Raw genomic sequence first — 42,840 nt, 5'->3', positions numbered from 1 at the left:
ATGGCGTCTTGGTTGTAGTTGTATGGTTTGAAGTTTGGCATGGAATGAGTCCTTTATCAGATGCCATATTTTAGCAAAAAACGCCTTGTTTTTAGAGTTTTTCTACACCTTCAACGCCTTAATGACGGGCGCCGCCAGGCGTCCCGTTGATTAATTTGTTATATTAATCCTAGTTTTCTTAAATATTCATCCGTTTTAGCAACTGCATCATCGATCGACTGATTTCCAAATGACTCCCTTAAATGCCCTACTAGCTTTGACATTTGTGGAAGATCAGATAGCTCAGCACATGAGATGAATAGGTCGAATGCAGATTTTATCTTATCTTTTTGCATCCCCTGAAATTGCCCATGATTGAATTCAGTATCAAACTCATAAGTATTTAAAAGTTTTATCCACTTATTCTTTAATGGAACTTTAGATCTCTCTTTCATTTCTTTGTAGTTATCAGGCGTATGAAGATTCAAATTAACTATATTAACTCCTTTAACTTCAGGGCCAGAGTATTCTTTAAAACGCCCCCTCATCAATGCATCCATATAGAAAGTAAATGGAATGCCAATTTCTTGAGTTAGAGATTTTTGTATCTCTCCATCTCCCGAATAAAAGTTAATCCTAATTTCTCTTAATGCCATTTTACTCTCGACAATATAACGCTTTGCTAATTTGCGCCGCCAGGCGTCAAATTGAGCAACTTGTTATACCATTGACCCTTAATAAATTGCATCTTCTTCGAGGTTCATAGCAACCTCACAATCACAAAAACCACCATGAGCCATTAGAGATGCTATCACAACATTTTGATCGTAATTAGTTTGAGCAAGCCAGGTTTTTGTATGCTGGTGATCATGCTTACAACCCTGTTTCTGTACCAAATCGTCAACGTAATTTAACAGCTCAGTAAGCTCATTTTTTTCCAAAGGCATCCACGTTTTACGAGATTCAGTACTTCCAAACAATTGGTAAGGATCACCGTCCATTAGTAGAGACCAATCATCGTTGATTTTGACCCCATTTAGGAATGAATGCATTTCATCTAGATCTATGCCATTTTCAACCAACCATATGTCGGTTTGTTTGAAATTGGACTCGTGTCCGTATTCAGCGATATGCGCACCGACACTAGATACTAAGGATATCATTTGGTCGCGATTGACAGGGCTCATTGAAAGCCTTTCGGCCTCTCGTCGTTCTTTCTCAGCTTTTATTGCCGCTTCCCGTGCCGCCTTTTTATTCGCCTTACTCATACTCTACTCGCTGAGGTATAACAGCTCGTTTAACGGGCCTTCGGCCCGATAACAATTATTATCGGGAATCCCGTTTAATATATTATCGGGCTTCCCGCCAAAGCACTAACCAGCTGATTTGTAAGTCAAAATATCTATATCAAATATTTTTGATCTTATAATCGGGCCGTTTTGACCGCTGCAATCACTTGATATTTGCAGAGAAAAATATACTGCACATACGAACAGTGTTTGTGGAATGGAGGCCCAAAAATGAGTCAGTCACCATTCCTTCAGTCAATCTACGAATATAAGCTGGCAGTTGCCGAACCATAAAGACATGTTTGTACAGAAGCAAGGGCTTTTTCGCCAGGGCAATCGTGCTTAAACGCACCCAAATTCGTCATTCCCGTGCAGGCGGGAATGACGCTCCTTTTGACGTTAACGTCAGTAAATAATTTTTCAAAACCGAAGAAAGATGTTGGCTTTCAGCCTTGCCCGTAATCCTGCTGATTTGCCACTGAAAATACACAAAGTTTAATCCTGCGATTCTATGGTCTATGTTTCATAATGTGCTACAGAGGTTCCTTAAATACTTGCATGGGAGGTCTTGTGGACTGGAAAGCATTGTTCACCATTTTTGCTTTGATGTTTGTTGCCGAGCTTGGGGATAAATCCCAGGTGGCGACGTTGCTGTTTGCCGCTGACCGAGAGATTAACCGTTGGCTGGTATTTGTTGCTGCGTCGTTGGCGCTGGTGGCGGCCACCGGTGTTGGGGTGATTGCCGGTGGTGTGCTGTCTCAGTGGTTGAGCCCCAAGGTGCTGGGGGTGATTGCCGGTACGGGGTTTATTGCTATTGGCCTGCTGACGCTGATTCGTAGCCTATACTTGCCATAGGGGTATGTTTGACAGAGGTACGTTTGACAGGGGTACGTATGACAAACGATGAATTGAAGCAGCAAATCGCCGAATTGCGCCACTCACTGCAGGAGGCCAGTGAAACCGATGTGCACGTGAAAGACATGTTGGGTTCGCTGATGGAAGATATCGTGGTGCTGGTCAGTGAGGATAACGGCGGTCAGGTGGATAGTCAGGCGGTGCATTCACAGCTGGATCAGCAGGCCGCAGATTTTGAGGCTCGCCACCCGAAGGTGGCTGGCTTGTTGCGGCAGTTGATGGACCAGCTGGCGAAGTTGGGTATTTGATGGCGATTATTTCGGGCTGTGCTTGAACTCCAGCCGATTGCCACTGGGTTCGCGCAGCATCATGTGTTTGGCGGGGCCGCCGTAGAACGGCTCGGGTGCAAATTCAATAACCACCCCCGGATACGCTTTGGCGCGCCGGTGCAGTTTGTTCAGCAAGTCAAAGCTGTCGACACTAATAGCCAAGTGGTGCAGGCCCACATTGGTTTTGCGATTGAAGTCGGTCTGATTGGCGCGGTCCTGTACCGCCCACAGGGTGACAAACATGTTGCCGTCACTGACAAAATTGGCCGGGTAGCTCGGGTCGCTCCCCGCTTTTCTCCACCCCAAAACCTCTGTGAAAAACCCCGTTGAGGCGGCCAGGTCTTTTACGGTCAGGCCAACGTGGTCAAAGCCTGACGTGAGGGGGCTGTCTATTGGTTTAAGGTCGTCATCGGCCAGACTGTTGGTGGTTGTGCTCAAGGCAGTTGCCAGCAGCAATGCAATGGTTGCCAGATATTTCATGTCAGCGGCTCCTTTCAGAAATAAGCCCTTTGGCCCTGCAGGTTGCAGAAAGGTTCCGGGAGCAGGTTTATTAACCTGGCACTGGCTGCGCCACTTCCACTCGGTTGCGGCCGTATTCCTTGGCTTGATAGAGGGCTTTGTCAGTTCGTTCTTTGAGGCTGTCGGCGCTGTCTTCGGCGCTGGCCTGTGAGACGCCAACAGACACACTGATGTCGTTGATGATTTCGCCGCTATCCGCCTGGCGCACGCTGATGGTGGAGACTTTTTCGCGAATGGTTTCCGCCAGTTGCGCGGCCTGTTCTGCGGGTTGTTCGCAGATAACAGCAAATTCCTCGCCGCCGTAGCGCATGGGGTGAATGTGCGCTTCACTCAGGCCGGAGAGAATATCCCCCACTTCTTCCAGAATGCGGTCGCCGGTAACGTGGCCGTAGGTATCGTTGCATTTTTTAAAGTGGTCCAGGTCCAGCAGTAACAGGCTGGTGGGCTGGCTGTTGTCTTGCAGGCAGCGGGCGATGGTCTGGTCAAAGGCGCGGCGGTTGCCGATTTGGGTGAGTTCGTCCAGCAGGGCGGTTTGTTCCGATTTCTGCAATTGCTGTTTGAGGTTTTCCACTTCCTGGCGGGCTTCCACCAGGTGAGACTGAAAGTCCTGGGTCAAGCGGTTCACCGCGTCTGTATCCCGCAGCAGGTTGTTAAGGGCTTTTTGCACCTCTTTGGGGTCGTCGGTATTCTGTACGGCGGCAATGGTGGTTTTCAGGGATTCGCTGTACTGGCTGGTGCCTTCGCTGGCCTTGTTCACTGTGTCGAACAGTTGCGATAGCAGCTCAGCCACCGCCCCCTGGGTTTCGTCCTGTTCCGGCAGGTGGTCGCGCACAAAATAGTCGTAAAACAACTGCTGGCTTTTTTTCGGGTCGTAGGTGCCGGCTGCCGGAAATTCAAACAGCAGGCGTTCGCTCAGCTCTCTGCTGGCACTTTTGACGTGGGAGTACCAGAGCGCGAAATTCACCGGATTGGTGGGTATTTGCCGCTGCACCATCAACGGAACAGCCTGCTTTAGATAGCTGGCGGAAGCGGCGGAATCTTCATCGAACTGCATTAAAAGTGCTCCAAAATTGGGAGCAGTCCCTGCTTTGTTATGAATTGTTAGCTGCGCAGATGGTGCCCAATAACGAGCTGTGAATCAATTGCCTGGGTGTGCCTCGGCAGCTTGTCATGAGGAATTTTTACATTCTGTGCGTTGTTTCAAACCTCGAAGAAACAAAAACACCCCCGCAGCTGCGGCCAGGTGTTTGAGACTGTGGCCGCTAACAGTGCCGAGCTGCTGGTAAATGGCATCGTCCCAGTGTTCGCAGGCCTTGGACAGGGCGTAACAGCCCACCAGAGCCATGTAGTGACGCAAATCCCGGAAGCGGCCGGGGAATAACCACAGGATCAGGGGGATCAATATCATGGGCAGAAATTGCACCAGTGCGTAGGGTCGCAGGTCGCCTTGCCCCTGTTGCTCGCTGATGTGCCAGTAAATCACCGATGCCAGCCCCAGCATCACCAGGGGCCACAATAAGCGCCGACCCAGGGTCGGATTGATACGTTCGCCAACAACGGCGCTGAACAGCCCCATAAACGCCAGTGTCATGGGCAGCCTGTCCCATACCAGCCGTTGGTTGTCTGGCGCCAGATGGTAGTAACCAGAGCCAAAGCACACCAGCAGCACGCCGCCAAAGAATATCAGGTAGGCGCATTTTTCGGTGGCGGCAACAGTGCTGTTGGTGGCCTTCAATAGGTAGCGCAATCCCCAAAACCCCACCAGGGCAAAGGGCAGGTTTGAGGCCACGTCGCCAAAATTGGCCAGCCCCAGCCAGGGGCGCGCGTCTGCAAACTGGTGATACTCCAGGTCCTGGGGGATGGGGTCAATAAATGCCATGCCCAGTGCGGTTGTCGCAGCAACCGCCAGCAGTAGCCAGTGGCGCCAGTTCGCGTGGTTGTCAAAGTCCATGGGCACGGGCTCCTGCCTTTATGTGTTGATGACCCAATCGGGTACACTGCCGCCTTTTACCGGTAAAGCGCTATGAATGTCTGCTACGACACACTGAATTTGCAATTGCAGGGTTTGCTGGAAGGCGAGCCGGACTGGATCGCCAACCTCGCCAATGCCTCCGCCTTGCTGTGGATGAGCCTACCAGATATTAACTGGGTGGGCTTCTACCTGTGTCGTGATGAGCAATTGGTGTTGGGGCCTTTCCAGGGCAAGCCCGCCTGTACACGCATTGCCATGGGCAGTGGTGTGTGCGGCACGGCGGCGGCCAGCAATTGCAGTCAGCGGGTTGCCGATGTGCACCAGTTCGATGGCCATATTGCCTGTGATGCCGCGTCCAATTCCGAGTTGGTGGTTCCCATTGCCAATAGCGGTCAGGTGGTGGCGGTGCTGGATATCGACAGCCCGCAAGTGGATCGTTTTAGCGAGGCGGACCAGCGCGGGATGGAGCAGCTGGCGGCACTGCTCGCCACGGTGTATCCAGGCTGATGGCGCGCTCACCGCGCCCCGGCCGCCGGCAGCGCAGGCGACCTGTTGCCGCGCAGGAGTTGCCAGCGCCGGTTGAGGTGGACATTGTCGACCTCAATCACGACGGCCAGGGGGTTTGCCGCCATCAGGGGCGCACTCTGTTTGTCAGCGGTGCACTGCCGGGGGAGCGGGTACTGGCCCGCTATCGGCAGCGGCGGGGCAAGTTCGACCTGGCGGTGGCCCAGCAAGTGATATCCCCTTCCGAACAGCGGATTGAGCCCGGTTGTCGCCATTTCGGGCGCTGTGGTGGCTGCCAGTTGCAGCACCTTGATAGCACCGCCCAACGTCACCACAAGCAGCAGCTGTTGCTGAATACACTGCAGCGCATCGGCGGTGTTGCGCCGCGCAAATGGTTGCCGGTAATTGCCGGCCATCCCTGGCAGTATCGGCGCCGTGCGCGCCTGGCGGTGCGCTGGCTGAAAAAAACCGGTTGCGTCGAATTGGGGTTTCGGGCGTCTGGCAGCGAGCAGTTGGTGGCCATCGGCGAATGCCCCATTCTGGCGCCGCCTTTTGACCAGCTGATCCAGCCGCTTGCTGAACTGGTGGCCAGCCTCGACGGGTGCGCGCGGGTGCGCCAGCTTGAGTTGCTGGCAATGGATGGCTGCAGCGCCGTCAATGTGCACATGCTGGGGCAATTGAGCCAGCGGGATCGCCTCAGGTTGCAAACCTTTGGTGATGAACGCCAGTTGCAGATGTACCGCCAGTCAGGGGGTATCGACACCCTGGAGCCGGTGTCTGATCCCGCTCAGCCACTGAGCTACAGTGTCGCCGGTGGTGACCTGACGCTGCAGGTGGCGCCGGGCAGCTTTGTGCAGGTCAACGGCGCGGTGAACAATCACCTGGTGGATCAGGCATTGCAGTTGTTGCAGCTCAACGGCAGCGAGCGGGTGCTGGATTTGTTTTGTGGCCCGGGAAACTTCACCTTGCCGCTGGCGCGGCGGGCAGGCTTTGTAGTGGCGGTGGAGGGCAGTCAAACTGCTATTGACCTGGCCGCTAAAAACGCCGCTGCCAACGCTATCGACAATGTGGAGTTGCATGTGGCGGATCTCAGCCAATGCCAGCGCCAGCGGCCCTGGGGCAAGGCCAGGTACGATGCGGTGTTGCTGGACCCGCCGCGCAGCGGCGCTCGCGAAGTGCTGCCACTGGTGGTGGCCAGTGGTGCCAAGTCGGTGGTGTATGTGTCTTGCCATCCGGGTTCGTTGGCCCGTGATCTGGGGGTGCTGGTCAACGATGGCGGCTATCAGCTGGAATCAGTGGCGGCGGTAGATATGTTTCCCCAGACGGCACACCTTGAGGCGCTTGTGCTGTTAAAAAAGCCAGAAGCAAAGTAGTGGTGCGAGTTGCTGAAGAACTGGGTATGATCGTTCTCAATATTCATGGGAGTGGTTTGTATGAATGATGCCAAAAGCAGAATCCTGTTAATTGATGACGACCAGGATCTGACCGGCCTGTTGGCCACCTACCTCAAGGCAAATGGCTTTATGGCCGAGGCGGTGCACAGCGGTGCCGACGCCCTGAAGAAGCTGGAGCTGGACAGCGACTTTCACCTGATTGTGCTGGATATCCAGATGCCCGGCATGACCGGCCTGGAGCTGCTGCCCCAATTGCGTGCCCGTATCAGCACCCCGGTGATAATGCTCACCGGCCGCGGCGAGGAGGTCGACCGCATTCTCGGCCTGGAAATGGGTGCCGACGACTACCTGGGCAAACCCTGCAACCCGCGGGAATTGCTGGCCCGTATCAACGCGGTGTTGCGCCGCAGCCAGGCGCAGAAAAAAGAAGTGGTGGCCTCACAGGTCAGCCTGCATGGGCTGGAACTGGATATGGGCAGCCGCTCCATCACCTTCGATGACAAAAACCTGGAGCTCACCGGCACCGAGTTTGAAGTGCTGGCCATGTTGATGCAAAACGCCGGCAGCATTGTCAGCAAGGAAGATATGACCCGCAAAGTGCTGCACCGGGAACTGACGCCTTACGACCGCAGTATCGATGTGCATGTCAGCCGCGTGCGCCAGCAGTTACGGCAGTGCTTTGGCGACAGGGAATTGATAAAAACAGTGCGCGGGGTTGGCTATCAGATGATCGCCGAGAGCTGATAAAGGCTATCTCTTTATGCGCAGCGTGTTCTGGAAAATCTTTCTGGTGCTCTGGGTCACCAGTACCCTGGTGGTGATTTCCAGTTCCGGGCTGCTGTATATGGAGCAGCTCAGGCAGCTGTATCGAAGCGAATGGCAACAGAGTCACCTGGATGAGCTGCAAGGACTGATTGCCCAGTACGAAAATTTTGGTGGCTGGCGGGATATCTACGGTAGCCGCATTGCCTACAATTACAGCCTGCACATGCAGGTATTTGAAACCGACACCGCCACCATGATCTATGGCCTGGAAGACAGTGGCGATTCGGTGAACTGGCACAGTTTTGAGTATATTTCCGGCAGTGGCCGCAGCTACCAGGTTCAGATTCCACGCCTTGAAGGGGTTTACTGGTCCAGCGTCTCCCTGGCGATCAGCGAAGTAACACTATCGCGTTGGTTATTGACCCTGTTGGTGTCCGGGCTGTTCAGCGTGTTTCTGGCGTTGCTGATTATTCGTCCGGTAAAACACCTGCGTTCCCACATCGACATCATGGGCACCGGCGAGCTGGACACCCGGCTGGACCGCAAACTCACCTACCGCAAAGACGAATTTGGCAGCCTGGCGCGCTCGTTCAATGACATGGCGGACCATATTCAGCATCTGGTCAACAGCAAACAACAATTGCTGCACGATGTTTCCCACGAGCTGCGTGCGCCCCTGGCGCGCCTGCAAGTGGCCGGGGAGCTGGCCCGTTGCGAGGCGCAGGGGGCGGGTATCGACAGCGAGATGTACGACCGGGTAGAGCGTGAATGCGGCGCCCTTAACAGCCTGATCGATGAGATTCTCACCCTCTCCAGAGCCGAGTCCGGCAGCGACGAAGTGCTGGAAAAAGAGCCCTGTAATATCGGCTCACTGGTCGAGCGCATTATTGCCGATGCCCGCTTTCTCAGCCCGCAACAAACCATCAACCTGAAGCAAAGCGGGCGGGTGCGTGAGCTGTTGCTGCCCCCGGCGGAGTTTGAAAAAGCCTTCAAGAATATTCTCGAAAATGCCCTCAAATATGGCCAGGGCGAGCCGGTTGATGTGGAGGTCAGCTTCGGTCGCCGCCGGGTGCATTTGCAGGTGGCCGACCGGGGGCCGGGCATGAGCGAACAGGATTTGCAAAAAATATTCACCCCGTTCTACCGGGCCAAGGCCTACAACAGCAAAGAGGGCTATGGCCTGGGAATGAGCATTACCTTAAAGGCCGTGCAACAAATGCACGGCGAAGTGCAGGCCAGCAATCGCTCCGGGGGCGGGTTGGTGGTGTCCCTCCGGTTGCCCTATAAACCCTGATGGCCGGATAGTTGTTCAATATCCTGCGGGGTGTTGATGTTGTGAAAGCGCACATCCGCAAAACACACCTCCGCCGCCCCCTGTTCCCGAAACCACCAGCCCACTCGCAACTGCTGCCGGCGCAGGGCCGCCTCCAGCGATTCGGCGGCGCTGGTTGCTACCACCGCGCAGGTGGGGTGCAAGCGCGTACTGTCGCGGGCCACTGCCAAACCACGGTCATTACTCTGGGCCGCTTGCAGCAATTCCGGGTAGATATGCGCGGGTAGCTGAAGCTGATCGCAGGCACTGATGGCCACAAACGGCGTAGTTGCTGCCCGCACACCGGCCAGAACCCCCGCCAAGGGCCCGCAGTGGGCGTAGACACCATCATCAATGAGCGCAAACCCCAGCTGGCGATAACCTTCTTGGCCGCTATTGGTGTTTACCAGGGTAGTGCACACATGGGGGTGCAGGTTGTCGGCGGCGTAGCTCACCAGTGGTTTGCCATTGAGCGTCAACAAGCCCTTGTCACAACCACCCATACGACGGCCCTGGCCACCCGCTAAAATAATGCCAGTCAGTTGTTGTTTGTTGTGTTGCAAGGATGCTCCCAAGGGTGAATATGCTAAGGTGTGCGCCTATTTTCTGTGATGAGCGAGCGATGAGCAAACTGACCCATTTGGACGACAGCGGCCAGGCCCATATGGTGGATGTGGGTGACAAGCCCGACAGCCAGCGCCTTGGGGTGGCAGAGGCCTTTGTGCACATGCAACCGCAAACACTGGAGCTGATTGTCCAGGGAGGCCACAAAAAGGGCGATGTACTGGCGGTGGCGCGCATAGCCGGTATTCAGGCGGCAAAACGTACCTGGGAACTGATCCCTCTGTGTCACCCCATTATGTTGACCTCGGTCAAGGTGCAGATAACCCCCATCGGGGATGATAGCCTGCACATTGAGGCCCGCTGCAAAAACAGCGGCCAGACCGGGGTGGAAATGGAGGCCCTGACTGCGGCCTCCACTGCAGCGTTGACTATTTACGATATGTGCAAAGCGGTGGATCGCAGCATGAACATCAATAACCTGCGCCTGGTGGAAAAGTCCGGTGGCAAATCCGGTGACTGGAAGCGTAATTAATGACGATAGAACTGAAATACTTCGCGGCACTTCGCGACCACCTGCAGACCGATGGTGAACAGCTGGATGCGGTTGGTGTTTGTACCGTTGCCGAATTGCGTCAATTATTGTCGAATCGTGGCGGTGTGTGGTCGCAGCACTTATTGAGTGACCACACCCTGGCGGCGGTCAATCAGCAGATGGCAACTCCGCAAACCTCGGTAAACGATGGTGACGAAGTGGCATTCTTCCCGCCGGTAACCGGTGGCTGAATTGACGGTTCATATCCAGCAAGCGGATTTTGACCTGGGTGATGAATACCAGAAGTTGCGCCACAAGGACTGCGGTGCGGTGGTTACGTTTACCGGCAGTGTTCGTGGCGACAATGATATTGATGCCCTGTATCTGGAGCATTATCCCGGCATGACCGAAAAGGCCTTGCAGGATATTGTTGATCGAGCCCGCCAGCGTTGGTCGCTGGGGGCGGTAACGGTCATTCACCGGGTGGGATGCCTTGCCGTTGGCGAGCAAATTGTATTTGTGGGCGTGGCCAGCGGCCACCGCAGCGAAGCCTTTGCCGCCGGTGAATTTATAATGGATTTTTTAAAAACCCGCGCACCCTTCTGGAAGAAAGAACTGAGTGACAATGGCGAGCGCTGGGTGGAAGCAAAACAGAGTGATACTGACAAAGCCGAGCGCTGGGACTGTTAGCCCGGTAATACAAAGGGCATTTTGCCTTTTGTCGTGCGCGCCAATTGATAAATGATGAAGACTCAAACTGAAATCGCATATCCATCTCAACTGATCGACCCCTTCGGTCGGCGGGTGGACTATATCCGCATTTCCGTCACCGACCGCTGCGATTTCCGCTGCCAGTATTGCATGGCGGAAGACATGACCTTTCTGCCCCGCCAGCAAATTCTCAGCTACGAAGAAATCACTTTTATCGCCCGCGCATTCAGCGAACTGGGGGTGGGGAAAATTCGCCTCACCGGTGGCGAACCGCTGATTCGCCACGACAGTCAGCAGTTGATTGAATCTCTGGGCGCGCTGCCCGAATTGAAAGAACTGACGCTCAGCTCCAACGGCTCGCAACTGACCAAAATGGCCCCAACACTGAAAGCCGCCGGGGTGCAGCGCATCAATATCAGCCTGGACAGCCTTGACGCCGACAAATTCAAACGCATTACCCGCACCGGCAACCTGGACAAAGTGATTGCCGGTATCGACGCCGCCGTTGCCACCGGTTTCAAGAAGCTGAAAATCAACGCCGTGATTATGCGCGGCCACAACGAGGAAGAAGTGCTCGACCTGGTGGGCTTTGCGGTTGAACGCGGTATCGATGTCAGCTTTATCGAGGAAATGCCTCTGGGTCAGGTGGGTCACGACCGTGCCACAAGCTATTGTTCCAGCGACGATGTGCGGGCAATCATCCAGCAGAAATACCACCTGCTGCCCACCACCGAAACCACCAACGGGCCGTCTCGCTACTATCGTATGGCGGGAATTGGCGATACCCGCATCGGTTTTATCTCCCCCCACAGCCACAACTTTTGCGCCAGTTGCAATCGGGTGCGGCTGACGGCGGAAGGGCGCTTGTTGTTGTGCCTGGGCAACGAAAATTCCGCTGACCTGCGCGCTATTGTGCGCCGCTACCCTGGCGATATGGCTCGCTTGAAACAGGAAATTGTCGACGCCATCGCCCGCAAACCAGAGCGACATTATTTTGATGTAAATGACGAACCGCAGATAGTGCGGTTTATGAATATGACAGGTGGCTAGGCGCGGCCTGCCCGCCTGTCATCCTGAGCGTAGCGAAGGATGACACAATTCTGAAAATTTTAAGGCCAGACGAATGCCCGACTTAACTCCCCTCAATATCGCTGTATTAACCATCTCCGACACCCGCACCCCCGACACCGACACCTCCGGCCAGTTACTGGCGGATGCGGTGACGGAAAGTGGTCACACACTGGCGGGTCGGGATATTGTGGTGGACGATATCTACCAGATTCGCGCCAAACTCTCCCAGTGGATTGCGGATAAAAATATTCAGGTGGCGCTGCTCACCGGCGGCACCGGTTTTTCTGGCCGGGATTCCACGCCGGAGGCGGTTACCCCGCTATTTGATAAAACCGTGGAAGGCTTTGGGGAATTGTTTCGCCAGATTTCCCTGCAGCAAATTGGTACCTCCACCGTGCAGTCCAGGGCGCTGGCAGGGCTGGCCAACAATACCCTGGTGTTTTGCATGCCCGGTTCCAACAACGCCTGCCGCACCGGTTGGGAGCAAATCATTCGCGAACAACTGGATGCGCGCACCAAGCCCTGTAATTTTGTTGGCACGTTGCTGGGTAAACACGGCCATTGAGATTCCCGTCATCGCGAGCGTAGCGCGGCGACCTCCAGCAAAGTGCTCCGAAATCAGGAGATTGCCGCGTCGCCTGCGGCTCCTCGCAATGACATTTTTCGTTTTTTAAGGTGCTTGAATGTCAAATTTCCTCACTGTTGCCGAAGCACTCACTCATCTGCAACAACAAGTGCGCCCAATTTCTGATATTGAAACCGTTGCCCTGGCGGAGGCTCGCAGCCGGGTGCTGGCTGCGGATCAGATTGCCACCGTCAACGTCCCACCCGCAGACAATTCGGCCATGGATGGCTTTGCGCTGAACTTTGCCGATTTGGTAGAGGGCGGCACGCTGCCGGTAAGCCAGCGTATTCCCGCTGGGCAGGCGCCAGAGCCTTTGCAGCCGGGTAGCGCAGCGCGCATCTTTACCGGCAGCGAAATCCCTGCTGGTGCAGATACGGTGGTGATGCAAGAGAACTGTACTTATGTGGAGGCTGGCAATAGTGTCACCATCCATAAAGCGCCTTCCGATGGTGCCGGTGATAATGTGAGGGCCATGGGGCAGGATATTCGCAGCGGCGAGATACTGCTGAAAAAAGGCCAGCGCCTGCGCCCCCCGGAACTGGCGTTACTGGCGTCTATCGGTGTCGCCCGGGTGCCGGTGTACCGGCGGATAAAGGTGGCGGTGGTTTGCACCGGCGACGAATTGGTGGAGCCGGGGCAGCCCCTGCAAGCGGGGCAAATATACAACTCCAACCGCTACCTGTTGGCTGGTTTGTTGCAGGGGTTGGGTGCAGAGGTGGTTGACCTGGGTTGCGCCAAAGACGACCCGGCAGAAATTGAAGCCCTGCTGCGCCGCGCGGCGGCGGAATCTGATTGCGTGCTGACTATCGGTGGCGTATCCGTGGGCGAGGAAGACCACGTAAAGCCGGTGCTGGCAAAGCTCGGTCAGCAGGAGTTTTGGAAAATCGCCATCAAACCGGGCAAACCCCTGGCCTATGGCAGCTTGTGCGACAGGCCATTTTTCGGTTTGCCGGGCAACCCGGTATCGGCCTTCGTAACCTTTGTGTTGTTTGCCCGCCCTTATCTGTGCGCCTTGCAGGGGGCTGATTTCTGCCAGCCACGGCGGTTTGCGGTGAGTGCGGGTTTTGACTTTTCCCGGCCTCGCAAGCGGGAAGAATACCTGCGCGCCAGCCTGGAAGTGATTGACGGCCAGCTCACAGCGATGCCGCTGACAAATCAAAGCTCGGGCGTACTTACCTCCATCAGTCGAGCGGAAGTACTGGCGGTGGTGCCGGTGGGAGCGACAATTTGTCCCGGTGATAAAGTGGATGTTGTGCCCTTACAGTCACTGCTCGACTTCTAGGGATGGCTCTTCCGGCAGCAATTTTTTGAGCCGCGCTTTTGCTTTGTCGGTAACCTGACTGCGGTTGTTGGCAAGGCGACGATACAGGCCGATGGCGGTGTCCAGTTCCCCCTGCTGTTCGTAGAGCAGAGCCAGAACAAAGTAATTCCCTTTGTCGCCAGTGAGGTAGGTCAGCTCCTTGAGGACGGTGGCGGCTTCCACCATGCCCTGTCCTTCTGCGGTCAGTTCAGGCCGCTGTTTGTAAACCTCTCCCATACCCCACCATGCCTGCAGGTTTTGTGAATCTGCCTTGATTGCCTGACGATATTTGCTTCGCGCCTGTTTAACAACCGGGTAGCTGCTGTCCGGATCATGGTCGTTCAGCGCCTGTGCCTTGCTTAACAGCAGGTTGCCATAAAGTGTGTTGATGTCGGTATTGTATGGGTGCTCGGCATGCAGTTTTTCGATGGCTTGCAGAGCGTGCTCAATATTTTTGTTTTGCAGCCATTGGTCGCGTAACAGGTAGGTGTTTGCCTCGATCAAATCCGGATTTAATTGCGCCGCTTTTTGCAGCAATAACCGGCCGTCTTCACGGAAGTCCTCCCGCAGCCACTGCATTTGGCCAAAGTGGAAAGCAACTTCGCTTTTGTCGAGTGTGCGGATGGATTTGAAGTCGGTCTTAAAGGGTTCTTTAAAGGTGTATTTTGCGTATTTGTAATTGCTGGTTTTCAAGTACATTTTGAGTCGCTCGCCAAGTTCGTCGTAGCTGACGTCAAATGATTGCTTGAAGGCGGTGTCTACATCGACTCCCTGATTCCAGAGAAGCAGATAGTTTTTTACGCTATCTTGATATTCCTTGTTGGAAAAAAAGAAATGTTGCAGCGCCCATGCGTAATTGTAAAACGAAGACCGCTCCCGTTGCTTTTCTGGATATTCTGTGGCCTTAAGCAGTTTTTCGATGGGCACTTTATTGCCAAATGTCTGGCTGATGCCGTAGCTGCGGGCCCGGGAATGCAGGCCGTATTTTATGGTTTTTTTGTCAATGACCATTGTGGAAAGAAAGTCGGCAATGCCTTCTTCGTACCACACCGGATAGTTCGTCATTCTGCCGGTTTTTTTCAGCATAAAGTGAATGTATTCGTGAAACAAAATCTGGCGGGGGAAATGATCGGTTTTTATATTTTTGCTGTACCCGCTGATGTTGGCTGCACTGAAATTGCCTTCCAGTCGTTCAAAAAAATAGCCCGCGATATCCGGCCTGCTGCGTAACTTGCGAAAGTGAGAGCGGTCTTCAATGGCGAATATTTTAAAAGGTGGTGCATCGTCAATGATTTTTGCCTTGGTGAATATCTGGGCGAAATGGCGGAAGATTTCCAGATCGCGGGCAAAGGCTTTTACCTTTTTCTCCTTAGCATCGCTGATAATATGAAAATTCTCGGTTTTGACCTCCAGCCATTTATCATCCAGCAACTTTAACGGGTCGCTTGCGGCGAACACTGAAGCGGGTAACAGATAAAGTAGCGTGCTGAAAAAGAAAACGGACAGAATCGATTGCTGTTTGCATTGTGACAACATACCCTGTCACTCCCTCGCAAAGTGTTAAGAACTGTTGTGGAGCTTATCAAAAAACCGTTGACGAGACATAATCAAAACCTTCTCCACCATCAAAGTCTGACTTAATCAACAGGACGCTGCCATGAAAACCCGCAAAACCCCTATTCGCCTTATTCAGTTGTTGTTTATTCCCCTGGCCATTGTCGCCCTGAGTGGCGCCAAACTGCCCGCATTCAGTTACGTGGGCGCAGGCGACAAAGCCCCGGGCTTTTCAGTAACAACCACCGAAGGTGTCGCAGTGGATACCGAAGCCCTGCAAGGCAAAGTGATATTGGTGAATTTTTTCGCCACCTGGTGCCCCCCCTGCAAAGCCAAGCTGCCAATCATCGACAAAACCATTTACCAACAGATCGACCACAAAGACCTGGTGGTGATTAACCTGGGACGTGAACACAACACCGAAGAAGTGGCGGAATTTAAAGCCGACTACGATTACGCCATGCCCTTTGCGGCCGACCCCGGTCGCGCCATTTACGGCCAGTACGCCGAGAAAATGATTCCCCGCAGTGTGGTGATTGGCCGCGACGGGATGATTGTGATCCATCAGCAAGGCTCCAGCCCCGAGGCGGTCGAACACCTTAAGCAAATTATTCAACAGCAACTGGACGCTTCCTGAGTGAGCGAAGCGCTGCGTTACAGCCGCCAGCAACTTTTGCCGGACATTGGCGAACAGGGGCAGCGGGCACTGGCGTCGGCGCGCATTCTGTTGGTGGGTGCCGGGGGGCTGGGTGCTCCGGCTGCGCTTTACCTGGCCGGTGCCGGCATTGGCACACTGTTGATTGCTGACGGCGATACGGTCGATGTCAGCAACCTGCACCGTCAGGTGTTGTACCGCAGCGACGACTGTGGCGACAGTAAATCCGACAGCGCTCAAGCCCAACTGGAAGCCCTGAATCCTCACGTCAATATAGAGTCTATCGACGAGCGCCTGGACGACGAGGCGCTGGATTACTACGTGCCGGAAGTGGATATGGTGCTGGATTGCAGCGACAACCTGACCACTCGCCTTGCGGTTAACCGGGCTTGTTACCACCACGGTGTGCCTCTGGTATTTGGTGCTGCGGTGGGCTGGGACGGGCAACTGGCGGTGTTTGATTTTCGTGATAAAGAACAGCTCGATGGCGCAAAACAGCCTTGCTATCAATGCTTGTTTGGCGACCAGCTGCCCAAAACCCAAGCAAGTTGTGCGGAAATGGGGGTTATGGGTCCGGTAGTGGGCATGCTGGGAACAGCGATGGCGTTGGAAGCAATCAAGCTGCGAGTAGGGATGGATTCCGGTACCCGCAACCACTTGCAAATTTTTGAAGGCAAACGCTTTGCCTGGCGGGGTATGTCGTTGCGGGCGAATCCTGATTGCCCGGTGTGTGGTTGAGTTAGACGTTGGATGTTCGACGTTTGACGTTTGACGAAGTGACGGCCCTTAGCCGTCATCCCCGCGCAGGCGGGGATCCATTTTTTCAAAATGGTGGATTCCCGCCGCAGCCTGTCCCCGAAGGGTTTAATCGGGGGTGGGAATGACGGTGCTGTTCAGCGTTGTCAAATCGTCAACTTGAATTCTTCCGGTGTTTCTTCTTCCGGTTCTGCAAATACCGGACATTGTTTGAATACCCGCTTTTCACAATTTTCACAAATCGATTGATCCAGTGTTGGCACAATCAGTTTTAGCGCCAGGTCCGGTGTGGGGGTAAAGCTGGATGCGCGCAGTTGCCCCATGCCGCCCATCTGTGCCAGCTCCTGACGGATGTCACTTTTCAGGCCGCAGATATACAGGTTGCCACCAATGGCTTTGAGGCGTTGTTTCTCCTGTATCAGCATTTCCATGCCCGCCAGGTCCACGGTGTAGACGCTGGTGCACATCAGCATCAGGTGTTTTTCCGGGGTGCTTTCGTTGCACAGGTTTTGCAGGCGGCCAAGGATATGGTGAACCGAGCCAAAGAATATGGCGCCGTCGATACGCACAATTTTCATTTGCGGGCATTCTTTTAAACCAAAGCGTTTGATGCCCCGCAGTTCGGTGCCAGTATCGTAAGAACGCGGCGCAACCACCACCAGAGTGGGGATGGATGTGCGCCGCAGAAACATGATCAAGGACAGAATTACGCCAAAATAAATGGCGAATTCCAGTTCCACAAACAGGGTGGAGCCAAAGGTCACCACAAAGATGGACAGCTCCTGTTTGTCGCTTTTCAGTACGGATTTAATGTGGTGAAAATCGATCAGGTTCCAGGCCACCACAATAATAATGCCCGCCATCACCGGCATGGGCAGATAGGCGGTGATGCCGGGAATTAACAGCAGCACCAGTATCAGGAACAGGGCGGCAAAAACCCCAGCCAATGGTGTTTGTGCGCCGGCATCGTAGTTGGCGCCAGAGCGGGTAAAAGAACCGGAACCGGCATAGCAGGAGAAAAAACTGCCGACAATGTTGGACAGCCCCTGGCCGATAAACTCCTGGCTGCCACTGATGCGCTGCCCGGAGCGAATGGCCACCGAGCGGGCAATGGATACCGCCTCAACCAATCCCAGCACCGCTACCGCCATAGCACCGGGCAGCACGGTGGCAATGGTGCCTTCCGACAAATCCGGTATGGAGGGGGTGGGCAGTGAGCGGGGCAGGGCACCCACCAGGGCGATGCCGTGTCTGTCGCCGGAAATCAGCCAGCACACCAGGCTGCCGATAATCATGCCCAGCAGCATATTGGGCCAGCGCGGTTTGTAGTGTTTGATGGCCAGAGTCGCGACTATGGTGCTGAAGGCGATCACCACCGGATACAGGCTGATATTGCCCAGATTGGCCCACAGGGATGCCCAGGTTTCGATCAGGCTGGCGGCGCTGGGCAGCTCCAGGCCAAACAGGTGTTTTAACTGGCTGGTGGCAATCAGCAGGGCGGCCCCGGCGGTAAAGCCCAGCACCACCGTGTGAGAGATAAAGTTGATCATGCTGCCCAGCCGTGCCAGCCCCATGCCGTACTGCACCAGGCCACACAAAAAGGTGAGCGTCAGCGCCACCGCGACAAATTCTTCCGTACCGGTTTCTGCCAGTTCACTGGCAATCTTCATCACGATAATGGAAATGGCGGCGGTGGGCCCGGAAATCAAATGGCGGGAGGAGCCAAACAGCCCGGCAATAATGGGGGTGACAATGGCGGTGTAAATGCCATACACCGCCGGCAGGCCGGCAATCAGTGCGTAGGCCACCCCCTGAGGCAGCACCAACACAGCGCCAGTAATTCCCGCCATCAGGTCGGCTTTGAGGGAATTTTGCGAGACCTGCTTACCCCAGGTCAGAAAGGGGAACAGCTTTTCGTGCAGGCCGTCCATGCCCCTGAACAGTGAGCGCTTGGTTCGCAGGTAGGTGCGCCTTGCTTTCAAGTCCTTGCCTTGTACTGGAGTTGGAAAAGTGGTTTGGGCGTGGGAGGTTATATGTTAGCACTATCCCTGCAAATGTCGGGCATGAAACGCAACGTGCTCACCGATAAAACTGGCGATAAAGTAGTAGCTGTGGTCGTAGCCCGGCTGCATGCGAATGTCCATGGGGTAGTCTGCAGCTTTTGCCGCGTCCACCAACAGTTCGGTTTTCAACTGTTCCTCCAGAAAGTTGTCCGCATCGCCTTGGTCTACCCGTGTTGGCAGGCGTTCGCTGGCGTTTGCCAGCAGCGCGGTGGTGTCGTAGCGCTGCCAGTCATCGCGGTTGTTGCCCAGGTAGTTGCCCAGTGCCTTTTCACCCCAGGGGCAGCGCAGCGGTGAGCAGATGGGGGCAAAGGCAGAAACGGAGGTAAAGCGGCCGGGGTTTTTCAGGGCGATGGTCAGGGCGCCGTGGCCGCCCATGGAGTGACCGCTGATGGCGGCTGTGTTACTGATTTGCGGCAGTTCTGCAGCCACCAGTTGTGGCAGCTCCTCCACCACGTAGTCGTACATCCGATAATGCGTGTCCCAGGGCCCTTGTGTGGCATTGACGTAAAAACCCGCTCCCAGGCCCAGGTCGTAAGCGCCTTGCGGGTCGTCGGGCACACCGTCACCGCGAGGGCTGGTGTCTGGGGCGATGATGGCAATGCCGTGTTCGGCGGCGTAGCGTTGGGCGCCGGCCTTGGTGACAAAATTTTCATCGTTGCAAGTCAGCCCGGACAGCCAGTACAGCACCGGTACCGGCTGCTGCTCTGCTTGCGGTGGCAGGTACACCGCAAAGATCATGTCGCAGTTGAGCGCCTTGGAATGATGCCGGTAACGCAGTTGTTGGCCGCCAAACATTTTAGCGGCGCTGATTTGTTCAATGGGCATGGGGTTTTCCTATTAAATTACTGCGTCATCGCGAGGGAGTGAAGCGACTGCGGCGATCTCCAGATATCGGCAGAGGGGCCGGGAGATTGCCACGCCGCTTTCAGCGACTCGCAATGACGGCGGAGGTTAGTACACCACCACCGACCGAATACTCTCTCCGGAGTGCATCAGGTCAAACGCCTTGTTGATGTCATCCAGGGGCATGGTGTGGGTGATCAGGTCGTCGATATTGATTTTGCCGTCCATGTACCAGTCGACGATTTTCGGCACATCGGTGCGCCCGCGGGCGCCACCAAACGCGGTGCCTCGCCAGGAGCGGCCAGTGACCAGTTGAAACGGGCGAGTGGCGATTTCCTGGCCGGCACCGGCAACGCCGATAATACAGCTCTGCCCCCAGCCTTTGTGACAGCACTCAAGGGCCTGGCGCATGACGTTGACGTTGCCGATGCACTCAAAACTGTAGTCCACACCACCGCCGGTGATTTCCATCAGGTGGCCCACCACATCGTCCACGTCGTTGGGGTTGACGAAGTCGGTCATGCCGAACTGTTTCGCCAGCTCCACTTTGGACGGGTTGATGTCGACGCCGATAATGCGGGTGGCTCCCACCATTTTTGCCCCCTGAATCACGTTCAGGCCGATGCCCCCCAGCCCGAATACTGCCACGGTAGAGCCGGGCTCTACTTTCATGGTGAAAGCCACCGCGCCAATGCCGGTGGTCACCCCACAGCCGATGTAGCAGATTTTGTCGAACGGCGCGTCACTGCGTACTTTCGCCAGGGCAATTTCCGGCAGTACGGTGTAGTTGGAGAACGTAGAGCAGCCCATGTAGTGAAGAATCGGCTTGCCGTCCAGAGAGAAGCGGCTGGTGCCGTCGGGCATCACTCCCTGGCCCTGGGTTTCGCGAATCGATTGGCAGAGGTTGGTTTTCGGGTGCAGGCAGAAGTCGCAGGTGCGGCATTCCGGGGTGTACAGGGGGATTACATGGTCACCGGGTTTCAGGGAGGTCACCCCCGGCCCCACTTCCTGAACAATGCCTGCGCCCTCGTGACCGAGAATGGCCGGGAATGCCCCTTCCGGGTCGTCACCGGAGAGGGTAAAGGCGTCGGTATGACAGACACCGGTCGCTTTGATTTCTACCAGAACTTCCCCGGCTTTTGGGCCTTCCAGATCAACATCCATAACCTCAAGGGGTCTGCCTGCCTGTAAAGCAACGGCTGCGCGTGTTTTCATGGTCAGTTCCTCTTAGTTTTCGCTGTCGAAAGCTTCGTCTCTCAAGTGCGATACCGCATTGGCGTGGGCGTCGAAGCCCTCGTATTTGGCAAAACGGTGGGTGTGGGGGGCCATCTCCCGATAGCCCTGTTCGGTGACATAACCGACTGAACAGCTTTTCATATAGTCGAACACGGACAGCGGCGATGCGGTTTTGGCGGCCATGGAGGTGGGCAGCACGGCGTTTGGCCCCAGCACAAAGTTGGCGATAGAGATGGGGGTGTATTCTCCCAGCAGGATTTCGCCGGCGTTCTTGATGCTGCTCAGATGCTTGAATGGGTCTTTGCTCAAAATCAGCAGGTGTTCGGCGGCGTAGTCGTTGCAGAATTGCACTGCGTCTTGCCAACTTTCTGCAAGCACAATGCCACCGCTGTCGCCCCCCAGTACGGTGGAGGAATAATCCACCCGCAATTCGCTCATTTGCCCCCAGTATTCCTCAATGGCCTGGGCCGCTTCCGTGGCCAGTTGCTCGTTGTCCGTTACCAAAAATGCCGAGGAATCCGGGCCGTGTTCCGCCTCAATCAGCAAGTCCAGCGCCGCCAGCCTGGGGTTGGCGCTGCTGTCGGCCAAGACGATGGATTCGCTGGGGCCGGCGGGGGTGCCCGGGTCCAGCACATCCGCCACCAGCCGTTTTGCTGCCACTACGTAGGGGCTGCCGGGGCCGACAATCTTGTCGCACCTGGGTACGGTGTCGGTGCCGTAGGCCACTGCCGCTACGCCCTGGGCACCGCCACATTTGTACACTTTGTCGATGCCCACCAGCCGTGCCACCACCAGGGTGGCGGCATCCACAGAACCGTCCGGGCCCGGTGGGGTGATGATCACCGCAGTGGGCACACCGGCAACCACGGCGGGAACGGTGGTCATAATGGCCACACTGGGGAACGAGCCTTTGCCCCGTGGCACGTAACAGGCCACGGCATTGATGGGCGTGTAGCGGTCACCGGCAAAGGCGCCGGGGCGAATCTCTTTCAGCCACATTTCTTCCGGCATTTGCGCTTCGTGAAAACGGCGCACGTTGTCCACCGCGTAGCGCAGGGTGTCGATCACCTCGTCGTCAACCTGCTCGAAAGCATCATCGAACTCCTGCGGCGTGACCTGTATTTGGCCAGCGCTGATGTCCGCCTTGTCAAACTTGTGGGCAAACTCCGCCAGGGCATCGTCACCGCGCTGTTTTACGTCTGCAACGATGGGTTTTACGCTGTCGACAATATGCGCAATATCGGACTCTGTGCGGCGCAGCAAATTGGCCCTTTGCTGTGCGCTGAGGGTGGTGAGTTTATGGGTTTTGACGGCGTTTCTCATAACCTGGTTCACTGCTGAATAGCCTTGCCTGTGCGGTTGGCAATAATGAACGAAAAGCCTGTCATTGTCAGCAGGCACAGCAAAAAGTGGTTGCCTGTAATGGTTGCAAGTGATTACCCTGATCTTTTGAGTTGACGCGCGAGATAGCCAATGCCCGAGCCAGCTGTACCAGAGCAAGCCATCGTTTCACTGGGAGATGTTCAGGACATTATCGATAACCTGAAGTCCAAGCCCGGCGCCCTGTTGCCCATTTTACACGCGGTGCAGGGGCGCTACGGCTATATTCCCAAGGCCGCTGTTGCGGTGATTGCCGACAGTCTCAATTTGTCCCGCGCCGAAGTGCACGGGGTTATCAGTTTTTATCACTTTTTTCGCAGCGAGCAAGGTGGCGAGCACACCCTGTATGTGTGCCGGGCGGAGGCTTGTCAGTCTATGGGCTCCCGTCAACTGGAGGCCTACATCAAGGAAAAGCTGGCGGTGGAATATCACGGCACCAGCGCCGATGGCAAAGTGACCCTGGAGCCGGTGTACTGCCTTGGCAATTGTGCCTGCTCCCCCAATGTGCGCCTGGATGACAGTGTTTACGCGCGCATGGACCAGAGCAAAGTGGACAAGTTGTTGTCTGAGGTGATGCCATGACTGTCAAAATCTATGTGCCATCGGATACCACCGCCCGCTCCCTGGGGGGCGACCAGGTAACGGCTGAAATACAGTTACAGGCCGCCCGCCGCGGTGTTGAGCTGGAACTGGTGCGCAACAGCACTCGCGGACTGTATTGGCTGGAACCAATGGTGGAGGTAGAAACCGGGTCTGGCCGTATCGCCTATGGCCCGGTGGACGTCGCCAATGTGGATTCTCTGTTCGACGCAAATTTTCACAACGGCGGTGACCACCCGCTATGCTGCGGGCCAGTGGATAGCATTCCACAACTGGCGAAGCAGCAACGGCGTATGTTTGCCCGTCTTGGCGTCACCGAACCACTGTCGTTAGCGGATTACCGCGCCCACGGTGGTATTGCGGGGTTGCAAAAAGCGGTGGCCATGGCGCCCCAGGCCATTGTCGATGAGGTGAAAACCTCCGGCCTGCGCGGTCGCGGTGGGGCGGGCTTCCCCACCGGCATCAAATGGCAGACGGTGTTGGACTGTGACAGTGACGACAAATACATCGTCTGTAACGCCGACGAAGGGGATTCCGGCACCTTCGCCGACCGCCTGGTGATGGAGGGCGACCCCTTTGCGCTGATCGAGGGCATGGCCATTGCGGGTTTGGCGGTTGGTGCACAGCAGGGCTATATCTATCTGCGTTGCGAATACCCGCTGGCGCAGAAAATTCTTGAGCAAGCCATTGTCACTGCCTATCAAAGCAAGCTGTTGGGTGGCGATATCCTCGGCAGTGGCAAGCACTTCGATCTGGAAATACGCCTGGCCGCCGGCGCCTATATCTGCGGCGAGGAAACATCCCTGCTGGAAAGTCTGGAAGGCAAGCGCGGCCTGGTGCGCGCCAAGCCGCCGCTGCCCGCTATAGAGGGCTTATTCGGCCAACCCACGGTGGTCAATAATGTGCTGTCGTTGACGGCGGTGGTGGATATTCTCGCCAACGGCGGTGCCGCCTACGCCGCGCTGGGGATGGGGCGCTCTCGCGGCACCATGCCATTTCAGCTGGCGGGCAATATCAAATGTGGCGGGTTGGTGGAGGTGCCTTTTGGTATTACCTTGCGGGAGCTGCTTTACGACTACGGTGGTGGCTCCGCATCGGGCCGCCCCATTAAAGCTGTGCAAGTGGGCGGGCCGCTGGGGGCTTATTTGAGCGAGGCCCAGTTCGATACCCCCATGGATTACGAAGCCTTTGCCGCCATCGGCGCGGTGCTGGGCCACGGTGGTATGGTGGTGTTTGACGACACCGTGGACATGGCGCAACAAGCGCGCTTTGCCATGGAATTTTGCGCCGAAGAAAGCTGCGGCAAATGCACTCCGTGCCGGATTGGTTCCACCCGGGGTGTGGAAGTGATCGACAAAGTAATTGACGGCCGGGAGTCGGAGAAGAATCTGGCGCTGCTCAATGACCTGTGCGACACCATGGAAGTGGCATCGCTCTGCGCCCTGGGCGGTATGACCCCGTTCCCGGTACGCAGTGCAGTGCAGCAGTTTCGGGAAGATTTTGAATAGGCCCTCCGCCATCGCGAGCGCAGCGCGGCGATCTCGACCAGTTTGGCAGAGGGCTGATGGAGATTGCCACGGCCTTCGGCCTCGCAATGACAAAGGTAAAAGTAATTTATCATCCTGAACGCAGCGAAGGATCTCAGGCCAGGGCAACGAGATTCTTCGCTGCGCTCAGAATGACAGTAATGTGAGATTGAGGCCTAACCATGAACATGCCCGTACAACATTTCGACCCGTCCCTTCATAAAGGGAAGGACTTCGGCACCCCCGCTGTTGATTCCGATGTTGAGGTCACTGTCACCATCGACGGCCGTTCCATCACCGTGCCCGAAGGCACTTCGGTGATGCGCGCCTCATCCCTGGCGGGCATCGATATTCCCAAACTCTGTGCCTCCGACAATCTCGACGCCTTTGGTTCCTGCCGCCTTTGCCTGGTGGCCATCGAGGGGGTACGCGGCCTGCCCGCATCCTGCACTACCCCGGTGCGCGAAGGCATGGTGGTGAATACCCAGAACAAACAACTGGCAGATATGCGCCGCAATGTGATGGAGCTGTACATCTCTGATCACCCGCTGGACTGCCTCACCTGCCCTAGTAACGGCAACTGCGAATTGCAGGATATGGCCGGCGCGGTGGGTCTGCGAGACGTGCGTTATGGCTTTGATGGCAAAAACCATCTGAATGCGGAAAAAGACACCTCCAACCCCTACTTCACCTTCGACCCCAGCAAGTGCATTGTCTGCTCCCGCTGCGTGCGTGCCTGCGAGGAAGTGCAGGGCACCTTTGCCCTGACCATCGATGGGCGCGGCTTTGATTCGAAAGTGTCGCCGGGGCAAAACGAAGCCTTTATGGACTCCGAATGTGTATCCTGCGGTGCTTGCGTGCAGGCCTGCCCAACGGCGACGTTGATGGAAAAATCCATTATCGATCACGGTCAGGGTACCCACACCACAACCACTACCTGCGCCTATTGCGGCGTGGGCTGCAATTTCGATGTGGAGCTGCAAGGGGAGCAGGTGGTGAATATGACGCCCAACAAAGCCAGCCCCGCCAACCGTGGGCACTCCTGTGTGAAGGGGCGCTTTGCCTACGGCTATGCCACCCACAAAGACCGCATTACCGAACCCATGATTCGCGACAGCATCGACCAGCCATGGAAGAAGGTCAGCTGGGAGCAAGCCTTTGCCTTCACTGCAAAAAAATTGCGCGGCATTCAGGATAAGTACGGCGTTAATGCCATCGGCGGCATTACCTCATCCCGCTGCACCAACGAAGAAACCTACCTGGTGCAAAAACTGGTGCGGGCGGTGTTTGGCAATAACAATGTGGATACCTGCGCCCGGGTGTGCCATTCGCCCACCGGCTACGGTCTGAAGACCACCCTGGGTGAATCCGCCGGTACCCAGACCTTTGACTCCGTTGAGAAATCCGATGTGGTCATTGTGATCGGTGCCAACCCCACCGCCGCCCACCCGGTATTTGCCTCGCGCCTGAAAAAGCGCCTGCGGCAAGGGGCCAAACTGATCGTCGCCGACCCACGGCAAATTGAGCTGGTGAGCAGCCCCCATATCAAGGCGGCCCACCACCTGCAAATGAAGCCCGGCACCAATGTGGCCTTTATCAACGCCCTGGCTCATGTGATTGTGGATGAAGGGCTGGAAGCGCAGGGCTTTATTGCCCAGCGCTGTGAAGAAGACGCCTACAACCTGTGGCGCACATTTATCAGCGACCCCAAACAGTCGCCGGAGGCCACCGAGTCCATCACCGGTATTCCCGCCGCAGAGATGCGCGCCGCCGCCCGGTTATACGCCATCGCAGGCAACGGTGCCATCTATTATGGCTTGGGGGTGACCGAACACAGCCAGGGCTCCACCATGGTGATGGGTATTGCTAACCTGGCCATGCTCACCGGTAATTTGGGCCGGGAAGGGGTGGGGGTGAACCCGCTGCGGGGCCAGAACAATGTGCAGGGCTCTTGCGATATGGGCTCCTTCCCCCATGAACTGCCCGGTTACCGGCATATCTCCGATCCGGCGGTGCGTGCGCTGTTTGAAAAAACCTGGAATGTGACCCTGCAAAGCGAGCCGGGGCTGCGTATTCCCAATATGTTTGATGCGGCGGTGGAGGGCGCCTACAAAGGCATGTACGTGCAGGGGGAGGACGTGGCTCAGTCCGACCCAAACACCCAGCATGTGGAAGCGGCACTGGGGGCGCTGGAATGCCTGGTGGTGCAGGATATCTTTCTCAACGAAACCGCCAAATTTGCCCACGTGCTGCTGCCCGGCTCCACCTTTTTGGAAAAAGACGGCACCTTTACCAATGCGGAGCGCCGTATCTCCCCGGTGCGCAAGGTGATGGAGCCACTGGCGGGCTTGCAGGACTGGCAGGTGACCTGCAAGCTGGCGCAGGCCATGGGTTATGACATGCACTATAATCATCCGTCCGAAATCATGGATGAAATCGCCGCCCACACGCCCACCTTTGCCGGGGTCAATTATCGCAAGCTGGATAAGCTGGGCAGCATTCAATGGCCCTGTGACGACGACGCGACAGAGGGCACACCCATTATGCATATCGACCAGTTTGTGCGTGGTCAGGGTTACTTTGCCATCACCCGGTTTGTGGAAACCGAAGAACGCAGCAACCGCAAATATCCATTGCTGCTCACCACCGGGCGTATCCTGTCCCAGTACAACGTGGGTGCCCAAACCCGCCGCACCGACAACGTGCAATGGCACCGGGAAGATGTGCTGGAGATTCATCCCTTTGATGCGGAAGATCGCGGTATCGAGCACGGCAACTGGGTCAGCATAGCCAGCCGCGCCGGAGACACGGTATTGCGGGCGGATGTGACCACCCGAGTGCAGCCGGGGGTGGTGTATACCACCTTCCACCACCCGTCCACGGGAGCCAATGTGGTAACCACCGACAACTCCGACTGGGCCACCAACTGCCCGGAGTACAAGGTAACGGCGGTGCAGGTGGCCAAGGTGATGGAGCCGTCGTTGTGGCAGAAAGAGTTCGCCGAGCGCAATGAGAATCAGCTCAGCTATCTCCACCACTGTCATTCTGAGGAGCCGAAGGCGACGTGAGTATCTCGTACTCAATGGTTGTGAGACCCTCACGGTCGCTGCGCTCTCTCAGGGTGACAGGGGCAGCGGTGTGAAAAGCCACAAAAGCGTTCAGGTGCATCGCCGTGGCAAAACCGGTTGTGAAACCGACCAGGTAGCGGCAGAAGTGCCAATAGCACTGGTCTACAACGGCATCTCTCATGTGGTGATGATGGCCACGCCTCACAATCTGCAAGAATTTGCCCTTGGGTTTAGCCTCACCGAAGGCATTATCGGCGCGCCCTCAGAACTGTACCGCAGCGAAGTTGTTGAGGCGGATAACGGCATTGAATTGCAATTGGAAATCAGCGGGCGCCGTTTTCAGACTCTGAAACAATGGCGGCGCAACATGACCGGGCGCACCGGCTGCGGCCTGTGCGGGGCGGAGTCATTGCAACAGGCGCTGCACCTGCCAGAGCCAGTGGTCAGTGCGGCGCCTGTTGCGGCGGATGCTATTAGCCGGGCTATGGCGGTATTGCCGGAACATCAACCGTTGAATCAGAAAACCGGCGCTACCCACGCCGCTGCCTGGGCGGATAGCCAGGGCAATATCGTTGCCGTGCGCGAAGATGTGGGCCGTCACAATGCCCTGGACAAACTTATAGGCGCACTGTGCAATACACAGAGGCCAGATGGTTTTTTACTGGTTACCAGTCGCGCCAGCTACGAAATGGTGCAAAAAGCGGGTTGGGCAGGTATGCCCCTGGTGGCAGCGGTGTCGGCCCCCACCTCCCTGGCGGTTGAGCTGGCGGGTAAACTCAATATCACGTTGCTGGGGTTTGTGCGCGACAATCACTTTGCCTGCTACGCTCACAGTGCAGGTATAAAGCTTGATACGTCATTCTGAGCCCAGCGAAGAATCTCGTATGTCATTGCCGAGGATGGTAATTTGAGGAGTAACCATGAGCAGTATCACTGACCAATTGCCCCAGCTGATAAAAATGGCCAATCAAATCGCCGCCAACCAACCGGTGGAATTTGTCGGTGAAGACGCTGCGGCCAGCGCTGTGGCTGAGCATATCCAGAAATTCTGGGCGCCGGCCATGCGGGAGAAGATCATTGCCTATCAGCAAGGCGGGGGGGCGGAGTTGAACCAAATAGCGTCACAGGCGTTAAAAATTATGTAAACAGCAACTCGGCAGGGATATTTTCGCGTTTGAAGCACTCTATAGGCCCCCGGAATACATATCGAGCATTACCATGACAAAACGAAATCATTGGCTACCCGCCATATTCCTTGCAACCCCTTTGTTTTTGGCGGCCTGCAACCAGGCAGAAACCGTGGTGGCTCAGGACGTAGGGAAAGACGCTGCTGCCGCTGTTGCAGGGGAAGAACAGGTGGTTATCTATTCCGCTGAATGGTGCGGCCCCTGTAAAACCCTGAAGCGCAGCCTGGACAAGGAAGACATTGCCTATACCGATTACGATGTAGACCTCAATGAAAAAGCCCAGGAGGAGTTTCTGGCCCTGGGTGGCCACGGCCTGCCTACTACGGTGGTGGGTGATCAGGTGATTTTGGGTGATAACCCCCGTGGGGTGATTGCCGCGCTGGATGCGCTTAATCGTAAATAACATCACACTGCTCGCCACCGATTCGCTTTTTTGAGGTGGCGGGCAGTTTGGATTGTTTGCCAGTTCTTCAGTTTCTCTCTACTTCCCTTCTGTCAAGGGAAGCTGCCGGTCTGTAAATATCAACCGTTCCATATTTTTCAACACCACAACACCGTTGCGTGAATAATCGGAGTCGATCACGGTAATCTCGCCACCGCTGCGGTCGATGGTGTAGTGGGCGTAGGGGCCGGAGAATCTCACCGTGTCGCGGCCTGGGCCGCCATCGATATAGCTGACGCCGGTGCCCGGCTGAAACAGGGTGTCGGCGCTGTCGCCTTCCACAAAAATACTGTTGTCCTGGCTGACCGATACCCGATGCTCGCCCAGTTTATTTCCGGGGGAGACCTTCACGGTTGTTGAGCTGCTGGTTACCTGCTGCGCCACCGGCGTTGCCAGCTGCCATTGGCTGATTTCCGCCGGGGTCATGTTGTGTATGCCCGACGAGGGGGCGGCGTTAAGGGTAAAGAAGTAAAAACCGCTGGGGTCCGCCAGGCCCATGTCCCGGTAGTAGTCGATGTAAACATTGTGGCGGGGGTCGTTGCGGGGCAGGGATGAACCCTCGGTATTGCCTTCTGCCCAGGAGTGCACGCCGATGGTGGCGCCATTAATAATGGTGCGCTGTACGCCGGCTATAAAAAAGTCCACACCGCCGGAAGCAATGGAGCCATTGGCTTCGATGCGGGTGTTCAGGTTGGCGGTACGCAGGGCTCTGGCGGCTCTCAGGTTTTGATCGTCGTCCATGGAGCCGGGCACGTCCACCATGACAATTTCGGTGACTGAGGGGTGAGTTCTGACCAGGGTATTCACTGTGTTTGGTGAGGCCGAACCCAGCACGCCGTACATTCTGGCCTGGTTGCCGGAAATCACAAAGCACGCGGGGGCGTCTCTGTCTGCAGCGCTTTCGCACTGTTGTTGAGAGGTGGCGCCCACTACATTTTGGGCCGTGGGAGTGGGGCCGCTGCCGCCGCTGCCACAGGCCGTCAGAAATAATAGTGCTGCGGAGACACAAGTACTGTTGATGATTGCCATTGTGCTTTTGAAGTCCATAACAAGCTCCTGAAATATTGTGTGAATCAGGCGCTATGTTGTGGGATTGCGGATGTGGACAGTAGTTGTGGTTGGTCTTGGTTTGTCAGTGAATGTCATTGCGAATGCAGTGTGGCGATCTCCATCAGCAATCTTGTCATTGCGAGGCCAAAGGCCGTGGCAATCCAGTGCCTTTAACCACTAATTTGTTAAACAGACTCTGGGTCGCCACGCTGCGTGACTTGCAAAGACAGTGGTAAAGAGATGGTAAAGCAGGCTCCCCCCATGGATGAGGTGCTGATACTGACGCTACCTTTGTGCAGGTTGACGATTTCGCGCACGATGGCCAACCCCAGGCCATGGCCGCCGCTGTCTCTATTGCGGGCGGAATCCAGGCGGTAAAAGGGTTTGAATACGTTATCGTACTGGTCGGACGGAACTCCGGGGCCATCGTCTTGCACGCGAATGCTGACGGTGCTTGTACCGACATCGACGTTAATGGCCACGATGTTGTTGGCGTGGCGGATGGCGTTTCTGGTCAGGTTTAACAGCGCCCGTTGCAGCAAATGGCTATCGAAGGCCAGAGTCAGTGCCTCTTTTGGTGGTGAGCAGGTGATGGTCAGTGGCGATTCGGTTTGCACGTAATCCACCAGTTCTTGCAGCCAGGGCCCGAGGGCGTGGGCTTGGATATTGGATGGCAGTTCGGCTCGTTCCATGCGCGCGTAGCTGAGAATTTCTTCTATCAGCTTGTCGAGTTCTTGCAGGTCTTCGTGAATGCCGTTGATAAAGCGCTGCTGCTCTTTTGTGGCGTCGTTTTCTGCCAACATGTCCAGTTGGCATTGCAGCCGAAAAATCGGAGAACGCAGTTCGTGGGCGACGGCGTTGGTGAGTTGTTTGTGGCTTTGTATCAGGGTTTGGATGCGCCCGGACATATGGTTGAAATTGCGGTTCAGTGAACCCAGCTCCCACTTTTTGCCGGTGGGTGCCCGGGAGTCCAGTTTGCCTTCTGACAGGTCGATGGTGGCTTTTTCCAGGGTGGCCAGTTTGCTGTGTAGCCGGTGTGTCCATATACCGCTGATCAGTGCAAAAAAGAGCAGTGTGAACACCATATCTATCAGCGAGACGCTGTCGATGTACTGGAAGAAGTCGCTGTTTTCCGGATAGCTGAGCTCATAGATGGTGCTTGAATTGCCCAGCTGGAAAACGGCGGCTTCGTCCTGTTCATCAATGGCAACAATGCCGTGTTTGTGCAGGCGTTGTTGTTCTTCGGGGTACAGCACTTCGGTGATGGGGAGATCGAGCACGGAAATCTGCGCGCCGTTGCTGGCGGTCAGGTGGCGCATGGTGGCCAGTTGTGAATCCGGGTCGTTGGGGTGCTGATTAACGGCCAGCTCGCGATAAGATTCGAGGCGACTTTGGAACATGTCGTACTCAACATTTCCGTGCAGCTTTTCAATAAGTATGTCTGAGGCGATAAATACCAGCAAAAATCCGCTGATCAGCCAAAGATAAAGCGATAAAAACTGTCGTTTCATGGGGCAGCGGACCCTGATGGTGAATTAATGACCAGTGTAGCTTTGCAGCCCGGATTTTGCGGGGGAAAAATGTATGGCTTTGTCAGGGGGGGTTATTGCGAATGCAGCAGTAGTAATCTGGCGGGTTACGCCTTCGGCTAACCCGCCCTGCGGGGCTGGGGTTTGCCCTACCAATAATCCGGCACAAACAGGTAGCCTTTGCCGCGCACGGTAATCAGGCGCTTGGGGCGCGCAGATGAGTCGCCGAGTTTTTTGCGCAGGCTGGCGATTTTGTTGTCGACGGTGCGGTCCAGGCCGTTGTAGTCGATGCCGCGAATGGCTTTGGTCAACTGGTCGCGGGACAGGATTTCGTCGGCGTGGCTGGCCAGCAGCCAGAGCAGGTCGAATTCGCTGGGGGTCAGGTCGATGATGTCGTTGTTCAACTGGCATTGGTGCAGAGATTGGTGCAGATACAGGCCGCCAAAACGCAGCTCGCGGCTGCCGGTGGTGCATTGGCGGCCCGCGTTTTGCGGTTCCGCCTCAGCGTCCGTGCGGCGCAGTAGCATGCGGATGCGCGCCAGTAGCACTCTTGGTTGAATGGGTTTGGTGACGTAGTCGTCGGCGCCAATTTCCAGCGCCGCCACCTGGTCAATGTCGTCGTCACTGGCGGTGAGCATCAGAATTTTGCCGGGATAGCGGGGGCGCACTTCCCGGCAGATGTTCAAACCATCGGTGCCCGGTAGCATCAAATCCAGAATCACCAGCGCGGGTTGTTGCGACGTAATGGTGTCGGCTGCCTCATTGCCCTGGTAAACCGGCAGGACGCTGAAGCCGTTGTTTTGCAGATAGGTGCAAAGCAGCCCGGACAGCTTTTTGTCGTCTTCCACCAGAACGATGGTCTGCCGGTTGTGAGTGGGCAATGGCGGTCAGTCCTTCAGCTTTTTGTATTTGATGCGATGGGGCTGGGCGTCTTCCCCTTTGCGTTTGATCAAGTCCTCGTGATATTCGCTGTAGTTGCCTTCGTAAAACTCGATATGGCCGTCGTCTTCGTAGGCGAGGATGTGGGTGGCGATGCGGTCCAGGAACCAGCGGTCGTGGGAGATCACCATGGCGCAGCCGGGGAAGGTTTGCAGGGCTTCTTCCAGGGCGCGCAGGGTTTCCACGTCCAGGTCGTTTGAGGGTTCGTCCAGCAGCAGTACATTGGCCCCTTGCTTGAGGGTGTTGGCCAGGTGCAGGCGGCCGCGCTCCCCGCCGGACAGGTCGCCAACTCGCTTCTGCTGATCGCTGCCCTTGAAGTTAAAGCGCCCCACATAGGCGCGGGAGCTGACTTCGTAGTTGCCGATGCGCAGCATGTCGTGGCCGCCGGACACTTCCTCCCACACACTTTTGCCGTCATCCAGATTGGCGCGGCTCTGGTCCACAAACCCCACCTGTACGGTTTCACCGATAACGATATCGCCGCTGTCCGGCTGTTCCTGGCCGGTGATCATGCGGAACAGGGTGGATTTACCCATGCCGTTGGCACCGATAATGCCGACAATGGCGCCTTTGGGAATGGACAGGTTGAGGCCTTCCAGCAGGGTGCGGCCATCGTAGCTTTTGGTGACGTTGTTGAATTCAATCACCTTGTCCCCAAGGCGCTCACCCGGTGGAATGTAAATCTCGTTGGTTTCGTTGCGCTTCTGGAATTCCTGGGAATTCATTTCGTCGAAACGGGCCAGGCGAGCCTTGTTCTTGGCCTGGCGGCCTTTAGGGTTCTGGCGCACCCATTCCAGTTCCTGCTTGATGGCTTTTTGGTGGGAGGCTTCGCTGCGTTCCTCTTGTGCCAGGCGAGCTTCTTTTTGTTCCAGCCAGCTGGTGTAGTTGCCTTCGTAGGGAATGCCGCGGCCGCGGTCCAGTTCCAGAATCCAGCCAGCAGCGTTGTCGAGAAAGTAGCGGTCGTGGGTAATGGCCACCACGGTGCCGTTAAAGTCCACCAAAAAGCGTTCCAGCCAATGTACGGATTCCGCGTCCAGGTGGTTGGTGGGTTCGTCCAGCAGCAGCATGTCCGGGCGCGACAGCAGCAGGCGGCACAGGGCTACCCGGCGGCGCTCACCGCCCGACAGTTTGCTCACGTCTGCATCCCAGGGGGGCAGACGCAGGGCGTCGGCGGCCACATCCATGCGGTTCTGGATGTTGTGGGCGTCCCAGGCCTGGATAATGTTTTCAAATTGTTCCTGCTTTTTGGCCAGTTTGTCGAAGTCTGCATCCGGATCGGCGTAGTCGGCGTACACCTGTTCCAGCCCGGCCAGGGCGTCAAAGGCTTCCCGCAGGCCGTCTTCCACATTGCCTTTTACGTCTTTGTCCGGATCCAGCTGCGGCTCCTGGGGCAGGTAGCCCACTTTTATGCCGGGCATGGGGCGGGCTTCGCCTTCGTAGTCGTTGTCTACCCCGGCCATAATACGCAGCAGGGTGGATTTGCCGGCGCCGTTCAAACCCAGTACACCGATTTTGGCGCCGGGGAAGAACGACAGGGAAATGTCTTTGAGGATTTCGCGCTTGGGCGGTACTACCTTGCCCACGCGGTTCATGGAGTACACGTATTCAGCCATGGCTGGAGTTGGCCTCTTGTGAAAAGGAGTCGGTTGATGGAATGGAAAGTGGGCGGATTTTACACCCAAATCACTGCATCAACGAAGGGCGTGGGTCAATAATTGCCGAGTTACTTGCAGGGTTAGGGGTGTTAACACCCCTGGCATTTTGTGACAGAGCATTTTGTGACAGAGTTGGCATATAGGAGCAACTGCAGTAATATCTGGCTCCAGAAAACCAAGAGCTTGTACAGAGCCGCATACAAAAAGCGCTAACCCCTGATTGGCATCTCCCTCCGTCAACAGGGGTTTTTTTGTGGCCATCGTTGGCTGAAAAATGGCTTGAAGCTGTTCCCTGTATGGTGGGTGTAAAGTTTGGTAAACCGCGTGGTTGCGGAAATTTGGCCTGTGTATGGTCAATTTTTGTGGTGAACTGGCTGTGAATTTATGGACGTCAGCTGCGCCACTTTGTGTAATTTTTCTGGCAGATGTTTTTATGGTCAATGGCTTTGGTGTGTTTTTCGGTGCCTTGCAACGAGTGGTATTGGCTGCTCTGTTGTTTTCATTGGCGCTGGCGGTGCAGGCACATCAGACTGATCGTCAAATTGCCTGGCAGCAGATTAACCAGCAATTGGCTTCGCTGCGCGATAGCGCCAAATCCGGCGAGCCCATAAACGCTCAGGAAATTTCCAAACGCCGGCAGGCTATTATCAGCAAGGCTGCCGAGATATACCGCCAGCAGTCGGACGACGCTCTGGCGGTGGATGCCATGTTGTTGACGCTGTCGAAAAACAAGAGCCGGGCAACCTTTGTGGAAATCTGCCGTATTCTGGCCAGACACCACATGAACGAGCCGTCTCTGTCACTGTTTTTCCCCATGATGTATTCCCTGGTTCACTTTGAAAGCGATTGTGAAAATCTGCTTTTGGCCGCCGCCGACGAGGGTGTTAATCAGGTGGTGCGCGAGTCAGCCAGGCTGCAACTCGCCATGGTGTACCGCAAGATGGCCGAGCTACTGGCTAATCTGGCCGAATTCGATATGACCATGGAGCAGTACACCATCTCGAAAAGGCGATCTTCCTTTGGCCAGATGAGCGATCAGGAAGCCGCCAGTATCAACCAGCATCTTTGTGAAAGCGGCTGGAAGAAAAGAAACTGGCGCAAGGTCAGGCAGCAGGCACTGGATATGGTGACGCCTCTGCTTGATAGCGAACAGACATTTTCACTGTACGTTTCCGATCACGCCCCAAACAAACAGATTCCCAAGCTATCCATTGCTTCCAGAGCGTCGAAAATACACTACCAGTTGCTTAACAGTGTGCCGGGGGCGCAACTGTCGGAGTTTGATATTCGCAACCTCGATGGTGAACCGGCGCGACTGCGAGACCATCTGGGCAAAGTGGTTGTGATTGATGTCTGGGCCACCTGGTGCCAGCCATGCATCACTGGCTTTAGCGATATGAATAAGCTGCAACAGAGCATGAAGGGCAAGCCGTTCTCCCTGGTGGCGATCAGCATTGACCGCAATCTCGACGATGCCCGGCAATTTGTCGCCAAAAGCGAGCTGCCTTTTGAACACTGGTATGTGGGCGAGAATCACCAGTTTTTTGATCAGTGGAGTGTGTTCCACATTCCGAGAATCATTATCCTCGATAGCCAGGGTGTCATTCGGGCTACCCCCAATGTCGGTCCTGCAGATTTGCAGAATTATGTGTCTCGTCTGGTGTCTTCGGTAAAAAATTAGTCGCCGTTGCTTTGGCAGAAATTATGCTGGAATAAAGTTCTGTTTTTTCTGTTATTTTCGAAAATCCTTTTTTTTCTTAACAAATATATAACAATATTAAACTGACTGTGCGGGCTATTTTGGGTACATTAAGCACCACTGAAAATAGTGGTACTCAGGTACGGCCAGTTCCTTTCCCATTATCCACAATAACGTCACTTGGTGAGCAGAGGTGAATCATGAAAGCGGTATTGAGAACGCTTTTAAGCACAGTTTTGGTAGTGGCAACCGCCATATCCACAGTAGTACAGGCGGAGCCCGCGCGCGGCACCTACAGTACCATCGACCTGATTTCTGAAGTATCCAGCGTCAAGCCCGGTAAGGACTTTACCCTCGCCCTGCTGGTGACCCCTGACCCCAGCTGGCACAACTACTGGGTAAACCCCGGTGAAGCTGGCAAGGCCATGAAGGTTCGCTGGAAAGACCTGCCCACGGGTGTCGAAGTGGGTGAATTTACCTACGAAACACCCCACCTCGCTTCCATGGCCGGCATTGTGACCTACGGCTACGATGCCATGAATGCCATCACCATGAAGGTGTCGGTGCCCGCCGACTACAGCGGCGGCGATATTACCCTTGGCGGCAAGGCCAGCTATCTGGTATGTGACGACGCCAACTGTGTGCCACAAAGTGTGCCGGTTTCTATCACCTTGCCCATCGGCGGCGGTGACATTGACCCTGCCAATGTTGATGCTTTCAAATCTGCTCGCAATCACCAGCCGGAAAACGTCAACTGGAAGGCTGCGTTTTACCCCAATGCCGACCTGAGTCGGGTTCGCTTTGAAGTGAGCTTCCCGGAGCAGGGCGCCAGCGACATCTACCTCTGGCCCTCTGTGCAGAAGATGGTGGAACACACCATGACCCAGGAAACCCAGGTCAGCAACGGTGTTCTCAGTGCGGATATGACCGCTGGCAAGCGCCTGAAAAGATACGAACAGATCGACTTGCTGGTGACTTACAAAGACGCCAACGGCAACAAACAGGCGAAATTTATCAGTGGCGTTAGCAAAAACGGCGTTGAAACTTCCGAATCCAATGCGGCTGCCGCACCCGCTTCCGGCTCTGACAGTGGTTCCGGTGGCTCTGGCGGTACTCCCGCTGCCGCTGAGCAACTCGCTGTATCCGCTCCGGCTGCCCAGGGTGGCGAAGCCTCTATCAGTTTTTTGTGGGCTCTGGTACTGGCCTTCGGCGGTGGTCTGATTCTTAATCTGATGCCCTGTGTATTGCCGGTATTGAGCCTGAAGATGCTCAGCCTGGCGAAAATGGGTGACTCTCACCCGCGGGAAGTACGCAGCAGTGGTGTGTTTTACACTGTTGGTGTGTTGGTGAGTTTTCTGATCATGGCGTCTATTGTTATCGCCATTAAAGCCGCCGGCGAAGCGGTGGCCTGGGGCTTCCAGCTGACCAACCCGATTTTTGTGCTGTCCATGGTGCTGTTGATGGTGCTGATTGGCATGAACCTGCTGGGCGCTTTCGAGTTTGGCACCAGTATGATGAATGTGGGTTCCAACCTCACCGATGAAGGCGAAACCCACTCCAAAAAATCTTCCTTCTGGACCGGTGTACTGGCGGTGGTAGTGGCTACTCCCTGTACCGCACCCATGATGGCTCCGGCTCTGGGCTATGCCTTTACGCTGCCCTGGTACGGTGCTCTGGTGATCTTTATGGGGCTGGGCTTTGGCCTGGCGTTCCCTTACCTGTTGATTGCCTTTGTGCCCAATGCCCGCCGCATTGTGCCTAACCCCGGCCCCTGGATGAGCGTGTTCAAAACCGTACTGGCATTCCCCATGTTCGGTACAGCGGCCTGGTTGATCTGGGTACTTGGTGGCACCGATGCCATGGTCTGGGCTATCGCCGCATCTCTGGCTATCGCTCTGGCGGCCTGGGCCTGGGGTAAAATACCCATGGCCACCAGCCCCAATGCCTGGCGGGTAACTGCGGTATTGGCTCTGGCTGTAGTGGTTGGTTTTGGCTCCCTGGCTATGGATCGCAAAGAGCTGGCTGTCTCCCAACAGGAAAATGCCAAACAAATGCGCCAGGGTGTGTCTGATCTGATCGCCATTATTGAAGACGCCGGCCTTGAGCTGGATACAGAGCAACGCACCAAAGTGCAGCTGGCTCTGGCAACAACCGGTGGCGAAGCGCCTTACACAGAAGAAGCCTTGATGAAAAGTCTGGCCAATGGCGAGCGCGTATTTGCCTACTTTACTGCCGACTGGTGCGTGAGCTGCAAGGCCAATGAGAAAACTGCGTTGCATAAAGAGGCCACGCAAAAGTTCTTTGCCGAGGAAGGCATCAAGGTATTTATTGGTGACGACACCAACGGCGACCCGGAAATTGCCAAAATTCTGGAACTGTACAATCAGCCGGGTGTTCCGTTGTACTTGTACTTTGAGCCCGGCGATTCACTCACCGGCGCCCACAGGCTGCCGCAGCTGTTGCCATCGCCCAGCACCATTATCGATGGCATTAAAAATTCCCGTGGGTAATATGTAACCACGGCACCCGACAAAGCCGGCTTATGCCGGCTTTGTTGTTTTTAAAATTCGTTATAAAAAATAAAGGGGTAAGGGAATGAAAAAATTAACGTTAATAGCCAGTGCAACGGCCATGGCACTGCTGGTCGCCTGTGGTGGTGGCCAGGTGGCCGACGATACACCAAAGCCGGTTTACGGCGATTGGGGGGTCGACCTTACTGCCCGCAACCTGAAGGTAAAACCGGGTGATGATTTTTACCGCTACACCAGTGGCCGCTGGCTGGACAGTTATCAATTGCCGCCGGACAAGGTGCGCTACGGGCTGTTTTCTCGCCTGACCGAAGACGCTCAAAAACAGGTAAAAAATATCATTCTTGACTTGGGCGACAGCTCCTATCCCAAAGGCACAGTAGAGCAGAAAATCAGCGACCTTTACAAAAGCTATATGAATGTGGAGCGCCGCAATGAGTTGGCTATGGCCCCGATTCAGAAACAACTGGATGCCATCGCCGCCATCGATTCCGTGCAGCAAGCGCTGCAAATGTTTGCCAATGCGGACCTCAATGGCGTCGGCGCTCCCATCGGTATCGGCGGTAGCCTGGATCGCAAAAACCCGGCAAAGAAAACCCTTGTTACCGGTGTTGGCGGCACTAATCTGCCAGACCGGGATTTTTATCTGGAACAGCAATTTGCCGCTGTTCGCGATGCCTACAAAATCCATATCGCCACCATGCTCGGTTTTGCCGGTTACGAGAAGGCGCGCGCAACACAGGCGGCCGGGAATATTCTGGAACTGGAAACCGGGTTGGCAAAACTGCTGTTAAACCGGGTTGATTCCCGCAACGCCAACAAAACCTACAACCCGTACAGTTATGAGGAAGTAAAAGCTGCCTTCCCGGGGCTCGATTGGGATTGGTTTGTGACCGAAAGTGGCCTCAATGCGGACAAGGCCGCCAGCAAGAAATGGATTATTGGCAATCCCGCGGCCATTGCTCCCGGTGTCGCCATGATTACCGACCCGGCGAACCTGCAAACCTGGAAGGACTACATGGCCTTCACTCTGGTGGCCAACAGTGCAGGCGTATTGCATGAAGAACTGGAAAAAGCGGCGTTCCAGTTTCAGGGCATTCTCAGTGGTCAGCAAAAAATGGGGGCGCCCTGGAAGCGGGGCGTTGGTTTCGTTTCCGGCATGTTCGGCGAAGCTATCGGTGAAGTTTATGTAAGGCGCCATTTCCCGGAACAATCAAAAGCGATGATGGCGGAATTGGTGGCCAATGTGAAAGAGTCCCTCCGTGGCCGCATTAACCAGCTGGAGTGGATGAGTGCCGAAACCAAAACAGCAGCGGAAACCAAAATGGATGCCTTTAGCACCAAGATCGGTTATCCGGAAAAGTTTGAACAGTTCGCCGGCCTGGAAATCACCGACGGCGATCTGTTTGACAACATCCACAGCGCCCGTGCTTACAACCGTGCCAAGGCTGTCAAGGAGCTGGAGGAGCCGGTGGATCGCACCGAGTGGGGCATGACGCCGCAAACCGTCAATGCTTATTACAATCCTGTGTTCAACGAAATCGTATTTCCGGCGGCGATTTTACAGGCTCCGTTCTTTGACCCTCTGGCGGATGCTGCCGTCAATTACGGTGCCATCGGCGTGGTGATCGGCCACGAAATGAGCCACGGATTTGACGACCAGGGGCGCAAATCCGATGGCGCTGGCGTGCTGCGGGACTGGTGGAACAAGGCGGATGCCGAGGAATTCAAACGCCGCGCCGATCAACTGGTAGCCCAGTTCAACCAGTACGAAGCCGTACCCGGCCACTTTGTCGATGGTCAGTTCACGCTGGGCGAAAACATCGGTGACCTGGGTGGTGTGATGATCGCCTACGATGCCTACAAGCGCTATCTGAATGGCCGCGAAGACGAAGTGATTGATGGTTTTACCGGCGATCAGCGCTTTTTTCTTGCCTATGCCCAGGTGTGGCAGGGCAAAACCCGCGAGCAGCGTCAGATTCAACTGCTCAAATCCGACCCCCATTCGCCGGGGGAATTTCGCGTTAACGGCATTGTGCGCAATGTGGATGCTTGGTACGAGGCGTTCAATGTACAACCGGGGGATGCTCTCTACCTGCCGCCGGAACAGCGGGTGAGAATCTGGTAACGGATGTTCTCAAGAAAAAGGTCGCTGCTGCGGCCTTTTTTCGGCGGAGATATCAACCACTACCGGGAGCTGAATCAAGGCAACTCAAGTAGTTGTGCGCTCCCACCAACGCTTTTCCATGCAAAAAATCGACTAAGCTCTGTCACAAAACCGCCAATCCCGCCGTCTACATGAATATGAGACAAAGCTCCTTTGCCGTTGATCTTCCCGTTGACGTTATCCGGCGCGCCCAGCGTGGTGAAACGGCGGCCTTCAAGGATGTGTACAACGCCTTTCAGCTACCTGCTTACAACCTGGCGTTAAAGCTGTCTCAGTGTCCGGAAGTGGCCCGGGATATTCTTCAGGAAGGCATGCTGTTGGTGTTTCGCAAGATCGGCCAATACCGCTTCGATGCGCCTTTTTGGGGGTGGTTGCGGAAACTTTTTATCAATACCTGTCTCAGTGAATTGCGCCGCCAGAAGCGTTGGCAACGCTGGCAGGATGTGCCGCTGGATGCAGAAACCTGCGAACAGGTGGAAGCAGAGGCACAGAGCAGTGGTTGCGAGCGGGACCTGGAGCAAGCGCTGGCGCAACTGCCACCACTGCGGCGTACGGTGATCTGGCTTCATGCAGTAGAGGGGTATACCCACCGGGAGATCGCCGAAATGACGGAAATTACCGAGTCCAATTCCCGGGCTCAACTGTCCAGGGCCCGCAAAGAGTTGCAGGTGTATTTGCCGCAGGCAGCAGCAGACGCCCCTGCACAGGCACATATTGAGGTGTAGTAATGAATGACCTGAACAAACAGATACCCGTTGACCAGGCGTTAAGAGAGTTGCCCTTGCAGCAGGCCCCCGACGACTGCTGGCAGCAGATTGCCGCGCATCTGGATCAACAGACCAGTGCAAAACCACGGCAGCGGGGCTCTTACTGGGGTGCCATTGCCGCTTCTGTGGCGGCCATTGGATTGGTGGTGGTACTTTGGCCGGGGGCCGAGCCTGCTATTCAGGGTGGGGGCGGTGCTGAGCCATTGCCGCGGTTTGGCGAATCGTTGGCGCTGATGTCACGCAGCACCTACAGCACCGATCAGGCGCTGGAAGAAATTGCCATGCTCAGCTGGATTCAGGAAATTGATGACAACCGCCACTACGGTGACTTGCGTCAGCAGGTTTCTCTGCGGCGACAGCGTGACCAACTGAGTGCTCAATTACTGGAATCGGCCATTCGCGTTCCGGACAAAGGCATCTGGCTTTAAAGACTAATGGGAGAAGCAACCATGATGAAAACACTACTCGCTGGCCTGACGCTGACTTTGTGCAGCCAACTGGCCACTGCCAGGGACATGGTTATGGAAATCGATTCGCTGGATTTTGAACACTCTGAATTTCAGCAAGCACTGGATATGCTGGCGGCCACTGATCCGCTGGAAGTGGAAAAACTGCTGGAAGACCTGAAAGACATCAAACAGCACAAAAAGCCTGCCGGTGTCATTGGTATTTTGTTTGATTCCACGGAACAGGGGCAAGTGGTGATCACCAAGGTAATGCCCGGCGGCGCTGCCGACGAAGCCGGTTTGCAGGCCGGTGACCTGATTGTGGTGGTAAACGGCAACGACGTAAACAAAGACGACGGCAGTGGCGATGCCATGCGCAGTGCCATGAACAACTTCGGTTATCCCGAGCCCGGTGAAAAAATTACTCTGGTGGTGGAGCGCGAGGGCAAGCGGTTGCAAAAGTCCATGATCACCAAGGCCCGCACAGCGGAATTTACTGTTTTCAGCGAAGTTCACAAGGAAATCGAAAAAATCCTTAAAGATAAGGGCTATCCCGGTGCGGTTCTGGCGTTGCACTCAAGGGACAGGGCGGGCCTGGAAATGGCCAGCCTCAATGAAGGCCTGGGAAAGTACTTTGGTGCAGACAACGGCGTGCTGGTGATCAATGCCGGTGACGACAACATCTATCAGTTGCGGCCGGGTGATGTGATTCTGGACATCGGTGGTCGCACCGCCAAAAGCCCCCGCTGGGTGACCAACCTGCTGTTTACCTATGGCCCCGGTGACGAGTTGTCCATCGGAATTATGCGGGACAGGAAAAAGCGCACGTTAACGGTGGTTGTACCGCAAGAATAACTAGGGGGCGTTCTCAATTAGTGAGTTATTGCTGTTGCGCCTGAAATGGCGCCAGACAAGGCATGAGGAGAGTGGTTTGGTTGCTCCAAATAAACGACGAATAACACAGTATGGCGCCATTTCAGGCGCAACCCGAAGGGCTGGGCCCATTTTGACTCTCAGCGGTGTTGCCAT

At 55.6% G+C, this 42,840-nt stretch carries 41 protein-coding genes; 26 read left to right on the top strand and 15 right to left on the bottom strand.

Going from position 1 to position 42,840, the window contains the following annotated elements; translation table 11 throughout:
• Positions 1–158: 158 nt before the first annotated feature.
• Both ACVBEJ_RS13390 and ACVBEJ_RS13385 read right to left on the bottom strand, forming a co-directional pair.
• Entirely contained in the window at positions 159–635 is a 477-nt protein-coding gene (locus ACVBEJ_RS13390; RefSeq protein WP_447130146.1) for a hypothetical protein, read from the bottom strand.
• Positions 636–713: 78 nt separating this feature from the next.
• Positions 714–1,247 (bottom strand): DUF2695 domain-containing protein, encoded by a 534-nt coding sequence (locus ACVBEJ_RS13385; RefSeq protein ID WP_447130145.1) that lies wholly within the window; start codon positions 1,245–1,247, stop codon positions 714–716.
• A 591-nt stretch (positions 1,248–1,838) separates the two neighbouring features.
• Between ACVBEJ_RS13385 and ACVBEJ_RS13380 the strand changes: the two genes are divergently transcribed.
• On the top strand, positions 1,839–2,123 hold the full coding sequence (locus ACVBEJ_RS13380; RefSeq protein ID WP_447130144.1) for a TMEM165/GDT1 family protein: 285 nt from the start codon (positions 1,839–1,841) through the stop codon (positions 2,121–2,123).
• A gap of 38 nt (positions 2,124–2,161) precedes the next feature.
• A complete protein-coding gene (locus ACVBEJ_RS13375; RefSeq protein WP_447130143.1) occupies positions 2,162–2,431 on the top strand; it encodes a DUF4404 family protein in 270 nt (89 codons plus the stop codon).
• 6 nt (positions 2,432–2,437) lie between these two features.
• Here the strand turns inward: ACVBEJ_RS13375 and ACVBEJ_RS13370 are convergent, their stop codons facing one another.
• The 3 genes from ACVBEJ_RS13370 to ACVBEJ_RS13360 form a co-directional block, all read right to left on the bottom strand.
• Complete coding sequence (locus ACVBEJ_RS13370; RefSeq protein ID WP_447130142.1) at positions 2,438–2,932, bottom strand: VOC family protein; 495 nt, start codon at positions 2,930–2,932, stop codon at positions 2,438–2,440.
• A 70-nt stretch (positions 2,933–3,002) separates the two neighbouring features.
• The gene (locus ACVBEJ_RS13365) at positions 3,003–4,025 is read right to left on the bottom strand and encodes a GGDEF domain-containing protein (RefSeq protein WP_447130141.1); all 1,023 of its coding nucleotides are present in this window, start codon (positions 4,023–4,025) and stop codon (positions 3,003–3,005) included.
• 114 nt (positions 4,026–4,139) lie between these two features.
• On the bottom strand, positions 4,140–4,922 hold the full coding sequence (locus ACVBEJ_RS13360) for a hypothetical protein (protein ID WP_447130140.1): 783 nt from the start codon (positions 4,920–4,922) through the stop codon (positions 4,140–4,142).
• Positions 4,923–4,994: 72 nt separating this feature from the next.
• Here ACVBEJ_RS13360 and ACVBEJ_RS13355 point away from each other — a divergent pair, with 72 nt between their 5' ends.
• The 4 genes from ACVBEJ_RS13355 to ACVBEJ_RS13340 are packed head-to-tail and all read left to right on the top strand — an operon-like array spanning position 4,995 to position 8,900.
• On the top strand, positions 4,995–5,450 hold the full coding sequence (locus tag ACVBEJ_RS13355) for a GAF domain-containing protein (protein WP_447130139.1): 456 nt from the start codon (positions 4,995–4,997) through the stop codon (positions 5,448–5,450).
• Positions 5,450–6,820 carry a 23S rRNA (uracil(1939)-C(5))-methyltransferase RlmD gene (gene rlmD / locus ACVBEJ_RS13350; protein WP_447130138.1) on the top strand — a complete coding sequence of 457 codons (1,371 nt, stop codon included), beginning with the start codon at positions 5,450–5,452 and terminating at the stop codon, positions 6,818–6,820. Before ACVBEJ_RS13355 ends, rlmD begins: the two co-directional genes overlap by 1 nt.
• A 60-nt stretch (positions 6,821–6,880) precedes the next feature.
• Positions 6,881–7,585, top strand: a complete 705-nt coding sequence (locus ACVBEJ_RS13345) for a response regulator (protein ID WP_447130137.1) — start codon at positions 6,881–6,883, stop codon at positions 7,583–7,585.
• 16 nt (positions 7,586–7,601) lie between these two features.
• A complete protein-coding gene (locus tag ACVBEJ_RS13340; RefSeq protein WP_447130136.1) occupies positions 7,602–8,900 on the top strand; it encodes a sensor histidine kinase in 1,299 nt (432 codons plus the stop codon).
• Here the strand turns inward: ACVBEJ_RS13340 and mobA are convergent.
• Positions 8,888–9,481 (bottom strand): molybdenum cofactor guanylyltransferase MobA, encoded by a 594-nt coding sequence (gene mobA, locus ACVBEJ_RS13335; protein ID WP_447130135.1) that lies wholly within the window; start codon positions 9,479–9,481, stop codon positions 8,888–8,890. The two genes, ACVBEJ_RS13340 and mobA, sit on opposite strands and share 13 nt — an antisense overlap.
• Before the next feature lie 59 nt (positions 9,482–9,540).
• Here mobA and moaC point away from each other — a divergent pair, with 59 nt between their 5' ends.
• The 6 genes from moaC (at position 9,541) to ACVBEJ_RS13305 (ending at position 13,703) form a co-directional block, all read left to right on the top strand.
• Positions 9,541–10,014 carry a cyclic pyranopterin monophosphate synthase MoaC gene (gene moaC, locus ACVBEJ_RS13330; protein WP_447130134.1) on the top strand — a complete coding sequence of 158 codons (474 nt, stop codon included), beginning with the start codon at positions 9,541–9,543 and terminating at the stop codon, positions 10,012–10,014.
• Positions 10,014–10,265 carry a molybdopterin converting factor subunit 1 gene (moaD, locus tag ACVBEJ_RS13325; protein WP_447130133.1) on the top strand — a complete coding sequence of 84 codons (252 nt, stop codon included), beginning with the start codon at positions 10,014–10,016 and terminating at the stop codon, positions 10,263–10,265. Before moaC ends, moaD begins: the two co-directional genes overlap by 1 nt.
• Before the next feature lies 1 nt (position 10,266).
• Positions 10,267–10,704, top strand: coding sequence for a molybdopterin synthase catalytic subunit MoaE (moaE, locus tag ACVBEJ_RS13320; RefSeq protein ID WP_447130132.1), 438 nt, complete (start codon positions 10,267–10,269; stop codon positions 10,702–10,704).
• 54 nt (positions 10,705–10,758) lie between these two features.
• Positions 10,759–11,775, top strand: a complete 1,017-nt coding sequence (moaA, locus tag ACVBEJ_RS13315; protein WP_447130131.1) for a GTP 3',8-cyclase MoaA — start codon at positions 10,759–10,761, stop codon at positions 11,773–11,775.
• Positions 11,776–11,848: 73 nt separating this feature from the next.
• A complete protein-coding gene (moaB, locus tag ACVBEJ_RS13310; protein ID WP_447130130.1) occupies positions 11,849–12,361 on the top strand; it encodes a molybdenum cofactor biosynthesis protein B in 513 nt (170 codons plus the stop codon).
• Positions 12,362–12,479: 118 nt separating this feature from the next.
• Entirely contained in the window at positions 12,480–13,703 is a 1,224-nt protein-coding gene (locus ACVBEJ_RS13305) for a molybdopterin molybdotransferase MoeA (protein ID WP_447130129.1), read from the top strand.
• On the opposite strand, the gene ACVBEJ_RS13300 is transcribed toward ACVBEJ_RS13305, so the two are convergent.
• Positions 13,686–15,257, bottom strand: a complete 1,572-nt coding sequence (locus ACVBEJ_RS13300) for a tetratricopeptide repeat protein (RefSeq protein ID WP_447130128.1) — start codon at positions 15,255–15,257, stop codon at positions 13,686–13,688. The genes ACVBEJ_RS13305 and ACVBEJ_RS13300 overlap by 18 nt on opposite strands.
• A 121-nt stretch (positions 15,258–15,378) precedes the next feature.
• Between ACVBEJ_RS13300 and ACVBEJ_RS13295 the strand changes: the two genes are divergently transcribed.
• Both ACVBEJ_RS13295 and ACVBEJ_RS13290 read left to right on the top strand, forming a co-directional pair.
• Positions 15,379–15,912, top strand: a complete 534-nt coding sequence (locus ACVBEJ_RS13295) for a TlpA family protein disulfide reductase (RefSeq protein WP_447130127.1) — start codon at positions 15,379–15,381, stop codon at positions 15,910–15,912.
• Complete coding sequence (locus ACVBEJ_RS13290) at positions 15,913–16,668, top strand: HesA/MoeB/ThiF family protein (RefSeq protein WP_447130126.1); 756 nt, start codon at positions 15,913–15,915, stop codon at positions 16,666–16,668.
• 164 nt (positions 16,669–16,832) lie between these two features.
• Here the strand turns inward: ACVBEJ_RS13290 and ACVBEJ_RS13285 are convergent, their stop codons facing one another.
• The 4 genes from ACVBEJ_RS13285 to hisD all read right to left on the bottom strand — a co-directional run bounded on the left by ACVBEJ_RS13285 (position 16,833) and on the right by hisD (position 22,151).
• Complete coding sequence (locus tag ACVBEJ_RS13285) at positions 16,833–18,668, bottom strand: SulP family inorganic anion transporter (protein WP_447130125.1); 1,836 nt, start codon at positions 18,666–18,668, stop codon at positions 16,833–16,835.
• A 60-nt stretch (positions 18,669–18,728) separates the two neighbouring features.
• A complete protein-coding gene (gene fghA / locus ACVBEJ_RS13280) occupies positions 18,729–19,568 on the bottom strand; it encodes an S-formylglutathione hydrolase (protein WP_447130147.1) in 840 nt (279 codons plus the stop codon).
• 132 nt (positions 19,569–19,700) lie between these two features.
• Entirely contained in the window at positions 19,701–20,807 is a 1,107-nt protein-coding gene (locus ACVBEJ_RS13275; protein ID WP_447130124.1) for an S-(hydroxymethyl)glutathione dehydrogenase/class III alcohol dehydrogenase, read from the bottom strand.
• A gap of 12 nt (positions 20,808–20,819) precedes the next feature.
• The gene (hisD, locus tag ACVBEJ_RS13270; RefSeq protein WP_447130123.1) at positions 20,820–22,151 is read right to left on the bottom strand and encodes a histidinol dehydrogenase; all 1,332 of its coding nucleotides are present in this window, start codon (positions 22,149–22,151) and stop codon (positions 20,820–20,822) included.
• Between the two features lie 150 nt (positions 22,152–22,301).
• Between hisD and ACVBEJ_RS13265 the strand changes: the two genes are divergently transcribed.
• The 6 genes from ACVBEJ_RS13265 (at position 22,302) to ACVBEJ_RS13240 (ending at position 28,992) form a co-directional block, all read left to right on the top strand.
• A complete protein-coding gene (locus tag ACVBEJ_RS13265; protein ID WP_447130122.1) occupies positions 22,302–22,790 on the top strand; it encodes a formate dehydrogenase subunit gamma in 489 nt (162 codons plus the stop codon).
• On the top strand, positions 22,787–24,316 hold the full coding sequence (locus tag ACVBEJ_RS13260; protein ID WP_447130121.1) for a formate dehydrogenase beta subunit: 1,530 nt from the start codon (positions 22,787–22,789) through the stop codon (positions 24,314–24,316). Before ACVBEJ_RS13265 ends, ACVBEJ_RS13260 begins: the two co-directional genes overlap by 4 nt.
• 200 nt (positions 24,317–24,516) lie before the next feature.
• On the top strand, positions 24,517–27,402 hold the full coding sequence (gene fdhF, locus ACVBEJ_RS13255) for a formate dehydrogenase subunit alpha (RefSeq protein WP_447130120.1): 2,886 nt from the start codon (positions 24,517–24,519) through the stop codon (positions 27,400–27,402).
• Positions 27,403–27,472: 70 nt separating this feature from the next.
• The gene (fdhD, locus tag ACVBEJ_RS13250; RefSeq protein WP_447130119.1) at positions 27,473–28,267 is read left to right on the top strand and encodes a formate dehydrogenase accessory sulfurtransferase FdhD; all 795 of its coding nucleotides are present in this window, start codon (positions 27,473–27,475) and stop codon (positions 28,265–28,267) included.
• A 55-nt stretch (positions 28,268–28,322) separates the two neighbouring features.
• Complete coding sequence (locus tag ACVBEJ_RS13245) at positions 28,323–28,547, top strand: formate dehydrogenase subunit delta (RefSeq protein ID WP_447130118.1); 225 nt, start codon at positions 28,323–28,325, stop codon at positions 28,545–28,547.
• A gap of 73 nt (positions 28,548–28,620) precedes the next feature.
• A complete protein-coding gene (locus ACVBEJ_RS13240) occupies positions 28,621–28,992 on the top strand; it encodes a glutaredoxin domain-containing protein (protein ID WP_447130117.1) in 372 nt (123 codons plus the stop codon).
• A 78-nt stretch (positions 28,993–29,070) separates the two neighbouring features.
• Here the strand turns inward: ACVBEJ_RS13240 and ACVBEJ_RS13235 are convergent, their stop codons facing one another.
• From ACVBEJ_RS13235 to ettA, 4 genes are all read right to left on the bottom strand, one after another.
• Positions 29,071–30,078, bottom strand: coding sequence for a hypothetical protein (locus ACVBEJ_RS13235; protein ID WP_447130116.1), 1,008 nt, complete (start codon positions 30,076–30,078; stop codon positions 29,071–29,073).
• 188 nt (positions 30,079–30,266) lie between these two features.
• Positions 30,267–31,592, bottom strand: coding sequence for an ATP-binding protein (locus ACVBEJ_RS13230; RefSeq protein WP_447130115.1), 1,326 nt, complete (start codon positions 31,590–31,592; stop codon positions 30,267–30,269).
• A 167-nt stretch (positions 31,593–31,759) separates the two neighbouring features.
• Positions 31,760–32,491: a response regulator gene (locus ACVBEJ_RS13225; RefSeq protein ID WP_447130114.1), complete on the bottom strand. Its 732-nt coding sequence runs from the start codon at positions 32,489–32,491 to the stop codon at positions 31,760–31,762.
• Positions 32,492–32,497: 6 nt separating this feature from the next.
• The gene (ettA, locus tag ACVBEJ_RS13220) at positions 32,498–34,162 is read right to left on the bottom strand and encodes an energy-dependent translational throttle protein EttA (protein ID WP_447130113.1); all 1,665 of its coding nucleotides are present in this window, start codon (positions 34,160–34,162) and stop codon (positions 32,498–32,500) included.
• Between the two features lie 391 nt (positions 34,163–34,553).
• On the opposite strand from ettA, the gene ACVBEJ_RS13215 reads away from it, so the two are divergent.
• The 6 genes from ACVBEJ_RS13215 to ACVBEJ_RS13190 all read left to right on the top strand — a co-directional run bounded on the left by ACVBEJ_RS13215 (position 34,554) and on the right by ACVBEJ_RS13190 (position 42,666).
• Positions 34,554–35,885, top strand: coding sequence for a TlpA family protein disulfide reductase (locus tag ACVBEJ_RS13215; RefSeq protein ID WP_447130112.1), 1,332 nt, complete (start codon positions 34,554–34,556; stop codon positions 35,883–35,885).
• A gap of 218 nt (positions 35,886–36,103) precedes the next feature.
• Positions 36,104–38,413, top strand: coding sequence for a cytochrome c biogenesis protein CcdA (locus ACVBEJ_RS13210; RefSeq protein ID WP_447130111.1), 2,310 nt, complete (start codon positions 36,104–36,106; stop codon positions 38,411–38,413).
• Between the two features lie 85 nt (positions 38,414–38,498).
• Positions 38,499–40,559 carry a M13 family metallopeptidase gene (locus tag ACVBEJ_RS13205; protein WP_447130110.1) on the top strand — a complete coding sequence of 687 codons (2,061 nt, stop codon included), beginning with the start codon at positions 38,499–38,501 and terminating at the stop codon, positions 40,557–40,559.
• Positions 40,560–40,729: 170 nt separating this feature from the next.
• On the top strand, positions 40,730–41,323 hold the full coding sequence (locus tag ACVBEJ_RS13200; protein WP_447130109.1) for an RNA polymerase sigma factor: 594 nt from the start codon (positions 40,730–40,732) through the stop codon (positions 41,321–41,323).
• A 2-nt stretch (positions 41,324–41,325) separates the two neighbouring features.
• Complete coding sequence (locus ACVBEJ_RS13195; RefSeq protein WP_447130108.1) at positions 41,326–41,793, top strand: hypothetical protein; 468 nt, start codon at positions 41,326–41,328, stop codon at positions 41,791–41,793.
• Between the two features lie 21 nt (positions 41,794–41,814).
• Entirely contained in the window at positions 41,815–42,666 is an 852-nt protein-coding gene (locus ACVBEJ_RS13190; protein WP_447130107.1) for a PDZ domain-containing protein, read from the top strand.
• Positions 42,667–42,840 lie beyond the last annotated feature (174 nt).

The sequence above is a fragment of the Porticoccus sp. GXU_MW_L64 genome (genome assembly GCF_052983295.1).
Note: the sequence above shows the minus strand (reverse complement) of the source record. Positions and strands in the feature narration are given on the sequence as shown.

Excerpts from the sequence above, each read along its gene's own strand:
- ACVBEJ_RS13265 (WP_447130122.1), top strand. The coding sequence starts at position 22,302 with ATGCCCGAGCCAGCTGTACCAGAGCAAGCCATCGTTTCACTGGGAGAT.
- ACVBEJ_RS13340 (WP_447130136.1), top strand. The coding sequence starts at position 7,602 with ATGCGCAGCGTGTTCTGGAAAATCTTTCTGGTGCTCTGGGTCACCAGT.
- ACVBEJ_RS13385 (WP_447130145.1), bottom strand. The coding sequence starts at position 1,247 with ATGAGTAAGGCGAATAAAAAGGCGGCACGGGAAGCGGCAATAAAAGCT.
- ACVBEJ_RS13305 (WP_447130129.1), top strand. The coding sequence starts at position 12,480 with ATGTCAAATTTCCTCACTGTTGCCGAAGCACTCACTCATCTGCAACAA.
- ettA (WP_447130113.1), bottom strand. The coding sequence starts at position 34,162 with ATGGCTGAATACGTGTACTCCATGAACCGCGTGGGCAAGGTAGTACCG.
- ACVBEJ_RS13260 (WP_447130121.1), top strand. The coding sequence starts at position 22,787 with ATGACTGTCAAAATCTATGTGCCATCGGATACCACCGCCCGCTCCCTG.
- ACVBEJ_RS13390 (WP_447130146.1), bottom strand. The coding sequence starts at position 635 with ATGGCATTAAGAGAAATTAGGATTAACTTTTATTCGGGAGATGGAGAG.
- ACVBEJ_RS13275 (WP_447130124.1), bottom strand. The coding sequence starts at position 20,807 with ATGAAAACACGCGCAGCCGTTGCTTTACAGGCAGGCAGACCCCTTGAG.
- ACVBEJ_RS13375 (WP_447130143.1), top strand. The coding sequence starts at position 2,162 with ATGACAAACGATGAATTGAAGCAGCAAATCGCCGAATTGCGCCACTCA.
- moaD (WP_447130133.1), top strand. The coding sequence starts at position 10,014 with ATGACGATAGAACTGAAATACTTCGCGGCACTTCGCGACCACCTGCAG.
- moaC (WP_447130134.1), top strand. The coding sequence starts at position 9,541 with ATGAGCAAACTGACCCATTTGGACGACAGCGGCCAGGCCCATATGGTG.
- ACVBEJ_RS13300 (WP_447130128.1), bottom strand. The coding sequence starts at position 15,257 with ATGTTGTCACAATGCAAACAGCAATCGATTCTGTCCGTTTTCTTTTTC.
- fdhF (WP_447130120.1), top strand. The coding sequence starts at position 24,517 with ATGAACATGCCCGTACAACATTTCGACCCGTCCCTTCATAAAGGGAAG.
- ACVBEJ_RS13295 (WP_447130127.1), top strand. The coding sequence starts at position 15,379 with ATGAAAACCCGCAAAACCCCTATTCGCCTTATTCAGTTGTTGTTTATT.
- ACVBEJ_RS13240 (WP_447130117.1), top strand. The coding sequence starts at position 28,621 with ATGACAAAACGAAATCATTGGCTACCCGCCATATTCCTTGCAACCCCT.
- hisD (WP_447130123.1), bottom strand. The coding sequence starts at position 22,151 with ATGAGAAACGCCGTCAAAACCCATAAACTCACCACCCTCAGCGCACAG.
- ACVBEJ_RS13235 (WP_447130116.1), bottom strand. The coding sequence starts at position 30,078 with ATGGACTTCAAAAGCACAATGGCAATCATCAACAGTACTTGTGTCTCC.
- rlmD (WP_447130138.1), top strand. The coding sequence starts at position 5,450 with ATGGCGCGCTCACCGCGCCCCGGCCGCCGGCAGCGCAGGCGACCTGTT.
- ACVBEJ_RS13355 (WP_447130139.1), top strand. The coding sequence starts at position 4,995 with ATGAATGTCTGCTACGACACACTGAATTTGCAATTGCAGGGTTTGCTG.
- moaB (WP_447130130.1), top strand. The coding sequence starts at position 11,849 with ATGCCCGACTTAACTCCCCTCAATATCGCTGTATTAACCATCTCCGAC.
- moaA (WP_447130131.1), top strand. The coding sequence starts at position 10,759 with ATGAAGACTCAAACTGAAATCGCATATCCATCTCAACTGATCGACCCC.
- ACVBEJ_RS13345 (WP_447130137.1), top strand. The coding sequence starts at position 6,881 with ATGAATGATGCCAAAAGCAGAATCCTGTTAATTGATGACGACCAGGAT.
- ACVBEJ_RS13245 (WP_447130118.1), top strand. The coding sequence starts at position 28,323 with ATGAGCAGTATCACTGACCAATTGCCCCAGCTGATAAAAATGGCCAAT.
- ACVBEJ_RS13210 (WP_447130111.1), top strand. The coding sequence starts at position 36,104 with ATGAAAGCGGTATTGAGAACGCTTTTAAGCACAGTTTTGGTAGTGGCA.
- ACVBEJ_RS13200 (WP_447130109.1), top strand. The coding sequence starts at position 40,730 with ATGAATATGAGACAAAGCTCCTTTGCCGTTGATCTTCCCGTTGACGTT.
- ACVBEJ_RS13215 (WP_447130112.1), top strand. The coding sequence starts at position 34,554 with ATGGTCAATTTTTGTGGTGAACTGGCTGTGAATTTATGGACGTCAGCT.
- ACVBEJ_RS13230 (WP_447130115.1), bottom strand. The coding sequence starts at position 31,592 with ATGAAACGACAGTTTTTATCGCTTTATCTTTGGCTGATCAGCGGATTT.
- ACVBEJ_RS13370 (WP_447130142.1), bottom strand. The coding sequence starts at position 2,932 with ATGAAATATCTGGCAACCATTGCATTGCTGCTGGCAACTGCCTTGAGC.
- ACVBEJ_RS13360 (WP_447130140.1), bottom strand. The coding sequence starts at position 4,922 with ATGGACTTTGACAACCACGCGAACTGGCGCCACTGGCTACTGCTGGCG.
- ACVBEJ_RS13195 (WP_447130108.1), top strand. The coding sequence starts at position 41,326 with ATGAATGACCTGAACAAACAGATACCCGTTGACCAGGCGTTAAGAGAG.
- ACVBEJ_RS13190 (WP_447130107.1), top strand. The coding sequence starts at position 41,815 with ATGATGAAAACACTACTCGCTGGCCTGACGCTGACTTTGTGCAGCCAA.
- ACVBEJ_RS13205 (WP_447130110.1), top strand. The coding sequence starts at position 38,499 with ATGAAAAAATTAACGTTAATAGCCAGTGCAACGGCCATGGCACTGCTG.
- ACVBEJ_RS13365 (WP_447130141.1), bottom strand. The coding sequence starts at position 4,025 with ATGCAGTTCGATGAAGATTCCGCCGCTTCCGCCAGCTATCTAAAGCAG.